The organism is Kordiimonas aestuarii (genome assembly GCF_025574465.1).
Taxonomy (GTDB): domain Bacteria; phylum Pseudomonadota; class Alphaproteobacteria; order Sphingomonadales; family Kordiimonadaceae; genus Kordiimonas; species Kordiimonas aestuarii.
In genome coordinates, this window is the sequence record NZ_JAOBPP010000008.1 from 1 (window position 1) to 57,047 (window position 57,047).

A 57,047-nucleotide genomic window follows, 5' to 3' on the forward strand; every position below is an offset into this window, starting at 1 on the left:
AAACTCATAAAAGGGATTCCCAAACAGGCGAAGATATGATTCAACGCTTCTCAAATCATTGAGGAGGTTTTGATGCGCCGCCGCCGGTATGAACTGACAGATTATGAATGGTCGATCATAGAGCCTTTGCTGCCGAACAAGCCGCGCGGGGTGCCTAGGGTGGATGACCGCCGGGTGATCAACGGCATCTTGTGGCGCTTTCGGGCGGGAACGCCGTGGGCAGACATTCCCGAAAGATATGGTCCCTACACCACCTGCTACAACCGGTTTGTCCGCTGGCGCAAGGCCGGGGTGTGGGACCGACTGTTCGAGGCGGTGAGCAAAGCCCATGACGGTGACATCATTATGATCGACAGCAGCTGTGTCCGTGTGCATCAACAAGGGGCCACGGCAAAAAGGGGGATCAGGACGATGGCTGCATGGGCCGTTCCCGGGGTGGACTGACCACCAAAATCCACGCCCTCGTCGATGCGGATGGTCTGCCGATCAGGCTTTCGCTGACTGCTGGACAGACCCACGACAGCAAACCGGCCCTTGATCTGATTGAGGACATCAAGGAGGAAGCGATCTTGCTCGCTGACAAAGCCTATGATACCGACGCGCTTCGTGCCTTCACCACAGCGCGCAGAGCTTGGGCCAATATTCCGCCAAAAGCCAACCGCAAGCAGTCCTTTACCTTCAGTAAATGGCTGTACCGACACCGTAATCTCGTCGAGCGTTTCTTCAATAAGCTCAAGCACTATCGGGGCATTGCAACGCGCTATGACAAAAACCCGGAGAATTTCCTCGCCGCTGTAAAACTGGCTTCAGTCTGTATCTGGTTGAAAAATTATGAGTCTACGACCTAGTTTAAGGTCTGTCGTTGTTCACCGCTCAGGCTATCCAGACCTACCGAAGGCACCCCCATCAAACCGGGAACGCCCCCTTTTCGGTCAATTTCCAGCAGTCTATGCACATCAAGCGCCTTGATACGGATAGATAGCAAGTCCAGGGCCGCTTGAACGCGAGACGATAACTGCCCCGGCCCCATGACACGCGGCGAGGGTACGACCAGTATTTCGGACAGCTCCTGCCGAAAACCGCCCCAGCGGTCGACAAACCCCATATTCTCAGAGTCAAACGGGCGAACAACACCCACAAGCACAATGCCCCCCATGGCGCGCGCCTCAACAAACGGCAAGGCCAGCACTTCCATCTCGAAGCGCTCATCATCCCTGAACGACAGAGCCCCGGTACGCAACAAACCGCACGACTGTACCAGCGCGACAGCATATAGCTCTTCCATTATAGCTGCCTGCTCATGGTCCGAGAATATTTCGCTATAGGTCTTGCCTGCCATACCGCAGCCTGCCGCCGATTCAAGGGAGGACCCGGCGAGACGGTACCGAAGGCTTCCGTCGCCCCCCATCTCGAGGATAAACATCCATTGCAGAATGCTCGAGAGTTGCCTCAGGTCAAGCGCGGAACGTTCCGGAATGGTCTGACCACCACCGAGCGATACCCAATAACCCAGTAATCGGCATACTTCAGCGCTAAGCAACAACAGTCCCCCCGCAAATTTGCTGCGGGACGTTACCATCTTGCGCCGAAATCATCAATACTTAGGCGAGCAACAAAAAAAGAGAGAGCCTCAACGATTTTCGCAAGCTGGCGATGAACTTAGAAAGTAATGGAGTCTAAATCGCCACCGCCAATAATTGCAACGCTCGTTGAATTTGATGAAACTATTTTAGAGGCAATTTGTGCAACGTCCGCTTTTGCAACCGCTTCAACATTTTCGATCATTTCCTCCACTGGCAGAATGCGGTCGAATACCAGTATTTGCCGTCCCAATTGTTCCATGCGCGATGTAGTGGCTTCCAGCGCCATCATCAGCCCGGACTTGAGCTGCGCGCGCGCTATGGTGAATTCCTCCTCCGTTGGGCCGTTTGCAACAGCTTCCATCTCACCCTTGATGACCGGCATCATGTCTTTTGCCATGTCCGGACCTGTGCCCGCGTATAAGCCAAAAATACCGGTATCCTTATGGCTGCTGGTGAAGCTGTAGACGGAATACGCCAATCCTCGTTCCTCGCGCACTTCCTGAAACAACCGCGAGGACATGCCACCACCAAGAATGGTGGAATAAACCTGCAGGGCATAGTAGTCCGGATGCGCGAAGGAGCAACCCGGCCAGGCAGCCGCAATGTGCACCTGCTCAAGATCACGTTTTTCTACAATACGCCCGCCGGTATAGACCGCCTGTTCTGCGGTCTTTGGGGTACCCGGCTCAAGTGCCGCAAACTTTTCTTCGACCATGCCTACAAGCTTGTCGTGATCGAGATTGCCCACAGCCGAGATAACGATGTTAGCCGCTGTATAATTAGCCTTGAGGTAGCTTTGCAGGTCGCCCCTTGTCAACGCACGTACGGTCTCGGGTTCACCAAGAATGGTGCGCCCAATCGGCTGGTCACGATATGCAGCCACCTGCAGGTGATCAAAAACAATATCGTCGGGCGTATCAACCGCTTGGCCGATTTCCTGCAGGATCACCTCTTTTTCTCGTTTCAGCTCTACATCTGCACAGGTGCTGTTGAGCACAATGTCAGACAGAAGATCAAGCGCGAGTGCCATGTCGTCTTTCATAACACGTGCATAATAGGTGGTGTTGTCACGCGAGGTATAGGCGTTCATATGACCGCCCACGGCCTCAATCTCGAACGCGATATCACGTGATGTACGTTTTTTGGTCCCCTTGAACAGCATATGTTCAAGGCAGTGTGTGATTCCGTTGAGTTGCTTAGGCTCATGCCGTGCGCCAATATCTACCCACACACCAACCGCTACGGTCTGGATCGATTTACGGCTCTCGCTGACAACGCGCAGACCGCTGGGCAGCCGGGTAATCTCCACGCTCAAGACCAGCCCCCTTCACGCACGCGCGCCTGAAGGGCATCAACATCATTTGCAAGGTCGATCATACGTTCTTCCCGGTCCATGAGGTCTGCCATATGGGCAGGCAACGTGGGATCAATACCCGTCGCTTCCTTCACCGCGTGGCCAAATTTGGCCGGATGCGCAGTAGACAGCGTTACCCGCGGTGCACCGTTATCCGGCAAACATACATTCGCCGCCTCAACGCCCACTGCGGTGTGCGGATCAGCAATATATCCTGCCGATGCAGACATTTCCTGCATGACAGACCTCGTTGTTTCATCATTAACACGCTCAGCTGCAAACAGGTCTCGCAGCGCAGCATAGTGGGCACTATCCAGTGTGAACCCACCCGTTGTCGTGAGATCGTTCATATACCGGGTAATCACTGCTGCATCACGCCCAGCGATATCAAACAGCATGCGCTCGAAATTCGACGAAATCTGGATGTCCATGCTGGGAGAGAGCGTAGAATACACCTCACCACGTTCGTATCGGCCCGTCTCAAGCGTGCGAGCGAGGATGTCATTCGAGTTGGTGGCGATTACCAGTTTTTCAATCGGCAGGCCCATTTTCTTGGCGACATAGCCGGCGAAAATATCACCAAAGTTTCCGGTGGGCACACTGTAGGACACAGCGCGGTCCGGTGCACCAAGGGCGACAGCCGAGGTAAAATAATAAACAATCTGCGCCATCACCCGCGCCCAGTTGATCGAGTTCACCGCAGTCAAGCCAACCTCGTCGCGGAAGGAGAGGTCATTGAAACATGCCTTCACCAGTGCCTGACAGTCATCGAAGTTACCGTCAATGGCTATATTCACGACATTGGATTCGATCACACTCGTCATCTGCCGGCGCTGAACATCAGACACCCGGCCTTTGGGATGTAACATGAAGATCGAGACATTGTCCCGTCCGCGGCAGCCCTCTATCGCAGCGGACCCCGTGTCGCCTGATGTTGCGCCAAGGATGGTCAGTTTCTCACCACGCTTCGCGGTGAAATGATCGAAGAAACGACCAAGAAGTTGAAGCGCAAAGTCCTTGAAGGCCAAGGTAGGCCCATGGAACAATTCAAGCAGCCAGTCATTATTGCCCGTCTGCACAAGCGGCGCCACTGCGGGATGGCGAAATTGGCCGCCATAATTTTCGTCATATGTGGCGTCAAGCATGCGCTTGAGCTCGCCTTCGGTCAGACAATCCCCCACAAACGGGCTGATCACCTCAAAGGCAACCTCCGCGTAGGTCTTGCCCCGCATGGCGCGGATTTCATCCGCAGTAAAGGACGGGATTTCCTCCGGCACATAGAGGCCGCCGTCGCGCGCCAGACCAGTGAGGGTTACACCTTCAAAATCAAGGCTTTCCGCTTTCCCACGTGTAGATATATATTTCACGGTTGTCTTACTCAACTTTACGAAAATTGCGAGCGCATAGTCTTATGCGGAGAATGTTTTAGATGCAAGGCTAAGCGCTATTTGGCGAATTACCTTCCGCACCCCGCTTAAACCCGAAAACCAGATATACACCGACGAGTGCCAGTGCGATACCAAACCACGTCATTGCGTACTGGAAATGGTTGTTAGGGATATCAACGCGCACCTGCCCCCCTTTAGGCAAACTGGTAGCGAGCACATCAGCGTCCGCAAACACCCGGAAATGGTAAAATTCCTTGGTGCGCAGACCAAAGGCCTCAGCCATTGCAAAAACGTCCGCCGTGTACCAGTCACCCGCCTGCGGATCATTCGCTGGCGTCATGTCACCCGGTACAGCCGTTGTGCGAAGCACACCGGTCACCTCCAGTGTTGCGCCAACAGGTAGTCCGGGATTTTCCTGCATCTGCACTGGTATCCAGCCAAAATTCACCAACACTGCCATCCCGTGCTGTTTCTTAACCGGCATATAGAGGTGATAACCTGCTTTACCGTCAAGGGACGTTGCAAACACACGGATCGGTTCCGCATCCATCAATTGCCCCCTGAATGTGACGCGGTGGTAATCCAATACGCTTGGGTCATCCAGATGCACAGGCAACGGCATGGCCTCACCCGTCATCCCGGCCTCAATCTTCGCCAGCAGGGCTGTTTTCGGGCCCACCTTACGCGCCTGCCATGTGCCAAGACCAAGCAAGATTGCAAGCCCGATGAATACGGCAATGGTCAACCCAGGGCCGGGCTTAAAAGGTTTACTCATCGCGGTTTCCCTCCCCAGGTGTGCCCTGGCGCGCATCGTGGTGAAACTGAAGGGCGATCAGCAGAGCCTTGAATACCCTGAGCATCCAAATACTACCCAGCATAATGAAGGTAAAAAGCGTGACGGCCACTGCCCAAAGCGGCCACCTGAGCGCGCCCATAACAATGAAGCCGAGAAGCGCCGACAGGGCGCCCATAATCAGGATGACAAAAACCTGCGCGCCGTCTCCGGGATCAGCGCTTGAAAGATCGAACCCGCAAACATCACAAGCATCCCTGACCGCAAGGCCATTGACGAAGAGAGGGCCCTCGCCGCAGTTCGGACAGCGCGCATGCAACCCGGCCTTATAAGGCGAAACCGACCGGGAGTGTTGCTCCCGGTCGGTTTCTGAATTGTTGTTATGTGCCGTTCCGGCCATCGCTTATGCGCCGCCCCAGACATAGACGCAGAAGAAAAGGAAGATCCACACCACGTCGACAAAGTGCCAATACCAAGCTGCCGCTTCGAAACCAAAATGGTGGTCAGGTGTGAAGTGGCCTTTATAAGAGCGCCCCAAACACACGGCGAGGAAAATGGTACCCACAAGCACGTGGAAACCGTGGAAGCCTGTCGCCATGAAGAAAGTGGCCCCGTAGATATTGCCGGAGAATTCAAACGCTGCATGGCCGTACTCGTAAGCCTGCACACAGGAAAACAATGCCCCAAGGATAACCGTGATCCACAGGCCTTTCTTAAGGCCATCCCGGTCACCGTGCTGGATGGCGTGGTGGGCCCAGGTAACGGTGGTACCGGAAAGCAGCAGGATCAGCGTGTTCATCAGTGGCAGGTGCCAAGGGTCAAACGTCTCAATGCCTTCTGGCGGCCAAGGTGCTTCGTTACCAATCACGGACCAGAAATCGCCGAAATTGGCGATTGGCATGTGAGGATACAGCGAAGCGTTGAAAAATGCCCAGAACCACGCCACGAAGAACATAACTTCAGACGCGATAAAGAGGATCATGCCATAGCGCAGACCAATCCGAACCACAGGCGTATGGTCGCCCTGATTCGCTTCTTTAACCACATCTTTCCACCATGCAAACATCGTGTAGACAAGGCCAAGGAAGCCCAGCACAAAGAAGTACTTACCGAAACCTGTCATGCCGAACAGTTCGGCATCCGGTTTCATGGTGAACACTGCACCAACCGTGAGCAGCAGAACCGCTACAGACGCGACCGCTGGCCATGGGCTCGGGTTTACCAGGTGGTAATCGTGTTTCACGTCGCCCGCCATAAATTCTCTCCTAACAAGTGCCGGACATGGTGCCGGCGCCCTTTCCTACCCTAGCTTTAGCGCCCCACCGAACTTTCCACTTTTTCGTCTTCAACTTCCTTGACGAAAAAGGTGTAGGAAAGAGTGACTTCGCTAACTTCATCCAAGTTCGGATCCTCATCAATGAGAGGATCGATAAAATAGACAACCGGCATATCAATCCGTTCGCCTGGCTTGAGTTCCTGCTCTGTAAAGCAGAAACACTCAATTTTTGCAAAATATTCGCCAGCTTTATGCGGCGTCACATTATAGGTTGCTGTACCTACAATGGTCTTATTCGTCGGGTTATACGCCTCAAAATGCGCGAGCTTCTGCTCCCCGACATGCATTTTCTGGCTGATCTGTACCGGCTTGAAATCCCATGGCATATCGCGGTGAACGGATGCGTTGAAGCGCACCTTCATCTCTCGCTTGAGCACAATATCGCTGCCGACATCAACCTGCTGTGTGGTCCCACCGTAGCCAGTGACCTTGCAAAACAGGTTATAGAGCGGCACCGCTGCATAGGCCATGCCCACCATTCCAAAGGCAACCCCCGCAAAAACCAATGCCATGCGGCTATTTTTTTTACTTGTGTCACTCATGGTGCCAATGCCTTGATCTTGAAGAAGCTGATCACAGCAATTAGGATGACAAAAGCCGCGAGCGAAAGGCCCAGCACACGATTGCGTTTTTTCATGCGGACATGCATTTCGGATTCGTCATTCATGCAACCACTCCCGCTATAAGGCGCTCTGCCGCCAGCGTGGCGAATAGCGCAAAGAGATAAAGGATCGAAAAAGCAAAAAGCTTCCGATCCGCCTTCTCGGTACCGCGCCACACCATGAAAGCCAGCATCAGGAACCAGGCGCCCAAAAGGCTTGAGACGATACCATATACCGGCCCCGCAAAACCCATGAAATAGGGCGCGATGCCGCATGGTACGACAAGAAGGCTGTACAGAAGAATCTGGCGGCGCGTTTCCTGCACACCGGCGACAACAGGCAGCATGGGAACGCCAACTTTTTCATAGTCCTTGGAAATGAAAAGCGACAGCGCCCAGAAATGTGGTGGTGTCCAGAGGAAGATGATGCCAAACAGCACCATACTCTCAATCGTGACACTATCGGTTACCGCCGCCCAGCCGATCATGGGAGGGAAAGCCCCCGCAGCACCACCAATAACAATATTCTGTGGCGTGCGGCGTTTCAGCCACATGGAATAAATCACCACATAAAAGAAAATCGTCAGCGCCAGCAGAGCGGCTGAGGTAACGTTTACGATCAACCCCAGCAGTATAACCGAAGCGACAGAAAGCGTCGCACCAAACCCCAGCGCGTCACCCGGCGTTACCTTGCCTGCGGGGATAGGCCGCGACGCCGTACGTTTCATGACGGCATCAATGTCCGCGTCATACCACATGTTCAGTGCGCCACTGGCGCCAGCCCCCACCGCGATCAGGACGACAGCGGCAAACGCGAGAACCGGGTTCATTTCGCCCGGCGCGGCCACAAGGCCAACAAAGGCCGTAAAAATAACAAGCGACATCACTCGCGGCTTGAGAAGCGCGAAGAAGTCACGCGCCTCAGCCTCCCGCGTTGCGGAAGGCTGAGAGCTGTCGTTATAGGATGTCAGGCTGTCTGCCAAAACATTGTTCCTTTATGAACTCGCGGGCTTACTTGATGCGCGGCAGTTCGTTGAACTGGTGGAACGGTGGTGGTGATGACAACGTCCACTCAAGCGTAGTCGCGCCTTCACCCCACTGGTTATCCGGGCAATCTTTCTTCTTCTTGAAAAGGGTCATCGCCATCACAAGAATGAAGAGAACCACACCCGTCAGTGTCACAAGGTAGCCGTAGCTTGAGATCTTGTTGAAGTAGGCAAACGCGTCAGGATAATCCACATAACGGCGCGGCATACCCTGCAGTCCAAGGAAGTGCTGCGGGAAGAAGATCATGTTTACGCCGATAAAGGTTACCCAGAACTGAATCTTCGCCAGGAAGTCCGGATACTGCTTGCCCGACATCTTGCCGACCCAGTAGTAGAGTCCGGCAAAGATACCGAACACCGCACCAAGCGACAATACATAGTGAAAGTGAGCCACCACATAGTATGTGTCGTGAAGCGGTACGTCCGCACCTGCGTTTGAAAGAACCACACCAGTCACACCGCCCATCGTAAAGAGCAGAATGAAGGCAATAGCGTAGAGCATCGGCACATCATAGCGGATGGAGCCGCCCCACATTGTTGCAATCCAGGAGAAGATCTTCACACCGGTCGGTACCGCGATCACCATGGTTGCTGCAACGAAATAGGCTTTCGTATCAACATCCAGGCCAACGGTATACATGTGGTGAGCCCACACTACAAAGCCGATGAAACCAATCGCTGCCATTGCATAGGCCATGCCCAGGTAACCAAAGACCGGCTTCTTCGAGAAGGTCGATACAATGTGGCTGACGATGCCGAAGGCCGGCAGGATCATGATGTATACTTCAGGGTGACCAAAGAACCAGAACAGGTGCTGGTAGAGGATCGGGTCCCCACCGCCTGCCGGGTCAAAGAACGTCGTGCCAAAGTTGCGGTCCGTTAACAGCATGGTAATAGCACCAGCGAGAACCGGCAACGACAACACAAGAAGGAACGCCGTGATCAGGATAGACCAGGCGAAAAGCGGCATCTTGTGGATTGTCATGCCCGGGGCACGCATGTTGAAGATGGTGGTGATGTAGTTGATTGCCCCCATGATCGACGAGGCACCAGCCACGTGCAACGACAGGATCGCAAGATCCATTGACGGGCCTGTGTGCCCATATGTCGACAACGGTGCGTACGCCGTCCAGCCACCGCCAAAGCCGGCCATACCACTCGTCCCTTCCACAAAGGTGGACAAGAGAAGCAGCGTGAATGCCGGAGGCATAAGCCAGAAGGAGATATTGTTCATACGCGGGAACGCCATATCAGGCGCGCCAATCATAAGCGGCACAAAATAGTTACCAAAACCACCAATCAGCGCGGGCATAACCATGAAGAAGACCATGATAAGACCGTGACCGGTGGTGAGCACGTTGAACATGTGACGGGACTGGTCTTCTGTCATACCAAAAAGGTCTGGCAGGAAGTTAACGCCCGGTTCCATCAGTTCCATGCGCATAAGACCGGACATCGTGAAGCCGATCATGCCCGCAATGAATGCGAACCAGAGATACATAACGCCGATATCTTTATGATTGGTCGAATAGACCCAGCGTTTCCAACCAGTCGGGTTTTCGTGAGCCATTGCTCTTCCTTTCCCTACGCTACTAGCGGCCAAAAGCTGTAGTGCCCGCGTCAGCATATTCTGCTTTCGCGTACTCCAGCCACTTGGCGAATTCTTCTTTGGATACCACCTCAACCGCGATCGGCATAAAGGCATGGTCTTTACCGCACAGCTCCGAACACTGGCCGTAGTAGGTGCCAATCTGGTTCGCTTCAAACCATGTTTCGTTCAGGCGGCCCGGTACAGCATCAAGTTTTACGCCGAGGGATGGCACGGTCCAGGAGTGGATCACGTCAGAAGCGGTAACCTGTACCTTCACCCGTGTATCAACAGGCACCACAAGGCGAACATCAGTGTCAAGAAGACGCGCGTTCAGCTTTGCCGGATGGCCGAGGAAAGTGGAAAGCGCCTGTTCAGCCTCGGAGCGTTCTTGAGAGCCCGCAATGTGAGCAGTATCTGGCAGCACAGATGCTGTGAACTCAATGCCCTCATGGTCAGGGTACGCATAGGTCCAGTTCCACTGGTTCCCGGTCACGTTGATCGCGAACTCTGTCTCTGGCACGACATCTTGATAATAAAGGAGCGGGATCGAAACAAAGCCAATGACAACCAGAATGGCGATTGGCACTACCGTCCAGATGAATTCGATCAGCGTATTGTGGCTGGTCTTGGATGGTTCCGGGTTTGCTTTCTCACGGTATCGCCACATCACGTAAAACATGAGGATGAAAACGAAGGCTGTGATGACAAGAATGACCCACAGAAGTAGCTCGTTAAAATCGGCAATCTTGGCTGCCTGTTCAGAGGCGGCTTCCTGAAGCCACAAACCCTTATCCTTGGGCGCCCCTACACGGTCCTGAGCCAACGCGCCAACCGTAGAACCGAAAAATGCCACAAGTGCGGCCATAACTCCGGCGGTAAGCCTTTTGACGTTCATAGTTCTGCTTTCCTTTTGTTCCTACCCTATCCGGGCAACCGGCTGGTTACGCCTATAACCAAACGGTGGTTCGACAGCGCTTTGACCCTCCTGAGCATCAAAGCAGTCGACTTGAATGCGGGCACGTTATACCAGACGTTTTCTCAGGCTCAAGCCCGAGAGATGCCTAACAGCCATTTTTCTGCCGCAAATCGTTAAATTTTCACCCCGCCAGCTTGCGTTTTACGCGAGAGGATATCATGTTAAACGGGATCTTAGGGCAGAAAATGCGGCAATTCGACGCAATTTTCCGCCAAAAACCCAAGTGAGGAGTGCCTCCATGTCCGATGCTGCCGCGTCGCTAAATTTCTTTTTCAAAGAGTCCGATCTGGACGAAACAAAGACAGAAGCCCTTGTGGGCGAAACCCTGACGGGCATGGAAGATGGCGAACTTTACCTTGAGGCAACGCAGTCCGAGTCTTTCTCTTTTGATGACGGACGGCTGAAATCCGCCAGTTTTGATACGAGCCAGGGTTTTGGCCTTCGGGCGGTGCTGGGCGAATCAACCGGTTATGCCCATTCAAACGAATTGTCGGAGGCTGCCATCCGCCGCGCAGGTGAAACTGTACGTGCGATCAAGACAGGCAACGGCGGCAGTATGAACCTTGCCCCTGCCCGTACCAACAAACAGCTTTACACCGACAACAACCCACTTGGCGGGATTGAGTTTGGCCGCAAGGTAAAACTGTTGGAGGAAATAGACGCTTATACCCGCGCTCAGGACGAACGCATTCGGCAGGTCAGCGCAAGCTTGCTGGGCAGTTGGCAGGCGGTTGAAATTATCCGTGCCGACGGCCACCGTGTGCGCGATATCCGTCCCCTCGTCAGGCTGAATGTATCCGTGGTCATGGGCGATGGCGACCGTCAGGAAATGGGCTATGAGGGCATGGGTGGCCGTCAAGCTTATGACTTTCTGTTTGATGAAGCACATTGGCAGTCACAAGTTCAGGAAGCTATTCGCCAAGCCAGAGTGAATCTTGAAAGCGTCGATGCACCTGCTGGCGAAATGACAGTTGTACTGGGGCCGGGCTGGCCAGGTGTACTGCTGCATGAAGCCATCGGCCACGGCCTTGAAGGTGACTTCAATCGCAAGAAAACCTCGGCCTTTGCCGGCCTGATGGGTGAACAGGTCGCCGCCAAAGGCATCACCGTTGTGGATGATGGTACACTTGAAGACAAGCGCGGCAGCCTGACGGTAGATGATGAAGGCACCCCAACAGAACGCACGGTGTTGATCGAAGACGGTATACTCAAGGGCTATATGCAAGACCGCCTGAACGCGCGCTTGATGGGCATGACACCCACCGGCAACGGTCGTCGGCAGAGTTTTGCCCACCAGCCCATGCCGCGCATGACCAACACCTTCATGCTTGCGGGAGACAAGGACCCGGCCGAAATCCTGGCCAGTGTCGATGACGGACTCTATGCCGTCAACTTCGGCGGCGGCCAAGTGGACATCACGTCTGGCAAGTTCGTCTTCTCTTGCACCGAAGCCTATCGCGTGCGCGACGGCAAGGTGATGGAGCCTGTGAAAGGTGCTACGCTCATTGGTAATGGGCCGGACGTGCTCAAGCGTGTCTCCATGATCGGAAACGACCTGAAGCTCGACCGAGGGGTGGGTACATGTGGCAAGGGTGGCCAGAGCGTGCCTGCAGGTGTTGGTCAACCTACCCTGCGTGTCGACGGTCTCACAGTCGGCGGGACGGCGACCTAGGCTTCCAGACGTCTGTCCGGCACTCCCGCGCCGATATCAATGTAACGAAACTGGTCTGAAAACTCGACGTGTTTCTGATTTCGGCGCTGCCGTTCCGCTGCAATGTGGTGATACTCGCGTATTGGCACCAACACTTGCATGATCTTGCGCACCGTGTCCGGTGCGTCTGGAAACAGTGGCACACTTACACCAATAAAGTCCGTCCCGAGAACCGACGGTGTCGTCCACACGGCAACCACAGGCTGAGCGACAACTGACCACAACCGTCTGGAGCGAAGTTCGCGAACCTTGGCCTCGGTAATGTCCAGATAGTTCAGCCCGGTAAAGTCATAGCCATAAATATCCTGATACAAGCTACCGACATAACGAAACATCACGTGATCGGCATCACGAACGTCCATCAACATCATGCCGCGCATCAGGTTTTGCATGTCCTGCAATCTGACTTCGCTGCGTTTGGGTGCCAGCGCCCCGGCACGCCATCGGTTCCATGCGCCAAGAAAATCAAACAAAGCCCCATGATCGGCAAATCCCGGCAGTGCTGGTATAAAGTTTTTTTCGGGCATGCTCATAAGATGTTAACCGGTATTGCCCTATGACTATAGTTGCGTGGCCAGTTAACAATGGTGTAATGGGACCCCTCTCGCAAGGCTTTTGAATTGACGCTTGAACATACGGACAAAATCGTCAAGTGTATGGCCTACTTATCCGTGTGGGGCGGTTGGAAAGACTAGATGAAGTCGTCAGTACTGTTTTTTGGGATGCTTCTGCTGATGAGCGTATCGGGTTTCGCCGATGATCGCCCGGCACTGGCTGTTACCTATTATAACTACCCCCCTCACCTAAGAGTCATTGATGGTAAACCCACCGGGCTGTACGCCGAACATATCGAAAATATCGCTGACCACGCTGGTTTTAGCGTAGCTTGGCAGCCTTCCAGTATCGACGAGGAAGCCCGCATGCTGGACGATGGCAGACGCCTGATCTGCACAACGGGGCGCCTGCGCACACCGGACCGGGCAGCTGTGTGGAGCTTCCTGCCATATATTTTTGATGTCGTGCCTGGCGATGTCGTAATAGCAGCCCCGGATAAGGCAGAGAAGGTTCGCCACCATGGTGATCTCGTCAAACTGGTGCGCGACGACACATTAATCGGCGCGCTTTTGGAAAGTGGCATATACGGCGAGGCCGTTGACGCCGCACTGGCAAACGAGACACCGCGCTGGATTTTACGTACCGGCAAAACCGACCTTCAACTCCTGACCATGGTCCTTGCCGGACGCGCCCACTACGCGATCGTGCCTGAAGACCAATGGCATTTTGCAACAGACGAGAACCCTGAGTTAGCCACTCTGGTGCCGATAAAAAATATCGGCACCATACCGGCCCTACCCATATATATTGCCTGTAGCCGAGGGTTTTCAAAAAGCACATTGCATGCGCTTGGCGATGCGATGGCAGACCTGGGCTTTACCTACCGTCCTCTTGAAAAAGACAAAAACACCGGACACTGACAACATCTGGATGCCCCTCAGGCTTCCCTCACATACCCGTCAATATCGCGTTCCGCTGCCGTTAATGAGACTGCAAGCCGATCACCGCCATATTCATCATATTCCGCCGCCGCACTCCATACATCTGTCAGACCAATGTAAGCGAAGGCCGTTTTTACTTGCGGCTCTACATGGTTGCTGTGTTCAAGCGGTCCACCCTTGTCGTATCCAACATCGCCTCGCGACGACAGCAAGACCAGCCTTTTCCCCTCAGGCAACATTGGCCAATATGACACGTTGTCACCACGCCGTTCGAAGCCAAAAGTACGGCCCACACGAACAACATTATCGATATAGGCCTTGAACGGCGCAGGCACGCCAAAATTATACATGGGCACGCCTGCAACAATCGTGTCGGCGGCGAACAATTCACCCACGAGTGTATCGCTTTCAGCCAATACACCGTGCATCCACGGCACCCTATCCTCAGGTTTGGTGAAAGCGGCATGTACCCAATCCCCCGTCACCACCGCCGGTGGCTGCGCACCAACATCCCGGTAGACAACCTTGTCTTCAGGAAACCGCTCCCGCCAACGACGGATAAAATAGGAACTGAGCCGGCGGGTATGGGAGCCATGTGGGTCTGTACCCGATTGTCCCGGCCGTGCGCTTGCATCAATATGCAATATGGTAGTCATTGATCTCTCCTGGCCATGAATACATCAAATGCATCCATGGCAGTTTTAGGTTTCTCCAAGACTTCCTATATCTTGACCATTGCGCAGCTATTCAAATTCCAATTCCTCAAGCAATAGATGAGTAAAACTCAGTTATGAAAACGCTACCTGCTCTAACAACCATCCGCGCGTTCGAAGCCGCAGCCCGGCACCTCAGCTTCAAGGCGGCCGCCGAAGAAATTGGCGTGACCCCGACGGCCATTAGTCATCAGATACGGCTGTTGGAAGACACGCTGAAGTTAAAGCTTTTTGTCCGGCACCCCCGGCAGGTAAGCCTGAGCATCGCAGGCCAGGGCTTGTTTCAGAAGGCGCAGGAAGCGCTGAGCCTGATCGCCGAAGGCATTGAAGACATCACCGCAAACCGTGCCATCAGGCCGCTCACACTAACCACAACGAGCGCGTTCATGACACTGTGGGTTCTACCGCGGCTTACAGAATTTCAGGCAACAGAAACAGCTGTTCCGCTCAGCCTGCATGCGTCCGAGGACGTGGTGCCGCTTAAAGCTGGTATTGCTGATATGGCAGTCCGTTATGGAAACGGGCATTATGGCGAGCTTGAAGCGAGCCTTCTGTTTAAGGACAGCTTCGCACCGCTATGCAGCCCGCGTCTTGAAATCCGAAGCGTGGCGGATCTAAAAGCCACGATGCTTCTGCGCAGTCGCTGGCGAAATCCTGACAACAAAACTCCCACGTGGGAGGCATGGTTTCAAAAAGCTGATTTGTCTGAAAAGCACTCGCCCCATGAGATGAGCTTCGGTGACGATCTTCATGCTGCACAAGCGGCGATTGCTGGACAAGGCATCGCTATATTAAGCGTGAAGATGATGGCCCGGGAGATTAAAAGCGGTCTTCTTGTGCAGCCATTCACCAAAGTGCTGGACGGTCACGAACACTGTTTCGTGTATGACAAGAACCACCCGGACAGAAAGAGAATAGAACAGGTGCGGTCATGGCTTCTTGCCGCAACCGCACCGCTAAGAAACTGAGGCCTATTCGACGATTGCAGCTTCCGTCGATGCTTTCACATCCTCGAGGCTGACCCCATCTGCGAGTTCGGCAACCTTCAGGCCGCCTTCGGCCACGTCAAACACACCGAGGTTTGTAATGATGCGGTCCACCACCTGGGTGCCGGTAAGCGGCAGTGAGCATTCCTTGAGAAGCTTCGGCGCGCCCGCCTTGTTGGTGTGATCCATGATCACCACCACACGCTTGACGCCTGCGACCAAATCCATTGCACCGCCCATGCCCTTGACCATCTTGCCAGGGATCATCCAGTTCGCCAGATCACCATTTCCCGCCACTTCCATAGCGCCCAGGATCGACAGGTCGATATGGCCACCACGGATCATGCCGAAGCTGTCTGCACTTGAGAAATAACTTGAAGTCGGCAGTTCGGTGATCGTCTGCTTGCCAGCGTTGATCAGGTCTGCGTCAACCTCGTCCTCATAGGGGAATGGGCCCATGCCCAGCATGCCATTTTCACTTTGCAGCGTTACTTCCATACCATCCGGGATATAGTTCGCCACCAGTGTCGGGATGCCGATGCCAAGGTTCACATAAAAGCCATCCTCAAGCTCGCGCGCGGCCCGGGCAGCCATCTGGTTGCGATTCCAACCTTTGATTACGTCAGTCATTATGCGTCTCCCCGGCTACGTACGGTGCGCTGCTCTATGCGTTTCTCGAAGCTGCCTTTGATGATGCGTTGCACGAAGATGCCCGGTGTGTGGATATGATCAGGGTCCAGTGTCCCCGGCTCTACCAGTTCTTCGACCTCAACCACCGTTACCTTGCCAGCTGTCGCCATCATTGGGTTGAAGTTGCGCGCGGTTTTACGGAAGACAAGGTTGCCTTCGGTATCGGCTTTCCAAGCCTTCACAAGGGAAACATCCGCCACCAGCCCGGTTTCCATGATGTAGGTTTCACCGCCAAAATCCTTGTGTTCCTTACCTTCTGCGATCAGGGTGCCCACGCCGGTTTTGGTATAAAAGCCGGGGATGCCCGCGCCACCCGCACGGATGCGCTCGGCCAATGTGCCTTGCGGGTTGAACTCAAGTTCAAGTTCGCCATCAAGATACTGGCGCTCGAACTCCTTGTTCTCACCAACATAGGAAGAAACCATCTTCTTGATCTGTTTGGCGTCCAGCAAAATACCTAAGCCAAAGCCGTCAACACCACAGTTGTTGGAGATCACCGTCAGGTCTTTCGCGCCGGCCTTATGGACAGCCGCGATCAGATTCTCTGGAATGCCGCAAAGGCCAAAGCCTCCCGCCATCATCGTCATGCCGTCAAAAAGCAGGCCATCAAGGGCCGCGTCGGCATTCTTAAAAACTTTTTTCATGCACACCTCCCGAACAGGAAATTGGGGATCAGACAGCTGACTTCAAGTTGAAAAGCCAGTAAAACCGCGAAAAATGTCACCGGCATGTCCTTGGCTAAATCACATAGCGCCAATTAGTTTCATTTGCAACAATATGGATATTGGGTGTTATCTTTCTGGTTCATCTTGATGCTGTTGTTAAGCCACATTATGTGTATGTAATAAATAGACAAGCGCTATAGCGCCTTTGACAGCGAACGGAGACAAAGCATGATACGCATTCTATGCCGCCTGATCGGCAGTGCTTTCTGCTTTATCGGCATAATTGGCATGTTAACGCCAATCCCCTTTGGATTGATCTTTTTCGTGATCGGGCTTTTGTTCCTGATCCCGACCACGCCATCAGTTACCCGCGCTGTGCGGGGCGCCCGTGCACGCAGTAACATGTTTGACCGTGCCATGCATGCTGCCACGCGTGCCGCCCCCGCACCTTATCGCCGCGTGCTGCGCCGCACCGAAATAGGCGGCTTCGACTGGTAAGCCCTGAACAAAGAAAGAGGATAAAGCCCACCGTTTGGTGGGTTTTTTTTATGTCTCTAAAGCATACTGACATTTTTTGTCAGCATAGAGACGCTACAGTCTTGTCATCAAGCCCAGTCACGACAATGAGGAGCAAGACAATGACAAAAACACTGAAACTATATGCCTTTCCAACCGGTGAAGGCATGTTCAACATGAGTCCCTTCTGTTGCAAAGCAGACATCCTCTTCAAAATTGCTGACCTCGAGTATGAGCACGTCATTCCTGAGGACTTCAGGGTTTTTCCAAAAGCCAAGTTGCCTGTCCTTGATGATAATGGTGTGCTTGTTGAAGACAGCGAAATCATTCGTCAGCACCTTGAGCACAAACATGGTGCCAACTTTAATGGCCATCTGAGCGCGAAACAGGAGGCCTTTGGCCACGCACTATGTCGCATGGCCGAAGAACGCACCCGATACGCCCTGCTGTATTTCCGTTGGCATGACGATGCTGGCTGGGCGCAGACAAAAGGTATTTTCTTTGCCGACGCTCCGGACGAGGTTGCTGATATGGTCCGCGACCAAGTTCGGGAAACGCTGCACCTTGATGGTTTCGGCCGTCACAGCGAGGCCGAGATCAAGGCTTTCCTGCATTCCGACCTTGACGCTCTTTCCACGGTTCTTAACGAGGATAACTGGTTTTTCGGTGACATACCCACCTATATAGATGCCTGTATTTTCGGTCTGCTTGCCAATTTCCATGCCTCCCCAATCAGAACATGGACCCATGACCTTGTAGCCGAGTTTCCTAACCTTGAGGCATATGTAAAACGCGGCCTCGAACGCTGGTACCCTGGTTCGCTGCAATTGCTTCGGGCTGCTTAATATATCCTCGAAGGCGGTGCCCTGTTGGGCACCGCTGCTTTTTCACCTTGCACATATTCAACCCTCATCTTATATCAAACTGATATAAATATAAAACCGCGCGGCCTACACGGCGCGGAACCGAGGCGAGGACATGAGCAGATCACTCAAGGACGGACGGAGACCTTCTCCCGGCCTTTTTCGAACCATTGTCATCATTTGCGCAGGTGTCGTATCAAACGTCGCAGCGGCAGCATCCCTCCCCGAAGATATGAGCACGATGCTGGAGCAGGAAGGCCTCGCAGGTGCCGTATGGGCGACAGTGGATCACGGCCAAATTACAACGGATGCCGCTGGCTACGCCAACATGGCAGACCGCACACCCATGGAATCGGGTGCGCGCGTTCATGTTGGTTCCGTCGCAAAAAGCCTGATTGCTACGGGTATTCTGCACTTGGCGAGCAAAGGACGTATTGACCTGGATGCCCCCATCGCAGGCTATATGCCAGGCCTGCCGATCCACAACCCTTGGGCGTCTCAATCGCGCGTTACGGTTCGCCACCTTCTTGACCATACCTCAGGTTTTGATGACGCCCGGCTTTGGCAGATGTTCAGCACGGACATCTCGCCTGATACGCCGTTGCTGCAGGCCTTCAAGCGCAGTCCACAGGTTTTGACAGCCCGCGTGCGGCCTGGCACACGTTTTTCATATTCCAATAGCGGTTATGCCCTGCTCGGGCTGCTTATCGAGACGATAACCGGCGACCGGTATGAAAACTATCTGGATACGCACCTGCTCCGGCCACTTGGCATGACATCAAGTACCTTTCATTTTACCACGCAACTCGGCGCAACTGCCGACATGGCATTGGCATGGGGACATGTTGACGGCGGAAAACCTGTCGCAGCCCAACCCGTAATGCTGCGCCCTGCAGGCCAATTCACGACGACCGCGGCAGATATGGCCCGCTATGCCACGTTCCTGATATCGGATGGTACTGGCCTGATGTCGGAGGGTACTGGCGGTGGCGAGATGATTATTGCGCCGGGGCTCATGGCCGCACGTGGCGTTCCGCACACAACGGAAGCCCGCTGGAACGGGCTTATGGCCGGCTATGGCCTCGGCATGAGCACCTATGACCGTTTTGGTGCTGTGGGCAAATGCCATTCCGGCAACATCCTCGGCTTCGCCAGCATGCTGTGTGTTTACCCGGCAGAACAAAAGGCCTTTTTTGTCAGCCTCAACACCGACAGCGAAACAGCTGACTATTCACGACTCTATGCTCGCGTCGCTGCAGCCCTTGACCTCATGGCCCCCGCCATCCCCGACAGCGATCTTCCCATTGCCAGCGCCAAAAACTGGGAGGGCTATCACATACTGGCGCCCAGCCGCTTCGATAGCTTCCGCTTGCTGGATGTGATGTTCAATTATCAACGTCTTAACTGGAACTCAGGCAAGCTGGTCATGACCCCCGCCAATGGTAAGCCGCGCAGCCTGCGCCCGATTGGCGAAAGGCTGCTTTCTGCTGACGATCGCAATCTTGCTTCTCATGTCCTGATGCTGAGCGAGGACGACAAACCGCTGATCAGCGACGGCTTCCGGACCTATGAGAAAGTCAACCCCGCGCTCATTTTCGGGCTCTGGGCCAGTGCGATGCTGTGTGCCGGCGGAATGGCGTGGCTACTGGCATGCGGCTCCGTCGCCTTTATGAAGCATGGCGCGAATGCAATCAGGCGCACCGAAGGAATGGCCTTCATCGGCATCGCAAGCCTGCTGGTCCCCACCCCTCTATTTCTGGCTCAACCACTTATGGCGCTTGGCGACATGACAGTCGCCAGCATGACTTTGGCGGCGGCCAGTGTTCTGCTGCCTGTTTCCATGCTGGCGGCCCATACCAAGGTGATCCAGACCAAAAACCGGAGCCGCATGGAAACATTCCATGGTCTTGCAACCATTGCTGTTTTCCAGTTCTGTCTTATTCTCTGGTACTGGGACCTGATGCCGCTCACGTTGTGGCGCTAACAGGACGGCTTACCGGTTGAGGATTGCATTCTTCAGTTCAAGGACAGCGCTCATGATGTCATTAACCAGCGGGCGAGCCACGTCAAGCTCCACGAGCGAGCTTTCAAGGTGCGCACTCACAGCGTCAAAGTGCGCTTCCCCCAGGCCATGCTTGCGCACAAGGTCTCGGTGGCTCATCCGCATATAACTATCTGCACCCACACTTTCGCCTTTCAAAAGCGTGATCAGGAACCAGCGCTGTTTACGGTTGAAATCATCTTCGGAAATATTGTCGAAAAAGGGCGACAACAGAGGGTCCGCAAATATCTTCGCGTGAAAAAGTGTAACCGCCTCGTTCACCGCTGGCTCACCACCGATTTTTTCAAAAATGCTCATTACCAAACACCAACTATGAATTTCTGCCTTCGGCGCGGCAACCTACCGTGAGAATATTAATATTTTCTAGCCGCCAGGCTGCTATTTGTCTGCCAGGGTCGCATATTCCCACGTCCACGGTAAACCTGTGTTCCCCAGGACGGCTTCAAAAATCTGCGGGAAAATCAAGTCGCCTTTTGCTGTGTTCGACATCAGGAGCACACAGCGCTTCTTGCCCGGCAGACAGACAAGCAGATTGTCCGTTTTCTCGTTATGCCCCCCTTTGACGAAGCCTCGTCCCTGCGGGCCGTCCCAGTTGACGGTACCCACCCCCGCCGCAAGATTGATGACGCGGTTGGCTGCATAAGGAACGGGGTCCAATGTTGGAAACTGATGGCGGGATTCAATGGGAAATCCTGCCCCAACCAGTTCATTGAATTCATCTTCACCGAGAAGTTTGCCGCTCATAAGGGCCGCCACCCAGCGCGACAGGTCATGCAAAGTTGTATCCATCGAGCCGGCCGCTCGCACATTTGACTGCATGTTGTGGCGCAGATTCTCACCCTGCGCATTATAACCATGGGCAAAATTGGGCTGAAAATCATCCCGCCACACAAGGCTTGTGCGGCTCATGCCAAGTGGGTCAAAAAACCGCGTCTGAAGCGCTGCGCCGGTCTTCAGGCCTGTTGCCTCTTCGACAACCAGTTGGGCGATATAATAACCCTCGCCCGAGTAGCCGTAGCGTTCGTTTGGGTCAAAGAAGAACTTCAGCTTTGCGTCACGCTTGAAGACGCCCTCTGGCGTAAAAAACCTGTAGTTTGGTAACCCCGTGGTGTGCGACAGCAACATGCGAAGTGTCAGCTTTTGCCAGCGCGGGTCACCCTCCAGATCGGAATAGTCTTCAAGGATCGACTCCCCGGCGTATGCCGGTAGCGGCTTCCTCAGATACTGCCCGATCGGCCGGTCAAGGTCCAGCTTCCCCTCACCCACTAACTGCAACACGTAAACAGAGAAGATAAGCTTGGTGAGGGACGCAGCATACATAACCGTATCTTCATTGAGACGCTGACCTTCTTCCACTTTTGCGTAGCCATAGGTCTTGCTTTGCCGCACTTCCCCATTCTCGATGAGCACAAAGGCAAGACCGGGCACCTCGTGCTCTTTCATCAGGCTATTGATAAGGGTATCGGTTTCCTGCGGCACCGGCTCCGCACAAGCCATCGTCGAGAAGCCCATCAATGTGGCGCCGGCAATCAGTGTTTTTATCGTTTTCATAATATCCTCCTGTCGTTTGGCACCCAAAGTCTTGGGAAGTCATGTCAGGCATACAAGGTGAATAATGAAGAATATGGATCGGATAACAAAAAACCCGGCCATCTCGGCCGGGTTTCTCAAACACTGACAGCAACAGAAAACGTTACGCGTTTTTTTCCGCCTCAATACCTTTGGAGATCAGATCGGCAGCCACTTCGGGGCCTTCCCAACCTTTAATCTTCACCCACTTGCCACTTTCGAGGTCTTTATAGTGCTCGAAGAAGTGGGAAATCTGCTTGAGAAAAATCTCAGGCAATTCTTCATAGCTGTTCACGTCCTTGTAAAAAGGGTGCAGTTTGTCGACGGGAACCATGAGAAGTTTTTCATCCATGCCTGCCTCGTCTTCCATGATCAGAACACCAAGCGGACGGCAACGCACAACAGCGCCAGGCATGATTGGTGTACGGTTGGCAAGCAGCACGTCTACCGGATCGCCGTCATCCGCCAATGTGTGCGGAATGAAGCCGTAGTTGCATGGGTACCGCATGCTGGTGTGCATGATACGGTCGACAAACAGTGCGCCCGATTCTTTATCCAGCTCATACTTCACCGGTTCAGTACCGGCAGGTACTTCGATGATGACATTCACGTCCCAAGGGGCGTTTTCGCCAACTGAGATTTTCTTGATATCCATGGATGTTGGTCCTTGGCCTAATGGTTGGGGAGATGCCCTCGCATCATATCCGCCGGGTCAGGCTGTGAGCTGCCCAAGAATGAGCGCCACAAAGACGATCCAGCCGAATGCGATGTTCGAGCGGAAAACTTTCAAACAGAGGCCAGCATCATCAATATTGACCCGAACCACCTGTGCACCGAGGTGAACACCCGCGAGCGCGATGCCGATGTAATAGATAAATCCAAGATTGGCAAGGCTTCCCGCGACAATCAGGCCAATTATAAAAAGACTGTAAAATACCAGAAGCGCCGGCTTGGTTTTTTGCCCCAGTGTAAGGGCGGTTGATTTCACGCCAATCAGCGCGTCGTCTTCCTTGTCCTGATGCGCATAAATGGTGTCATAACCAAGCGTCCAGAACAGCGCGCTGAAGTATAGCACCAGCGGCGCTGCGGACAATTCGCCCCGGATCGTAGCCCAGCCCATCAGCGCGCCCCAGTTGAAGGTCAGGCCAAGCCATGCCTGCGGCCAGCCGGTGATGCGTTTCATAAACGGATAGGCCGCCACCATCACCAGCGAACCGAGCCCCACCATGATCGCAAATGGCCCAAGTTGCAAGAGAACCGCAAGCCCGATCAGGCACTGTAATACAAGAAAAGCCCACGCACCCTTGAGGCTTACTTCACCGGCTGGGATTGGGCGGGTGCGGGTGCGGGCCACCGCTGCATCGAAGTCGCGGTCAACGATATCGTTATATGTACAGCCAGCCCCGCGCATGGCTAACGCGCCAATACCAAAAATCGGCAGCAGATAAAGGTGGTAAAATGTGAAGCCTGCATCGGCCGCCAGCGCCAGTGACCACCAGCACGGCCACAGCAAAAGCCAGGCGCCCACCGGGCGGTCCATACGCGCCAGCTTCAGGTATGGACGCCACGCCGCAGGCGCATGCCGGTACACCCAGCTGCCTTCAACGGCATCCGCGGTGACAACAACATCTTTCCGGGCTTTTTCAGACATGCCAATGGCGTTACGGCGTCCCGCACGGAGTGTCAAGAAAACTAGCACCCTATATCTTGCCTCTGCGGGCAAATCGTGGCTTTAGTGACAGCAAGAACAACCGAGGAGATCATCGTGTTATTCGAACTATGGCTGTCATTTGCTGTCACCAGCGCCGTCCTTGTCGCCATGCCCGGACCGACGGTGATGATGGTGGTCAGCTTTGCCCTGACAAAAGGCAAACGAGCGATTCCGGCGTCTGTCTTGGGTGTGTCGGCAGGTGATTTCACTGCTATGACGGTGTCCCTCATGGGCGCGGGCGCCCTGCTTGCAGCGAGCGCACTTTTATTCTCCGTCGTCAAATATATTGGTGCTGCCTATCTCATTTATCTTGGCGTCAAGATGTGGCGTAGCGCGAGCAAACCAGCGGCGCTTGAATTCGCTGCTGAAGAAATCGGGCAGGACCAGCATGTCTTCTGGCGCTGTTTTATCGTGACTGCGCTCAACCCCAAGGGCATCGTATTTTTCACCGCATTCCTGCCGCAGTTCATCAACCAGCACGAAACCTTGCTGCCGCAGTTCCTGATCCTGGAAGCCACATTTATCACCCTTGCCGGGCTGAACACCGTTATGTGGGCGCTTGCAGCGGGCAGCCTGCGCAGTCGGTTTGCGCGCCCCGCTTTCCGCAAAACTGTGGAGCGCGCGAGCGGCGGTTTCCTCATCAGCGCAGGCTTATTGACGGCGATAAGTCGCCGCGCTGCGAGCTGACGGAGCAAGCCATGCATCAGGACGCCATGCTGATAGAAATCCTTGCCCTTATGGCCGTTGCGGTTATTTCCGCCACGGTCTTCGGTCGACTTGGTTTTGGTGCGATCCTTGGCTACCTGGTGGGCGGTATGTTGATAGGCCCGTGGGGGCTTGGCCTGATCGACAACCCCACACAAATCGCCCATCTCGGCGAATTCGGTGTAGTGTTCCTGCTGTTTCTCATCGGCATTGAGCTGAAACCCGCGCGTCTGTGGGTCATGCGGCGGCAGGTGTTTGGCCTAGGGTCTCTACAGCTTCTCGTCACGGGGGCTGTGCTCTCGTTTCTCGCCTATTATGCGCTACCGCTCGCGCCGGGCGCCGCCGCGCTTGTTGGCCTTGGACTCGCGCTTTCCAGCACGGCCTTTGGCATCCAGTTGCTGGCCGCTAAAAACCAGCTTTCCAGCCAATGGGGCCGTGCGGGCTTTTCAATCCTGTTACTGCAGGATTTGGCGGTCGTACCCCTTCTCGCACTTGTACCGCTGCTCGCCAGGGGCGAAGCCACCGTGGGGGCAAGCTTTGGCCTTGCGATCCTTGAAACCCTTGCAATCCTCGCCAGCGTGATCATCGCTGGCCGCATTGCCATCAACCCGCTGTTTCGCCTTGTCGCAGCCAATAAAACGCCTGAGGTCTTCACGGGCTTTGCCCTGTTGCTGGTCCTTGGCTTCGGCTGGTTCATGGACAGCATCGGGCTTTCCATGGCAATGGGCGCCTTCATCGCTGGCCTGTTGATGGCCGAAAGTGAGTTCCGCCATCAGGTTGAGGTGGATGTCATGCCGTTCCGGGGCTTGCTTCTTGGCCTCTTTTTCATGGCCGTTGGCATGGGCATCAACTTTGGCACGCTTGCAACCCAGACATGGCTCATCCTTGGCATGCTGGCGACCCTGCTTATATTAAAAGCGCTCATCATCACCCTGCTGGTGCGACTGATGGGCTATACGGTGCCCGAGGGCATCAAAGTTGGTGCACTGTTGGCGCAGGCCGGTGAATTTGGCTTTGTTCTATTCACCTACGCCAAACTTGAAGGCGTATTGACCGGGGAACTGGTGGAAACGCTGTCGGCTGTCATCGCGCTTTCGATGGCGGCGACGCCACTTCTGTTTGCTGGTGGCTTAAGGCTTTCACGCCGCCTGACGCACGATATCGCTGCGGCGGCACCAACACCGGAGGGGGCGGAGGGGAGCCGCAGGCAGGTCATCATCGCGGGTTTTGGCCGCGTGGGAGAGACCATCGCACGCATCCTGGCGGACCTTGATATCCCCTTCACTGCTGTAGACCTTGACCCGGTACATGTAAAAAAAGCGCGGGAAGCAGGCTTTAACGCCATTTATGGCGACGCCGCCCGGCCGGAGATCTTACGCGCCGTGGGGGCGAACGAGGCAGCGCTGCTTGTTATCACGCTTGATGACCCGAAGGCGGCAGAACGCATGATTCTGAGCGCCCGGCGCGAATGCTCCACCCTGCCCACATATGTGCGCACCCACAACGCCTCTGCCGCCAAAGCTCTGCGCGCGCTTGGCGCCACTCATACCGTGCCGGAAACGCTGGAGGCCAGCCTCAGCCTGGGCGCCGAGGTCGCCCGCGCCCTCAAGGCGGACGACGATGATATCCGCACCGTTATTAAGGTGCTGCGCTCCGACGACTACCGTGCACTTGTGCCTGGCGTGCCAGAGCAATAGCGCTGGAAATCTTTCGTATGTGCCCTAGTTCACAAGACGTATAAATCCATCCGGGGGACAACATGACCACAGCCTTTGAAACCCATCAGGTGTTCAACCAACCACCCGCCTATGACGGGGTGGACCTTTACCGGAGCGATCTGCCGCTTGTGGCGGCGCTTCTGGGTGAGGGGGCAGACTGGGCAACGTCAGAGCTGTCAGCATTCGGAACAACCTTGGGGACCGAGTATCAATTCCATCAGGGGCATTTGGCGAACAAGTTCCTGCCGGAGCTGAACACATTCGACCAACAGGGTTTCCGCGCTGACCGAGTGGATTTTCACCCCGCGTATCACCATTTTATGGTGCTTTCGAAAGAAGCTGGCATCCACTGCGGCGCGTTTGATCGCCTCGCCACTGATGACCGCCGCAAGCATCACGGTGTTGGCCCGGTGCGCGCGGCCAAACACTATATGATGAGCCAGGTGGAAGCCGGCCACATCTGCCCCATCACCATGACCCACGCCGCCATCCCCGCGCTGATGAACCAGCCCGACCTGTTTGAAAGTCTCAAGGACAAATTGCTGTCGCGCTCCTACGACCGGCGCTTTATTCCCATCGCTGAGAAAACCGGTATCACGGTCGGCATGGGCATGACGGAAAAACAAGGCGGCACCGACGTGCGCGCCAATACCACAACAGCCAAGCCGCTAAAGAGGGGCGGCGCGGGCAAGCGCTACCTGATCACCGGGCACAAATGGTTCATGTCAGCCCCCATGTGTGACGCCTTCCTTGTGCTCGCGCAAACCGATGAACGCCTGTCAGTGTTTTATGTACCACGCTTCCGTGAAGACGGCAGTGTCAACGGGCTGAAATTCCAGCGCCTCAAAAACAAACTTGGCAATAAGTCGAACGCATCCTCCGAGGTGGAATTCCATGAGGCCGAGGGCGTCATGATCGGAGATGAAGGCCGAGGCATCGCGAATATCATGACCATGGCCAACTATACGCGGCTTGACTGCGCGCTAGGCAGCGCCGGGCTCATGCGGCAAGCCCTGAGCCGAGCAGTACACCATGCCCGCCACCGTACCGTGTTCCAGCGTAAGCTGATCGACCAGCCGATGATGACGGCATTGCTGGCCGACATGAGCCTAGAGGTGACAGCCGCCACGCACCTGTCGCTGCGCCTTGCGGGCTCCTACGAGCGTGCAGCCGAGAATGATGAGGACAGCGCCTATGCACGCCTCATGACACCCGTGACCAAATACTGGGTGACAAAACGTGGGCCAACACTTGCCTATGAGGCAATGGAGATCCACGGCGGCAACGGCTATGTGGAAGACGGCGTTCTGGCGCGCATTTACCGCGAACTACCTGTAAACAGCATCTGGGAAGGTTCCGGCAGCGTTATGTGCCTCGACCTGATGCGGGTTGCCGCGCGGGAGCGCGACGCGTTTGAGGCTGGCATCCGCTGGCTTGGCGGTGGCATGGGCCACGCCCCGACGTTCGATAGCGCCTACAAGGAACTCGCAACGCTGCTATCCCGTGGCAGCTTCCCTGAAAGCCAAGGCCGCTGGCTGACCGAACGCATCGCCACTCTTGCTGCCGCCCGTCTGTTGATGGAACGTGCACCGGACCATGTTGCACACGCCTATATCGCCACCCGGCTGGATGGCAATGGACGCCACGGTGCCTATGGCAGCCTGCCCGACTTTGTTGACAGCCGCTTGATTATTGAGGAAACCGTTAGCCTTGATCACTCATAAGGCAAAGGCGGCACATGACAGTATCCATCGAGCAAATGACGGACATTGACCTGCCCGGCATTCTTGCGCTCAATAACCTGCACCAGAAGGAAACATCTTTCCTTGAGCCAGAGGACCTTAACTGGTTGGTGGCTAATGCCTATTATGCGCGCGGGGTGGCACCAGCAAAAGCTTTTCTGATCGGCTTTGACCAGGACGGCGCCTATAAAAGCCCCAACTTTGTGTGGTTCAAAGAGCGGTATGAGCGTTTCGCCTATATCGACCGCATTATCACTGCCGCAGAGGCACGCGGCCAGGGCCTCGCCCGCGCCCTGTACGAAGACCTGTTCGCCACCGCCAAGGCGAACGGCTACAACGTGGTGGGGTGCGAAGTAAACCAGAATCCGCCCAACCCGGGATCTGACGCCTTCCACGCCAAGCTAGGGTTTGAAACTGTAGGCACCGCTACGCTTGCGAACGGCAAGACCGTGCGGTACCTGACAAAGACCCTGTAGTTTTACTGAAGGACCCGGTCATGGCCAAAAAGATCCAGCACCGCCTGTTCATTGAAAATAGCCTGCCCGGCAGTGGCATTATCGCGCTGGGGCAAGAGCAAAGCCACTATCTTGCCAACGTGATGCGCGCGAATGTGGGCACCGCTGTCGCGCTTTTTAACGGTAAGGACGGTGAATGGGCGGCAGAGATCATCGACGTCAAAAAACGGGAAGTCACCCTGAAGGTGAATGACAAGGCCCGTGAGCAAACCGCCGAACCTGACCTGTGGCTGGCCTTCGCCCCCATCAAGAAGGCCCGGCTGGACTTCATGGCCCAGAAGGCAACCGAACTGGGCGTCAGCCACCTGATCCCGGTTTATACCCGCCGCACCATTGTCGACCGGGTAAAAACCGACCGCCTGCGCGCCAATGCCGCTGAAGCCGCCGAGCAGTGCGAGCGCCTGAACGTACCCACATCAGATGAACCTATCAAACTGGAAAAGCTGCTGGCCAACTGGCCGGAAGACCGCATGATCATGTTCTGCGACGAAGACCTGTCAGGGGGCAGTGCCCACACAGCGCTTGCACAGACCGACAGCAAGGAAAACCCCAAGCCATGGGCCATCCTCATCGGCCCCGAAGGTGGTTTTGACGACGACGAACGCCGCATGATCCGCGCACACCAAAACACCGTTGTCGTCTCGCTGGGGCCTCGTGTGTTACGCGCTGACACCGCTGCCATGGCCGCTATCAGCTTGTGGCAATCCGCACTCGGCGACTGGTGATCCACGTTTCCAACAAACAGTAACAACTCAAACAAATTAATTCGCAATAAAATTTCAAAGTAGATTAATATGCTTTTTATAGCGATTATATTAGTTTTGTAATCCTAAAAAACGAACCTGAAAACGCAACTTCGCAAACAATTATCAGCCATATATTGGTATAGTGTTCCTCAATTAAGATCAAACCTGGCACAGAGGAACTGCATCGATGGCAATGGATGGAACAGCTCTCTTTCACGGACCACAAAGCCTGTCGCGCCTGATTAGCGAGACGGACGTGATGACCCGTACCGTGGGCTCAAGCCTTTGCCTGTCAGCGACCGAAAGCCTCATGCGCCTTGCACTGCCCTACATTGACGTTGAAAAGCTGGTTGACGTGGATGCCAATGAGCGCGGTTATGCGCGCAAGCTTCTGTACACACACCCACAAGGGCTTTTCAGCGTGCTGGCGCTGCGCTGGATGCCAGGCGCCTGCACACCTGTGCATGGACACAATGCCTGGGGCTGTGTTGGGGTGGTTGATGGTGAGATCGGCTGCGAAACATATAAGACAGATTGCAACTGTGAAGCGGTTGAAAGCACGGGTGTCATTCGCGCTGGCAAAGGCGCCGTGGCGTCCGTGGACCCCAACCCTTGCGGTATCCATAGATTATTTAACCCGACCGATAGAATTTCTCACACACTGCATATTTACGGCATGGACCTGTCTGAAAACCCTTGCGCCATCAACGTTCCGTACCAGCATTAACCGTCGGCAAGCCACCTTGATGCGCCTCACCATCGCGTGAAGGTGCTTTACATATCTTGATTGCCCCTTATGTACGCCTTACTTGTTGATCATAAGGTTAAGGTTCAGGGACCCATCATTTATGTCCAGCCCCAGCGCAGTATCGGACGTGCGGCTTGTTGAAAACAAAGCACAGCTTGTCGAACATCTGGAAACAGGCAACAAGCCGGATCGCACCACATGGCGCATCGGCTCGGAGCACGAAAAATTCATCTTCCACCGAGAAGGCTATGGGCCGCTGTCGTATGAAGGCGACGCGGAGAAACCCGGTATTCGCGATGTGTTGCAAGCCTTCGTCGATATCGGCTGGAACCCGGTGGAAGAAGGCGGCAACCTGATTGCTGCTACGCGCAACAATGCCTCCATCACCCTGGAACCGGGCGGACAGTTCGAGCTCTCGGGCGCCATGCTGGAAAATATCCACCAGACATGTGACGAGACATCCACCCACCTCAGGGAAGCGCGTGAGATTGGCGAGAAGCTGGACATCGGCTTCCTTGGCCTTGGCTTCCACCCGACGCTCAAACGCGAAGACGTGCCGGTGATGCCCAAGGCGCGCTATGACATCATGCGGTCCTATATGCCAAAGCGTGGCAGCATGGGCCTTGATATGATGCTGCGCACCTGTACCGTACAGGTGAACCTCGACTTCGCCAGCGAAGCCGACATGATCGAGAAATTCCGTATCGCACTGGCGCTGCAACCTTTGGCCACTGCGCTGTTCGCCAACTCGCCCCTGCGGGAAGGTCGTCCGAACGGCTTCAAAAGCCTGCGCAGCCATGTCTGGACAGATACGGACCCTGACCGCTGCGGCACGCTGCCTTTTGTCTTTGACAGCAGCATGGGTTTTGAACGCTGGGTAGACCATGTGCTTGACGTGCCGATGTATTTTGTGCGCCGCGACGGGCGTTATATCGATGCATCGGGGCAAAGCTTCCGTGACTTCATGAATGGCCGCCTGCCTGCCCTGCCGGGCGAGGTGCCAACGCTTGAGGACTGGAAAGATCATATGACCACCCTATTCCCGGAAGTGCGGCTCAAAACATTTCTGGAGATGCGCGGCGCGGACGGCGGACCATGGTCACGGCTTTGTGCCCTGCCCGCCCTTTGGGTCGGCCTCCTTTATGATACGGAGGCGCAGGACGCTGCCCGCCAGCTGACCAAAAGCTGGTCAGCGGATGACGTGGCACAGATGCGCGACGACGTTCCAAAGATGGGCTTGATGACCGAAATTCACGGTCGCGACTTCGCCGCCCTTGCCAAAGAGGTACTGACGATCGCTGACAAAGGCCTCAGGAACCGGGCGCGCCTGTCTTCAAGCGGGGAAACCGAACAGGGCTTCCTCAACTCACTTTGGGAAAGCGCGGAAAGCGGCATGACCCCTGCGGATCAGATTTTGCACAAGCTGAATGGTGTGTGGGGCGGCGACGCAACGCGCGTGTTCGACGCCCTAAGCTATTGATCTAAAAAATGCGGTGAGCTGACATCCCGTTGCGGCAGAACGTCGCGACAAATGTTACATTATCACCTACAATCCCCGCTTATATGCAGTGAACCTTATAGGCGGGGAGGAACCTGTGGCATCCATTTCATTTACCATTAACGGCCAAGCACAACAGTTTGACGGCGATGAGGATATGCCGCTTCTGTGGCACCTGCGCGAGGAAGTGGGCCTCAAGGGCACCAAATTCGGCTGCGGCATCGGCCAGTGCGGCGCCTGTACGGTGCATGTAGACGGCGAGGCCATGCGCAGTTGCTCGCTGCCGATGGCAGCACTTGACGGCGCATCTGTTACCACCATTGAGGGCTTGTCCGGCGGCGACAAACTACACCCTGTGCAGGAAGCATGGCTTGAGGAAGATGTACCGCAATGCGGTTATTGCCAGGCCGGGCAAATCATGGCCACTGCCGCACTTCTGAAAACAAACCCGAATCCGAGTGATGATGACATCAATGACGGCGTAACCAACATATGCCGTTGCGGCACCTATTTCCGCATCCGCAAGGCGATCAAACGCGCCGCCGCCAAAATGCAAGAAGCCTGAGGAGAGAGGCGATGAATACGCATATATCCCGTCGGCGCTTTCTGCAGGCGGCTATGGGTGCCAGCGCTTTTGCGCTGACAGTTTCCCAAACTCCCCACCTGCTTGCCTCGGACACGACAATGACCACGGGCATGCCACCAATTTTACGCTTCACCGCGGATGGCCGCGCGGTGCTGTGTGTGCCGGTCCCTGACATGGGCCAGGGCATGGCCACGACGGCCGCGCAGATAATTGCGGACGAGCTTGATATGGCGCTTGAACATGTCACGGTCGAGTTGATGCCTTTCAGGGGCGTTATTGATGACAACGGCAAGGCAGACTGGGGGCACCTGCCTCAAGGCGCGGGGGGTAGCCAGTCAACCATGACGGCGTGGCTGCCGCTCAGGCAAACTGCCGCTTATGCCCGCTCCCTGCTGATTGACGCGGCCGTGCGTGAGATGAGTGCACCAAAGGTTGACCTGACCACAAGGGGTGCCCGCGTCATCAACAAGAAAACCGGCACACAAATCACCTACGCCAAGCTTGCCAGCAAGGTCCGCGCTGACGCTGATCCAAATTATGCCGGTATGCCCCTGAAGGCGAAGGCCGAGCACACAACCGTCGGGACGGACCAGCGCAATGTCGCAGGACCAGACATCGTTACCGGCAAACCCATCTATGGTATTGACCAGGAAGTGTCGGGCATGGTGCATGCCGCAATCCGTCGCTGCCCGCACCTGCGTGGCGGACTTGTCAGCCACAACGGTGCGCAAGTTGCCGCAATGCCGGGGGTGCTGGATATTGTTGAAATGCCACGCCTGCCTGCTGACCCGGACGAGCGCCGCCTGGCCGCCGCTGGTGTTGCCGTTATCGCAAAAAGTTATTGGACTGCCCGTAAGGCCGCTGATGCGCTGGAGATCGAATGGGATGGTACCTACGGCCAGATGACCGATAGCACCCATTTTAGGACAATCGGCATGGAAGCGCTGGATAGCGCTGAAATGGACGAGACTGTGCGGGAAGGTGACGTGGCCGCAGCCCTCAGAGACGCCGCCCACACCCTTGAGGCAACCTACAGCCACCCGAACTGGGCACACACCTGCATGGAGCCACACAACTGCATCGCTGACGTAAAGGCTGACGGCGTGGAAATTTGGGTTGGCCACCAGTTCATGGATGTCGCGATCAACGCTGCGGCAGAGGCGACCGGTCTGCCCGCGGACAAAGTCAAAGGCCACTTCTACCGCATGGGCACAGCCTTTGGCCGTAAGTATGAGAAGGATTTTGTGCAGGAAGCCTGCTACCTGTCGCAGAAACTGAAAAAGCCGGTCAAGGTAACCTGGTCCCGCGAAGACGAGATAGAGCAGGACTACTACAACCACATGGCTTTCTACCGCGTGCGTGGTGGTGTTAACCCAGATGGCAAACTGGACGCCATGCATGTGCGGGCCGCCGCCGATGGCCGGTTTTCGAGCGCCACGCAGGAGATTCCCTGCGGACTTGTTGAAAATTACCTCGGCGAGTGGACATTGTTGCCGTCCGCCATCTCAACCGGCGCATGGCGCGGCCCCGGCAGCAACGTGCGGGCATGGGTCACCCTCAGCTTTCTTGATGAAATGGCACGCGTCGCGGGGCGAGATCCGCTTGATTTCATGCTCGACCTATTCCGGTCAAAAGCATCGGTTGAGATGAAAAACTGGCCTAATCTGACGCTTGACCTTTCGCGCCATGTGGCGGCGCTTGAAAAAGTGGCAGAAGCATCGGGCTATCGAATGCCGACGCCAGCAGGCCATGGCCGCGGCGTGGCTGTCTTCCAGACCCATCACAGCCTTTGTGCTCATGTGGTTGAGGTTGCTATGACGGGCGAAAAGGACTTCCGTGTTGTAAAAGTCACCAGTGCCATTGACTGCGGCCTGCCGGTTAACCCGCTTGGTATCCGTGCGCAGGTGGAAAGCGGTATTATTGACGGCCTATGCGCCGCCAAATACGGCAATGTGGTTTTTGAAAAGGGTGTGCCTGCCACAAACAATTTTGATACCTACCGCAAGCTGCGCATGGCGGAAGCGCCCTTGGATATCGATGTGCATATCCTTGATTTTGGGGATGACACGCCGCGCGGTACGGGGGAGACCTCCCTGCCACCCTTCATCCCGGCGCTGACGAACGCGCTCTATGTTGCCAGTGGTAAACGTGTGCGGCGGCTGCCGATCAGCGAGGCCCTATGACCACTGTAGCCAGTTGATGACCCAGATAATGAGAAGGGTGATCAGCGCCAGGGTGCCGCCCCACATCACCGCGATCGTCAAGCTGCTGAAGCGCGGCCGCTTTTCGGTATAGTAGCTGCCACATTCAAGGCAGTGATAAAAGGCATCTTTCTGGCTCACTGTCTGGCGCAAAAATGGCACAGAGGACGGTAAGCGACCGACGAACGGGTGCACACGTGACGAGCCACAGCGATGACAGGCGAGTTCTTCCCCGTCAGGGTCCTGCCGAACAGGGAACGCGGACGCAGGCAAAGCCCTGACATTCGAGAGGATATGCTCCGCTTCCTCGCGGTTACCCGCGCGTACCATCAGGTTTGCGAACATGCCCTCGTTCATACCCGCGACATTCTCGCCGCTCAGGAAGGCGTGAATACCGCGTGCATCCAGTAGCGAGCGCATCAAACGTCCGTCCGGCGCATTCAGGTGACTCCGGATAACAACAAGCCTGTTTTCGTCCTCTAGAACTTGTGTCATGACGCGCACTTAATCCATCAGTCCGGCATCGAAGCCATCAATGGATTTGACGTTGTTTTTCTGCTGGTAGGTGTCGATACCATCATCGCCCTTGCCTTCCGCCCATTTCTTGAGGGTCTGCCGCTCGGCCTTCATCTCCATCTCCGGCACACCGTAGCCACAGCTTGTCTGCACACTTTCCACATCGACAAGGATGATCTGGCGCGCACCGGGCAGGGTCGGAAACTCTGGCGCCAGCGCCTTGAATTCAGCGTGGTGAGGGCGCACGACACGCCCCCTGCCATATAGCCGCAGAATCAGCGCATTGCGCGTAAAGCTGTTGAACATGATGGTGATACGGCCATCATTTTTGATATGGGCCGATGTCTCGTTGCCGCTTCCCGTCACATCAAGATAACCGCACAGGTTTGGCCCCAGTACACGGAAACTGTCCATGCCCTTGGGACTCAGGTTTATGCGCCCTTCAGCGCAGGCGGTTGCGATGAAGTACATGGGCTGATCCTTGATGAACGCCGCATGTTTTTCCGTGATATGATCAGTAAAGTCAGCCATCAACCCATCCAAAATCGCATTACAAGCAACAAGAGCATGACAATCACCACAATCACCCCAAGCAGGAAAACGAGAAAGCGGTGCATGACATTGTTATATGTGCAGTGAATGAAGCTGTGCACAACCCGTGTGGCGACAAAAATCCAGGCAAGGGTCACCATCATGGTACCACCGAGCCCGGTGATCAGCGCACAGAAGCTCAACACAAAAAACAGCACCGGCACCTCAAACAGGTTCTTGAGATTTTCCGACGGATATTTGCAGCCCGCCGGCAGTTCATCAAATGTCTTACGGTCCTGCAATTGGGCCGGTGTTGCCCGCATGGCCGAAAGCGCCGGCAACCGGCGGGACGCCATATAAAGAAGCACGATCAAAGTCAGCGCCACCTGAGCCAAAATCGGCCCCATCATTGTCATGTTCACGTTCATTTTTCCCTCCCCAGAATACAAAATCTGTGTGAATTTAGGCACAGCTCGCATCAAAATGCCACCTTAAAGCCCAGCTTCACAAATTTGTGGCATTATACCGGTATTGGCAAAGCCAAAGCCTAATGTATGCGAGTTTGATATGAACAAAAAGCGGTTGAAATTTTTACTGCGCTGGATCGCCCTGCCCCTGAGCATCTTCTTTCTTGTTCTCGGTGCCATCACACTGCCGCTGCCACTGCCAACCGGTGCCCTGCTGATAGGCCTTGGCCTTGCTGTCGCTGCTTTCAACCCGCTGATGCTGCGCTTCATCAAACGAACGCGAAGCCGATACCCCCGTGCCAATGCGCGCATCAGGGCGATCACGCCGCGCCTGCCACTATTCCTGCGCCGCATTCTAACGCGCACGGACAACCATCGCGACAAAAGGGTGCTCTAGCGCCAACCGGCTTGCCCGGGCCTGCAGACGATGGCATCGTTTCCGCTAGCAACGCTTGCGAGAGACCAGCCATGTTTGAAATTCGAGATTACAGACAACCGGACTGGCCCGTGGTGGAAGCCATCTACCGGGAGGGCATCCGCACGGGCAATGCCACATTTGAAACAAAACCCAAATCCGAAGACAAATGGACAGGTGGCAGCATTCCCGAGAGCCAACTCGTCGCAGTTTCAAGGGACGGCACCGTATTGGGCTGGGCCGTTCTTTGGCCGGTATCAGACCGCTGCGTCTATGGCGGTGTCACGGAGGTCAGCATTTATGTTGCGGCCACGGCCCGCGGCAAAGGGATTGGCAAGGGCTTGCTCAACGCCTTGGTCAAGCGCGCTGAAACGCTGGGTATCTGGACCATGCAGGCAGGCATATTTGAAGAGAATATTGCCTCCATACGGTTACACGAAAAATGCGGGTTTCGTATCGTGGGTGTGCGGGAACGGCTGGGTGCCCTCCGCGGTGCATGGAAGAATGTCGTGTTGATGGAAAAACGCAGCGCAGTCTGCGGAATTTAAACCACAAGATGCATCTATGTTGAATAAAGGTATTGCAACCCCGTTTCGTTCCTCATATGTTCCTATACGACACATCAGGGAGGGGAGGCATATGAAGATCATTCTCAGAGCCGTAATCGCAGTAATTTTCATCTGCTTTAGTGCAGAAAGTTATGCCAGTCAGGAGAAGGCTTTTTCAGCCATGACTCTAACCGAGCTGGAGCATGTCAATACGGACGTGCTCAGCAAAGCTGATAAAAAGCTCTACAAAAAAGCGATAAAAGCCGCCAAGAGAGCGGAAAAGCGACGCCTGAAAGCTGAGGAAAAAAGGCTGAAAGCCGAACGTAAGGCACGGGAGAAGGCACGTAAAGCGATGGCCAAACGTGTGGATTTTATCCGCACCATCAGAGACAACACCCGAATTATTCAGGATGATTTTGAAGCCTATACCCTTGTTCGTGGCGGGGGTGGCATCATTCACAATATGGACACCATTTATATGCTGGGTAATGGCGGGGAAATCGTTTATCGCCTGCGCACGCGCTTTTTTCCAGAGACTGGCAACATGGAGATGTATGCCTATCTCGTTTTTGAAAATCGGCAGATAGTTGACCAGGAAACCATGGCCGCGAAGCGGCTGACACCTGTTGAATATGGCCGACGCTACGGCATGTACCCCGGCTACAGTACCGCAAAAATGCACGGCGGTGCGGAGCGGGAAGTGACACGCTACAAGCCGACAGGTGAGGTCAGCTTCGGCATCGGTACCTTCTGGCAAGACTTCAAAGTGCACCTCACACCGGAAGATGTGCTCGGCGGCATTGATACAGGGATCGAGTTCAAGCTTGCTGGTGGCAATATGAATAGTTTCGTCATCCGAATTCCAGCTGATTATCTGATGGGCTATTTCCTTAAATTTTCCGAACTAGGGCCAGAGTTCGCCACTTACATGGAAAAATTGAACGAAAAATTCGCAGCGCTTGAAGCTGCGGCTGGGGAATAAAAACAATTATCAGACGCTGCCGCGTTTCTCGACCACCAGCACCCGCGCCGCGCCTTGCGGATGGGCGACATGAGCATCACCTGCGCCTGCATGGTATATGTCGCCCGGCGCCATCGTCTGCACCTGCTTTCGCCCGTCCGCGTCGCGGTAATGCATGTCCACAACACCGGTCAACACCACAAAAACTTCGTCACCATCGTTGACATGCCACTTGTAGGGCGTATCTGTCCAGTGCAGTCGTACACTCGCCCCTTCTATCTCGGCGATATCAAGTGCATCCCAGGCACGGTCAGCGGTGAAACTGTGTGGTGTAATGAACTGCATAACGGTACTCCTGTTGTGCTGCGCGGGCTTTTAGCACAGGGCTGGCGGCATGCCCTGCCAAAGAATTTGCCATGCCTGCCAATCAGGCGATCAGGCAAGCAGCCCCAACTCGCGCTGCATCTTTTTTGTCAGCTTGGCGCCGATGATGGCATGCGCGTCCGACAGGTAGCTTTTTAGGTCATCCTCCGAAAGCGCACCGTCATAGACCAGCACCCATTTGGCGCGGGCGAGGTAAGGCGCGGGAATCACCCCCTCCAGCTCACACAGGACCTGGTAACTCAGGTCCGAACACTTGAAGGATATGCCTGCCGGTGCCGAAACATCGTCGGTTTCCTTCTCGTCCGCCCCCCAGTTGGAACAGATGGCAAATATCTTGCAGCCCACTTTCCACACACTCGCCCCGCCCCACTGCACAACATGGGTTGTGGCATGCAAGTGGCCGCAGTAGGCATCAAATTCATCGCGGGTCATGGCGCTACCTCAATACATCTTCTTGTGGGATTTGGCTTTTTTCGTGCGCGTGCCGGGGCGGCCGCCAGTGGCGCGGCCTTTGGGCTTGAGGCGCTTGTCATCAATGCCTAGTTCACCCGCTTCCAGTTTGCGAATTTCATCGCGCACGCGTGCGGCTTCCTCAAACTCGAGGTTCTCAGCTGCCTCGCGCATTTTACCCTGCAATACCTCAAGGTGTTTCTTGAGGTTGGAGCCGACGAGATGGTCGGCATCCGCACCGATATCGACAGTAACATAATCGCCCGCCGCCACATGAGCCATGAGGTCGCCCACGTTTTTCTTCACTGTTGTTGGGGTGATGCCGTGCGCCTCATTGTAGGCGACTTGCTTGGCGCGGCGGCGGTTGGTCTCGTCAATGGCTTTTTCCATCGACCCTGTGATCCTGTCGGCATAAAGGATGACACGGCCTTCCGAGTTCCGCGCCGCGCGACCAATGGTCTGGATCAGCGAGCGTTCGGAGCGCAGGAAACCCTCCTTGTCAGCATCAAGAATGGCCACCAGCCCACACTCGGGGATATCAAGGCCCTCACGCAAGAGGTTGATGCCCACAAGCACGTCAAAAGCGCCAAGGCGCAGGTCACGGATGATCTCGATACGCTCAAGCGTGTCGATGTCCGAGTGCATATAACGCACCTTCACACCGTTTTCGTGCAGATATTCCGTCAGGTCCTCAGCCATGCGTTTGGTGAGGGTGGTCACCAGCACGCGCATGCCGCGCTCGGCCATCTTGCGCGCCTCGTGCATCAGGTCATCCACCTGTGTATCCACAGGGCGGATGTCGATCTCGGGGTCAATAAGGCCGGTGGGGCGGATAACCTGTTCGGTGAACACACCGCCGGTTCGCTCCATCTCCCAGTCCCCGGGCGTGGCAGACACATACGTGGTCTGCGGACGCATGGCGTCCCATTCCTCGAACTTGAGCGGACGGTTGTCCTTGCATGACGGCAGCCGGAAGCCATAATCCGCCAGCACGGATTTGCGCTTGGCGTCCCCCCGGCTCATGCCGCCAATCTGGCTCACGCTCACATGGCTTTCGTCCACAAACAGCAGGGCATTTTCAGGGATATATTCAAAAAGCGTCGGGGGCGGGTCGCCTGGGTTGCGGCCGGTCAGATAGCGGCTATAGTTCTCAATACCCGCGCAGGAGCCCGTGGCTTCCATCATCTCGAGGTCAAAGCGCGTGCGCTGCTCAAGTCGCTGGCTTTCGAGAATACGCCCACGTTCCTCATACCATTTCAGCCGGTCTGTCAGTTCCTTCTTGATCGACTTGATGGCCTGATCCAGCGTCGGGCGTGGCGTGACATAGTGACTGTTGGCGTAAATCTTCACCTGCTCAAGTGTGCGGGATTTTTCGCCGGTCAGCGGGTCAAACTCCACGATCTCTTCAATTTCGTCACCAAACATCATCAGGCGCCATGCGCGGTCTTCATAGTGGCTGGGGAAAATGTCAATCACGTCCCCACGCACCCGGAAGGTGCCGCGCTGGAAGGCCGCATCGTTCCTTGTGTATTGCATGGCGACAAGGCGGCGCAGCAGCTCGCGCTGGTCCACCTCCATGCCCTGTTGCAGCATGAAGGTCATCGCCGTATAGGTTTCCACGCTGCCGATACCATAGATGCAGGACACAGACGCCACGATGATCACATCGTCGCGCTCCAGCACCGCACGGGTCGCGGAGTGACGCATACGGTCGATCTGCTCGTTGATCGTGGCTTCCTTCTCCACGAACGTATCCGTGCGCGGCACGTAAGCCTCAGGCTGGTAATAGTCATAATAGGAGACAAAATATTCGACCGAGTTATTGGGGAAGAAGCTTTTAAACTCCCCATACAGCTGGGCGGCGAGTGTCTTGTTGGGTGCCAGGATAAGCGCCGGGCGCTGCGTCGCTTCAATGACCTTCGCCATGGTGTATGTCTTGCCCGAGCCAGTAACCCCCAGAAGCACCTGGTCCTGCTCGTGCGCTTTCACACCTTCGACAAGTTCCTTGATCGCGGTCGGCTGGTCCCCGGACGGCGTGAATTCAGACACGAGTTCAAACGCGATACCGCCTTCCGACTTTTCCGGCCGCGCGGGCCGGTGCGGCACAAAAGGGACATTGGCGTCATCGGGTATCATTGGTAAAGCTCCTCAGCTGTATTTCCGGCCTGCTTTTATATCGCGGCCCGTATAATGGGGAACTTGCCTCGTTCACGGTTTGTTTTCAAGTCTTGATTGATATCTGCACAAAAATTGTGCGCCTATAATTTAATCGCTGTTTATTTTTTAAACACTCGCGCCTACGCCAGATTCGATGAATATTTTTATTATTTATTTAAATCAATACCTTAACTTAATTTCTGAATCTGGCACACAGCTTGCTGATAAGGGGTCAACAACACAAAAATAATCACTTATCTGGAGGAAGACCCATGCCCACTATTCTGTTCTCTAGTTCCAAGTTCAAGTCCGCCTGCACCGCGTCCGCTTTGACAATTGGCCTTGTTGCGCCAGCCATGGCCACCGGCGCTTCGGCGCAGGAAAGCACGAGTCGGTTCACACTATCCGCGAACGCGGCGATCGTGAGCGAATACCGCTTCCGCGGCCTTTCGCTCTCCGATCATGATCCTGCAATCCAGGGCGGCTTCGACGTGAGCCATGAGAGCGGCTTTTATGTCGGCACATGGGGCTCCTCTATCGAGAGTTACGCAGGCTCGGAATTCGAGCTTGATATCTATGGCGGCTACGCGACCGAGATCGGAGGCCTTGCCTTCGATGTCGGCCTCCTAGCCTACACCTACCCCGGCTCGAGCGATACCTACTATCTGGAACTATACAGCTCGATCGGTGGAACTGCAGGGATCGTCGACTGGACCCTGGGCGCGGCCTATGTCTGGGACCAGGATAATGTTGGCGGCACCGACAATATCTACATCTATGCCGACGCAAGCGTCCCGCTGGGAGACACCCCTTTCTCCCTCGCCGGTCACTTGGCTTATGAGGACGGCGCGTTCGGTGATGGTAAATGGGATTGGAACGCAGGAGTTGCCTATGCCTTTGAACAATTCTCTCTCTCAGTAAGCTATGTGGATACCAATGTTTCCGGGATCGGCAAGGGGGCGGTCGTCGGCATGATCTCCGCTAGCTTCTAACGAGAGGGAATCGCGGCTCGCCTGACAGGATACCTTCCCATCCTAAAGGCATCATGAGCCGCCCTTCCCGAACATAAGCAAATGCTGACCTTCATTTGCTTATGTAACGCCCGCCATACTCGCGGGCAAAGGGGTAGCAAGCAACCTTCCCTGCTTCCTATCCCGATGAGATGACACAGGCCTGATGCTGACCTTCATCACCCTGTGTCAGCCATGAAAGTGGCATTTGAGCGCGTATAAGCTACCTTCCCAGCTTGGCGCTCATCCCTCCCCTGGCATACCGGCCAGGCTATTGACGCAAGCCTGGCCGGTATGCCACTTCCCCTTCCCTTCATCTGGTGAGATTTTCTTGCGTCAAGGCACGCAAAAACTTGCATTTGGGACGCAACAAAGCGTTGAAGCTGTGTACGCCAGTGTTATTCTGCCGCCAATTCGCCCTCTTACCCGCTCAGGACAATTCGATGTCATTTCTCTCCAGTGCGCTTGACCGCATCAAACCATCACCGACCATTGCCGTTTCCACCAAAGCCCAAGAACTGAAGGCCGCCGGTAAGGATGTCATTGGTCTTGGCGCCGGTGAGCCTGACTTTGATACACCCGACCATATCAAGGAAGCCGCGATCAAGGCGATCTGGGATGGGCAGACCAAATACACTGCCGTGGACGGCACGCCTGCGTGCAAGGCCGCGATTGTCGAGAAATTCAAACGCGAAAACGGCCTGTCGTTTGAGGCCAGCCAGATCACGGTCAATTCGGGCGGCAAGCACACCATCTATAACGCCATGGTGGCGACCCTGAACCCGGGCGACGAAGTCGTAATCCCGACACCTTACTGGGTCAGCTACCCGGACATCACCCTGCTTGCGGGCGGCGTGCCGGTTTTTGTACCAACCTCGATTGATACGGGCTTCAAGATGACACCCGAAGCGCTCGATGCGGCGATCACGCCAAAAACCAAATGGCTGATCTTCAACTCGCCCTCCAACCCATCCGGCGCGGCTTATAGCGCGGCGGAGATCAAAGCACTGGGCGAAGTGCTTAAGCGTCATGAGCACGTCTGGGTCTTCGCGGACGACATATACGAACATATCACTTATGAAGGTTTCTCTTTCAAGACCATTGCACAGGTTGTGCCCGAGATTGCACACCGCACACTGACCATGAACGGCGTTGCAAAAGCTTATGCCATGACCGGCTGGCGCATCGGATATGCAGGCGGCGACGCCAAGCTCATCAAGGCCATGGCCAAGGTACAAAGCCAGAGTACATCCAACCCTTGTTCCATAAGTCAGGCCGCTACCGTGGCCGCACTTCAAGGCCCGCAAGGCTTTCTGAAAGACCGCACCACGGTATTCCAGACCCGGCGTGACCTTGTGGTAGGTATGCTCAACGAGACTGAAGGCATCACCTGCCCCGTGCCAGAAGGGGCGTTTTATGTTTACCCCTCCATCACTGGTTGCGTGGGCAAGAAGACCCCCGGCGGCAAGGTCATCAACACGGATGAGGACTTTGTAACCTATATTCTGGAGGATTATGGCATCGCCGCAGTCCACGGGGAGGCATTTGGCCTGAGCCCGCATTTCCGCGTATCCTACGCCACGTCAACCGAGGCATTGACCACCGCCTGCACCCGCATTCAGGATGCCTGCGCCAAATTGAAATAAGCACATAAACAGAAAGGTGGCGACGCGTGATGGACCCAAACACCCTTGCCACCTTGCTGATTTTGACCTCTGCCGCGCTGCATGCCAGTTGGAATGCGGTTGTCAAGCGCCAGCCCAACAAGCTGTCGATCATGGTGTTCATATCGGTCTACGGCGGCCTGCTATATATTCCCTTTGCTCCCTTCTTCCCCCTACCCGAACCATGGATGTGGGGATATATCGCGGCCTCTGTCGCCGTGCACTTGTGTTACCAGCTCGCCCTTACCCACGCACTTGAAGTCGGTGAACTGACATTTGTTTACCCCATCGCCCGCGGCCTCGGGCCTCTGCTGGTTGCCCTGTTCAGCCTGCTCTTTCTTGAAGGTTCGCTGGCCCCACTCGAATTCGCTGGGGTACTCATTCTCGTTTGCGGCATCTTCCTGACCGTTAGCGGCCGCATGGATAGCCGTAAGGGCCTGAGCGCCGCACTTATCACCGGCTGCATGATCGCAACCTACACCCTGATCGACGGCTTTGCTGTCAAAAGGGTTGAAAACCCGGTCACTTTCATCATCTGGGGCGCCCTTAGTTTTGCCCCTGTCTTCGCCACCTATATCGGTATCGTGCAAGGCCCCGCTTTCCTCATCAACAGCCTCCGTGTCTGGAAACAGGGCCTGCCGGCAGCCGTCGCAGCGCAAGGCGGATACGCCATCGCACTGACAGCACTTAGCCTTGGCAGCATCGGCGAAGTCGCGGCACTTCGCGAAACCAGCATTATCTTCGCCACCCTGATTGGCGCGCTCTGGCTGAAGGAAAAAGTACACCACCGCCAGATCGTTGCCGTCCTTCTCATTGCCCTTGGCGCGGTTTCCCTCAAACTTACCTGAACTACCCCTTGACAGAATGTCCGGCTATCATTATTTTGGTATTTAGCGAAATAACAAAAAAAGGATCAGACATGGCTGATGTGTTTCACGCTTTGTCGTCGCCTGTGCGGCGGCAGATCCTAAAAATGCTCAAGGCCCGAGATATGACAGCGGGTGAAATTGCTGACCGGCTTTCGGTCACCAAATCAACGCTTTCAGGGCATTTCAATGTCCTGAAAGCCGCCGACCTTGTCGTCACGTCGCGTGACGGCACCACCATTACCTACAGCCTGAACACAAGCGTAGTTGAGGATGTATTGACGCTGATGGTTGGCCTTCTGGGCAACAGCGACGAGAAGGATATGCCCGATGCAGATAAAATTTAAGAGTGCCTGGGTTATCACTGCAATAACGTTTGCGGTTTGCCTGGCGGGGTACCTGCACATTGATGCCAGCACGCAAATCCCGGTGCATTGGAACATCGACGGCGAAGTAGACCGGACAGCCTCCCCTCTTGCCGCACTGTTGCCCGTCCCGCTGATACAGGTGGCGGTGCTTATCACCTTCACCCTGCTGAAATATTTTGAACCCCGCAAAGAGAACCTCAAAAAGTCAGCCAAGGCGATCGGCGCCACCGCCACGGTCACTGTCGTGTTCCTTGCGCTTATTGAGCTGGGCATCCTTCTTGAAGCGCTTGGCTACCGGGTTATTGAAGGCAATTACATTATGGTTGGCGTTGGCCTGCTGCTGGCGGTGCTAGGAAATTATATGTCAAAGATCCGGTCCGGTTTTTTCATTGGAATCCGCACACCGTGGACACTGTCCAACGACAAGGTGTGGCACAAGACTCACCGGGTGGGCAGCCGACTTTTTGTCGCCGCCGGCATTCTGATCACCCTGTGCTCGCTTTTCCTGCCGAATGTTTTAGCACTGCAAGTGACCGTAACCGCTGTCTTTGTCTCAACCCTTGTTCCCGTAGTTTATTCATGGTGGGCGTGGAGGATCGAGAAAACGTCGAACGAAGGTTAAATTAATCGATTTTATCGATTGTAACGGAAGATTTAATCCATTGGCGTAATGAGAATGGCTGCATTAGATTGTTTTCAACACGCCAAAGGAGGACAACATTATGGCTACTGATTTTAATACCGATGCCAAAAGCAAGATCGCTGAAGCACTCAAGCCCGTGCTGGCCGAAAGCGTCCAGCTTTATGTTCTCACGCAGAATGTGCACTGGAACGTTACCGGCCCTATGTTTCAGGCTGTGCATTCCCTGACCGAGGAACAATATCTTGAGCTCGCGCCCGCGATTGATGAAATTGCCGAGCGTATCCGCACTCTGGGTGTCAAGGCACCAGCAAGTCTTGGTGCCTTTGCAAAACTTGGCAGCATCAAGGACGGTGACGAAAACGCATCAACCGATGACATGGTGAGATCACTTGTGGAAGCCCACTCGCAGATCGCAAGTCGCATCCGCCCGATTATCGGTACCGCAGGCGACGCGGGTGACGAGGTAACGGCAGGCCTGTTGACCGACCGCCTGACCGTGCATGAGAAAGCACAATGGATGCTGCGTGCCATGCTTGGCTGATAGCTCCCCGCCTACAGGCGGTCCTTGAGCCAGTAGTAGACAATCGCGCTTGAGACCACCTGCCGGCCCAGACACCGCCCAATTGGCAAGCGCCATTTGGGCACCCCGGCAAAAAGTTCAAACCGGCTCATGTGGCCGCTGATCGCTTCGCCCAATATTGCCCCCATCAGGTTGCCCATGTTCACACCGTGCCCTGTGTAGCCAAAACTGTACCAGACATTCTCACCCACACGCCCAACAAGCGGCACTTCACCCAGCGCAACACCAAGCTTGCCACCCCACTCATGTGTCACCTTCACGCCTTCCAACTCCGGCCAGATACGCAGCAACCGCGGCATCAACTTGTCTCTGATGGATTTGGGCCTGTGGCCAGAAAAGTTCACCCGCCCGCCAAACAGCACCCTGCCATCTCCAGACATACGGAAATAGTCACAGACCTTTTTCGTATCGCAAATCGCATAGCGATGTGGATTCAGGCGGTCCAGCGCGTCTTTTTCCAGCGGCTCGGTGGCGATCAGGTAACTACCGGCGGGGAACGCAAGCCCGCCGAGTTTCATAGGGTATAATTTATGGTGGGCATTGGCCGCCAACACCACATGTTTCGCCCGCACTCTGCCATCGCCTGTGTGCACCGTAACGGTTTCACCCTCCTCAATCCTGATGACCGGACTGTGCTCATGAAACTGCACCCCCAACTTTTTACAAGCTACATACAGCCCAAGGCATAATTTCAGCGGGTGCAGATGCCCGTCAGACATGCTCAGGAGCCCGCCCTGATACGCATCACTGCCCATGGTGTCCGCCAGTTCCCGAGCGCCAACCATATGCCAGCCTCGGTCAGGGTACGCGGTCTCCATTTCGTTATAGCTATGATAAAGCATTGCGAGCTGGCGGGGGGTCGGCGCGACCTCAAGCCAGCCCGGCGTCAACTCGCAGTCGATACTGTAATCGTCCATGCGGCGGCGGATCAGGTCATGTCCGGCCCATGTCAGGGCCTTTACATCTTTCGCCCGCGCGCCCCCCCAGTGTTTGGCCAAACGTTCCTGCCCGACAAACCCCCGGATCAATTGCCCGCCGTTTCGTCCCGAGGCGCCCCAGCCGACCCTCGCGGCCTCCAACACGGTTACAGTTCGTCCTGCCTCCGCCAAAGTGAGGGCGGCAGACAGCCCTGTGAAACCCGCACCTATCACACAGACATCCGTGTCCGCATCACCTGTGAGCGACGGTTCATCGTCACGCACGGGGACGGATGCCGCATACCAACTGTCGGGATAGCGTTTGTGCATAAAATTCCCTTTCACCGGCTCACTGTAGCGTGATCACCGAGCGGCTGGAAGTCATTCCTTCGCGCTTGCCCGCCCCTGCCTTCCATGCTATTACCCGAGCAAGATTGAGAAGCATTCTCAAGTAAAACACGTCGAGTGACCGCGTAAAAACAGGCGAGCCAACCATGAACCACCCTACCCCCATTGAGGACGCCGTCCTTGAAAGCTTAGGCACGATGCGCCCAGGCGCACGCGGCCGTATCGCGCATTTCGAGGTATCGGTGGACGAGGGGCAGGATGAAAGCCTCACAGACCGCCTGCGCGAAGTTGGTTTTGCTGAAAACCTTGAGGTCGAGGTGCTGCATCAGAGCCCGTTCGGTCGTGATCCTATTGCCGTGCGGGTTGGCAAGATGACCATCGCGCTGCGTCGCAAGGAAGCCAACATTGTCAAGGTTCATCTGGTATGAGTGCGTCAACACTGGTCGCTGTCGTCGGCAACCCAAACTGCGGTAAGTCGGCGCTTTTTAATGCGCTGACAGGTCTCAGGCAAAAGGTCGCAAACTATCCCGGGGCGACGGTTGAACGGCGCGCGGGTCCGCTACTTGGCAATGACAAGCTTGAACTGATCGACCTGCCCGGCACCTACAGCCTGACCCCTCGCAGCCCGGATGAAGCCGTCACCCGCGATGTGATCCTTGGCCAATATGAAGCCGAGGACAGGCCCAAAGCCCTTCTGTGCGTGGTGGATGCCACCAACCTTGAACAACACCTGCGCTTTATTATAGAGCTGCGCGGTACCGGTGTGCCGATGGTGCTGGCGTTGAACATGACCGACCTTGCCGCGCGCGAGGAAATCCGCATTGATGCGGACGCTCTTTCTAAACGGCTGGGCGTACCGGTAGTTGAAACCGTAGCCGTGCGCCGCAAAGGCCTGGAGGCGCTGCAGAAGACGCTTGACGGTGTACTGGCTGGTGCCAGGCAATCGGTTGTGGATTTTGGTATCAGCGTCAAGGACCACCAGCGCGCCGCGCGCAAGATTGCCGCCGATGTAACCTTAAGCGAGGGCATTGGCCACAAGACGACACGCATGCTGGACAGCGTGTTGCTGCACAGTGTCATTGGCCCCATTATCCTTTTCAGCATTCTCTTCTTCATGTTTCAGGCGGTTTTCGCGTGGGCCGAAGCGCCCATGGGCTGGATCGAAGACGGCATTGCCCTGTTGCAGGGGGCCTTTGAGGGTATCTTGTCGGACGGTTTGATACTCAGCTTCCTCAACGACGGCATATTGGCCGGCGTCGGGGCGGTTGTCGTTTTCCTGCCGCAGATTCTGATCCTGTTTGCCTTCATTCTTATCCTTGAAAGCTCAGGCTATATGGCGCGTGCTGCCTTCCTGATGGACCGCCTTATGGCCTCAGTTGGCTTGAACGGCCGTGCCTTCATTCCGTTGCTGTCGTCCTTTGCCTGCGCAATTCCCGGCATTATGGCCGCGCGCACCATCTCCGACCCCAAGGACCGCCTGACGACCATCCTGATCGCACCGCTGATGACCTGCTCGGCCCGCCTGCCGGTGTATGCTGTTATCATCGCAGCCTTCATCCCCAACACACCGGTATGGGGTGCCATTGGCCTGCAGGGCCTTGTGATGTTCATCCTCTATCTCGCTGGTATTGTGTTTGCGCTGATCGTGGCTGCCGTGATGAAGCGCACGATCACCAAGGGCGAGGTCCAGACCTTCATGCTGGAGCTGCCAAAGTATCAGCCACCACACTGGCGCTATGTGCTGGTGGGCCTTTACGAACGGGCTCGCATCTTCATGCGCCGGGCAGGCACCATGATCCTGTCTGCCACCATTATCCTGTGGGTATTGTCCTCTTACCCGAACCCGCCTGCGGGCGCGACGGAACCTGCCATCACCTATAGCTTTGTCGGCATCATTGGTGGCTGGCTTGAGGTTATCTTTTCGCCGATCGGTTTCAACTGGGAAATCTCGGCAGCACTTGTGCCGGGCATGGCAGCACGTGAGGTTGCTGTTGCCGCACTTGGCACCGTCTATTCGCTTTCGGGCAATGAAGACATGATCGCCGAAGGTCTCGTCGCAACCCTCAATAACGCGTGGAGCCTGCCGACCGCACTTTCCTTCCTTGCGTGGTTTGTGTTTGCACCCCAGTGCCTGTCCACAATCGCAGTAGCCAAACGTGAGACAGGCGGCTGGAAATGGGCCATATTCATGGTGGGCTATCTGTTTGTGCTGGCCTATCTCGCGTCCTTCGTCACTTACCGGGTTTCGCTCGCACTTCTCGGTTAGGCCGGGGCAGACTGTCTCGGCCCTTGCCGTTCCCGCAAAATTGGGTTAGCCAAAAAGACCATAAAAACTGAATGGCGACATTCAGCATAATGTCACACCCAGGGAGCTAAACCGTGAAAGCCTTATTTGCAGCCGTATCGTTGCTAGCCATCGCCGCCTGTTCGAGCGAGGAAGCAAACGACAGGGCCGGTGACGCGAAACGCATCGCCAGCGAGACTATTATCATCGACACCCACATTGACGTGCCTTACCGCCTTGACCACGAGTGGGAGGATGTTTCAGGCCCGACCGCCAAAGGCGATTTTGACTACCCCCGTGCGGTAGAAGGCGGTCTGAACGCACCGTTCATGTCGGTCTATACACCGGCGCAGTATGACGGCACGCCAAAAGCCAAAAGCCACGCAGAAGAAATGATTGCCATCGTCGAGAAGATGGTGAGCAGTGCACCGGACAAATTCCGTATCGCGACATCGGTTGCGGATGTTGAGAAAGCGTTCCAAGACGGCGTAATCGCGCTGCCCATGGGTATGGAAAACGGTTCGCCTATATCAAGCGACCTTGCCAATCTCGACTATTTCTACGAACGCGGTATCCGCTACATTACACTGGCGCACTCCAAATCCAACAGTATTTCAGATTCGTCATATGACGTAACGCGCCAATGGAACGGTTTGTCGGACTTCGGGCATGAAGTTGTCAAACGCATGAACGAACTGGGCATCCTGGTCGATATCAGCCACGTCTCGGACGATGCCTTTTGGCAGGTGATGGAGATCGCAGCGGTGCCGCCGGTTGCCTCACACTCGTCCGCACGTCATTTCACACCCGGTTTTGAACGCAACATGTCGGATGAAATGATCAAAGCGCTCGCCAACAAAGGCGGGGTGATCATGATCAATTATGGCTCAAGCTTCCTGACCGAAGAAGCCAATAAATATGGCCCAACCCGGGACGAGGCTTACCTCAAGTATGTCGCTGACAATGGGCTGACAGATTCCACCGACCTCAAGGAACAGTTTGAGAAGGGTTACCTTGAAGAGCACCCATTCCCATACGCCACCCTTGATGATGTGCTCGACCACATTGACCATGTCGTGAAACTGACCGGCATCGACTATGTGGGCATCGGTTCGGATTATGATGGCGTTGGCGACAGCCTGCCAATGGGGTTGAAAGACGTGTCCTCTTACCCGGCCTTGATCGCAGGCCTGATGAAACGCGGTTATTCGGAAGAGGATATCAAGAAAATCCTTTCCGGCAACTTCCTGCGGGTATGGCGCACTGCTGAAGCTTACGCAGCATCGCACTAAACAAAAAACCATAAAGGCCGCGTCATTGGACGCGGCCTTTATCTTTCCGGTCTGACCGCTTGGGACTGGACGCCCTTATAAAAATTGCTAAAGTTCACGTCTTAATCAATGAGGGGGAACTCATGAAAAAAACAGTAACGACAGCGATTGTCGTTGGCCTTCTGGCTGGCGTTAGCACATCGGTTTTTGCCGAGGCCAACAGTGAGTGGTTTGGGGAAGCCGCCATTTCACCGGACGCAAAAAGCATTCTGTTCACCTATAAGGGCGACATCTACAAGGTTTCCGCACAGGGCGGCGCGGCCGTTCCGCTCACGGTGAATGCCGCGTGGGAGGGCCACCCGGTCTGGTCGCATGACGGTAAACATATCGCCTTTGCCAGCGACAGGAATGGCAACTTCGATGTTTATGTGATGTCCGTCTCCGGCGGTGAAGCAAAACGCCTGACGTACAGCAGCGCCTATGATGTCCCAACTGACTTCACAGCCGACGACAAAGCAGTAAGCTTTACATCAACCCGGACAGACAGCGCAAAGAGCAGCCTGTTTCCGCGTAGTGCCCTACCTGAATTTTATAACGTCCGTGTGACCGGCGGCACGCCGGAGATGGTGCTTACAACACCGGCCATGCAGGCGCGCTGGAACGACAAGGGCGACAAGCTTGTGTACCGCGAGGAAAAGGCGCTTGAGAGTGACCTCCGGAAACATGACACCTCGGCCTTCGCGCACGACATCTGGCTTTATGACGCGAAAAGCGGCAGACACACCCAGTTGACAGACTATGCGGGCGGCGACCAGAACCCGGTCTGGGGTCGTGAAGATACGGTTTTCTATCTGTCAGACAAAGGCGATAATACCTTCAATGTCTGGCAGCTTGACCCAAAAAACGGTCGCAGCGAGCAACTGACCGACTTTAAAAAACACCCGGTGCGTAGCCTGAGCCGGTCTGAAAACGGTACACTGGCCTTTGTACACCATGGCTCGGTCTATACCGCCAAAGGCAAGAACCGTGTCAAAAAGATTGATATCGACATTGCAACAGACGGCCACGGCCGCAATGGTGAAACCATCAATGTCAGTGGAGATGTCAGTGAGTTTGCTGTCTCGCCAAGCGGCAAGGAAATCGCCTTTGTCGCGCGTGGGGAGGTTTTTGTCACCTCAACCGAGTTCAACACAACCAAGCGCGTCACCAGCACACCAGCCCAGGAGCGCAGCGTAGATTTTGCACCGGACGGCAAGAAGCTTGTATTTGCGGCGGAGCGCAATGGTAAATGGCGCCTTGTAGAAGCCAGCATCAATAGCGAGGACGAAAAATACTTCTTCGCCAGTACGCTGATTGACGAGAAGGTCATCTTTGAAGGCGACCGTGAGGCTTTCCAGCCCAAATATTCTCCAGACGGCAAAAAGGTCGCTTTCCTTTCAAACCGCGATGCCCTCAAGGTCCTGGCCCTTGAGACCGGCGACGTGGTTGAAGTGCTTGGTGATGCGTACAACTATTCTTACGCCGATGGGGACATTCATTTTGACTGGTCACCTGACAGTTCATGGCTGACGGTCGACTTCATCGCCCGTAAGCGCATCTTTATCACCAACATCGCTGTGGTCCCTGCCGATGGTTCCGCACCGCCCCGCGATATCAGCCTGTCCGGCTACCAGGATGGTCTGCCAAAGTGGCATTCAAATGGTGCGGTTATCTGGGCCAGCTCGCGCTTTGGCATGCGCGACCACGGTAGCTGGGGCACCCAGTTCGACGTTATGGCGGCGTTCCTGAACCAGGACGCCTTTGACCGTTTCTCCATGTCCAAGGAAGAATACGAGCTGATGAAGGAGCTCGAAGAAGACAAGAAAAAGGCGGAAGAAAAAGCCAAGAAGGACGACGACCAAAAAGAGGATGAAGGCAAAAAAGGCGACGAGAAGAAGGACTCGAAAGACGAGGTTGCCCCTGTCAAGATTGACTGGGGCGGCATGCAGGATCGCACCGTGCGCCTGACTGCACACTCAAGCGACATTGCCGACATGGTCCTGACCAAAGAAGCAGACAAGCTTTATTATCTGTCCCGTTTTGAAGGGGGTTATGACCTCTGGATGCAGGACCTGCGTGAAGGCAATACCAAGCTTCTTCTCAAGATGGATGCCCGCAATGCGTCAATCGACCTGTCCGAAGACGAAAAGACCGCCTTTGTCCTTGCGGACGGCCACATCTCAAAACTGTCCCTGAATGGCGACAGTGCCAGCAAAAAACCGGTAAGCCTCAACGCCTCAATGGTGTTGGACGGTGACGCCGAGCGCGCGTATTTCTTCGAGCATATCTGGCGCCAGGTTAAGGAGAAATTCTATAACCCGACCATGCACGGCGCGGACTGGGACGACTTGAAGGCCGAATATGCCGTGAAGCTGGCAAGCATCGGCAACAACCGGGACTTCGCCCGCATGATGGAAGAGATGCTGGGTGAACTGAATGCATCACACACGGGCGCTTACTATCGCTTCCGCATGGATGGCGCTGACGACACCGCCGCGCTTGGCGTTATCTTTGACTTGCACGACACCTCAGGCCCGCTGGCCATCAGTGACGTGCTGGACCGCAGTCCGCTTGCGAAGGCGGACAGCGAGATCAAGGCTGGCATGAAACTGGTCGCGGTTGACGGCATCACGCTTGGCAAGGATGTCAACCTTGCGGGCCTTCTCAATCACAAAGCGGGACAACGTGTTCGCCTGACAGTGGCACGCGAGGACGGGAGCATGTTTGAGGAGGTGACAAAACCCATCAGCCGCAGCGCGCAAAATGAACTTCTGTATGATCGTTGGGTCAAGTCCCGCCGCGCCTATGTCGAAGAAGTCTCTGACGGCAAGGTTGGTTATGTACACGTTCGCGGCATGAACGACGCCAGCTACCGCGACGTATACTCAGACCTTCTGGGCCGCAACTTCGACAAGGAAGCCGTGGTGGTGGATACCCGCTGGAACGGTGGTGGCTGGCTGCACAACGACCTTGCCAAGCTGCTATCGGGCAAGCAGTACCTGCATATGAAGGTGCGCGGCGACCGAGTGTACGCTGGCGACCCGCTTGACCAATGGACCAAGCCGTCAGTGGTTGTAATGGGCGAAGGCAATTATTCCGATGCACACGCTTTCCCATACACCTATAAAACCCTGGGCATTGGTGAACTGGTCGGCATGCCGGTACCGGGCACCATGACCGCCGTGTGGTGGGAAACCCTGCATTCAGGCGACATCACCTTCGGCATCCCGCAGGTTGGACAGATTGATGCGGATGGCAACTATCTGGAAAACCAACAGCTTGAGCCTGACTACAAGGTGAAAAACCTGCCGGAAGACAGTGCCGAAGGCCGCGACCCGCAGCTTGAAAAAGCTGTGGAGGTAATGCTGAAAGCTGCTGAAACTGAATGATATTACGGTAACAACCACCAGATTAAGGGCGCCCGCGTAAGCAGGCGCCCTTTTTATTTATCCCGTGCTGCTTGCCGCTACGGACATATGCCCTAAGCTCATATGGGCGCGCGAGGGGAAGCGCGACGCCACATAAGATGGGGAGGGGCGCGTGCCAGAACACCGCCCCCCATAAGGGGAGACAAATGAAAGACACATCCGGGGTACCGCTCGTCAGTGAACTTACACAGAAAACCAAGCTCTATACCCTCCTGGTCCTTACGATCGTCTATGCCTTCAATTTCATCGATAGGCAGATACTGGTAATCCTGCAGCCTCTGCTGAAGGCTGACCTGGGGCTTAGCGACACGCAGCTCGGGCTATTGTCCGGCTTTTCCTTTGCAATATTTTACACCACGCTTGGCCTTCCTATCGCACGACTGGCCGATAAATATAACCGCCGCAACATCATTGCTATTGCCCTGACGGTCTGGAGCGGCATGACAGCCCTCTCGGGGATGGCACAGAATTTCCTGCAGCTACTTGCCGCGCGTATGGGCGTGGGCGTGGGTGAGGCAGGCGGTAGCCCACCAGCGCATTCCATGATCTCAGACATGTTTCAAGCCAAACGTCGGTCAACGGCCCTCGCGGTCTATTCCGCGGGCCTCTATCTTGGCATTCTCATTGGCTATACGTCGGGTGGGTATGTTGGCAATCTCTATGGCTGGCGCACAACTTTCCTCATTGTCGGTATACCCGGCGTGCTGCTTGCGCTGTTACTTCGCTTCACGGTCAAGGAGCCACCGCGCGGTTTGCATGACACAGGGCCGGATGTCGCAGCACCCGCCATCATGGAAACGCTCAAATTTGTCTGGCGGCTGAAATCCTTCCCCTATATCGCCTTCGGTTGTGCCATGTCGGCGTTCGTCAGCTACGGCACCAGCAACTTCATGCCCAGTTTTATGGTGCGCTATCATCAGATTCCACTTGGTGAAATTGGCCTGATCCTTGGCCTTGTCACCGGCGGCGGCGGCATAATCGGCACCTTTCTTGGTGGCGCCCTCACCGACAAGTTTGGTGCTAAAGACCCGCGCTGGTACCTGTGGCTGCCCGGCCTCTCTGCTGTATGTGCCATTCCATTGGCTGTGCTCGCCTACCATACCGACAGCAGGAATGTGATGCTTGGCACCTATTTCATCGTGGTTGTGATGTCCACATTGTATCTGGCACCCGCCATCGCGGTGACGCACCGGCTTGTATCCCCTCGCATGCGTGCCATGTCGTCGGCGATCCTCTTCTTTGTCCTCAACCTTATCGGCATGGGCCTGGGCCCTGTACTAGTGGGTGCGATCAGCGACTTTGAGCTGGCCCGCACAGGTGCGGACGGTCTTCGCACAGCCCTTACAATCGGCACAAGCCTTGCTATCCTCAAAGGATATCTCTTCTGGATGGGCGGGCGGAAGCTGCCGCAAGACATTCAAGCGCAAAAACAGGTATAGCCACTGGCAAATTGGCACAAAACCTGCCAGCATAAGGCCATGATTTAAAAGGCCTTATGCTGCATGAAAGACCTCAAGGTTAGACAGAGCCGGTTTGAGATCGGCATCACACTGCTTCTTTTGGTACTGGCGTTATCCCCAGCGCTGTTCTCAGGTAGCGGTAGCATATTCGCCTTTGGCCACCTCTTTTTCCTTGGCACACTTGCCGCACTATTGCTCGAGGCTTGTCGCCGCCTCCATCGGCTTGCCGGGACATTATTGTTTGCCGTCTTCACCGCCCTTCTTGGCACGGAGGTGGTGACCTACCGGTTGACTGGCCTGCACCTGAACGGTTTCACCTTCGGCCTGTTGTTTGAAGAGGATGCCCTGAACAATATTGGGGTGACTGTCCTGTTGCCACTGGTGCTGGCGGGCGTGATCGTTGTCAGTTTTCTGCTTGCCTTTGGCAGACCGAACCCGGCGCAACGGTTCCGTCTGCGCTGGCTGACACTATTGTGCGCGGCCTTTCTCGCCTTTACGCAGCTTGCATATGCGGTGCTCTACTACCAAGCCGTCCCCGGCGCACTGGAAACCCGGCGTAAACTCCCCTTCTTTTCCGCGCCCCACCGCTATTATATTGTGCGTGCCCTTGACCCCATTCTCGGCCCAAGGTCGAGCAATCCGTTTGCGAACCCGGTCCCGTCGCCAACGGCAGGCACGAGCACACCACCTGCGCTTGAAATACCAGAGAAGCGTAACGTGCTTCTGGTCGTCATGGACAGCGTGCGCGCCAAGGACATGGTGGCTGACCCTGGCCTTGCACCAAACCTCGCGTCCCTTGCCGAAAAAGGGCGTTTAACCCTCAAACATTATGCTGCATCCAACTGCACACATTTCAGCATGTTCAGCATGTTCACCGGCAAGCTGCCATCCGGTTTTGGTGCCGCCCGACAGCGCGGTGAGTCCATTGGCTTTGTACGAACCTTGCAGGCCAACGGATATGAAACCACCAGTGCCGAGGCCCTTTCGCTAGACTGGTATAACCTGTCAAACATGCTTTTCTCAGGGGTCACACGATATGTTGCCGAAGCTAAAAGCTTTGTGGAAAAGGATCGTTTCGTAACCGATACGACTATTCGCCTTTTGAATGCGTCGCATGACCAACCCTATTTCCACCTTGCTTATTATAATGGTGCACATTTTCCCTACGGGAACCTTGATCCAGTGCTCGGTATCGTTGGCGGTACTGTTGAAAGTTATCGAGGCGCCATCAAAGCCATGGATGACGAGATCGGTCGCCTGCTTAAAGCCGTTGGCCCCAAAGCCGCGCACGGCGAACTGGTCATCATGATCACCGCAGACCACGGGGAAAGCGTTTTTGAAGACGGTGTCATCGGGCATTCAAGTGCCCTGACGGATGAGCAATTGATTGTTCCTTTCGCCAGCATGGGAGCCAATGACCTCCCTCCTCCCACAAGCCAGCTTGAGGTAGCAGATTACCTGTTTTCCCAACTGGGGCTCAGCCGCACGGTGGAAACTTCCCCGGTTATCCTTAGCAACTGCAGTGTGGAGGTTCCAACAGGCTTCGCGGTCATCGATGAAGGCACGAGGGCTGATTTTCTATATGAGGACGGTATCTTGAGCCCCGTCGCGCCGCCGGATAAAATTATGCC

General features: G+C 55.4%; 57 protein-coding genes (1 of these 57 running past the window's edge). 31 read left to right on the plus strand and 26 right to left on the minus strand.

The genetic code is table 11. The features are described from left to right. The first annotated feature begins 72 nt into the window (after positions 1 to 72). Positions 73 to 848, plus strand: a protein-coding gene (locus OEU85_RS00790; protein WP_262689381.1) for an IS5 family transposase whose coding sequence is annotated in 2 segments (ribosomal slippage) — positions 73 to 388 and positions 388 to 848 — 777 coding nt in all. Because the reading frame shifts where the segments join, the coding sequence is not laid out codon by codon here. Here OEU85_RS00790 and OEU85_RS00795 read toward each other — a convergent pair. The 11 genes from OEU85_RS00795 to coxB all read right to left on the minus strand — a co-directional run bounded on the left by OEU85_RS00795 (position 845) and on the right by coxB (position 10,587). Next, positions 845 to 1,540: a PAS domain-containing protein gene (locus tag OEU85_RS00795; protein ID WP_262689526.1), complete on the minus strand. Its 696-nt coding sequence runs from the start codon at positions 1,538 to 1,540 to the stop codon at positions 845 to 847. The two genes, OEU85_RS00790 and OEU85_RS00795, sit on opposite strands and share 4 nt — an antisense overlap. A gap of 119 nt (positions 1,541 to 1,659) precedes the next feature. Continuing rightward, on the minus strand, positions 1,660 to 2,892 hold the full coding sequence (locus tag OEU85_RS00800) for a M16 family metallopeptidase (RefSeq protein WP_262689593.1): 1,233 nt from the start codon (positions 2,890 to 2,892) through the stop codon (positions 1,660 to 1,662). A gap of 2 nt (positions 2,893 to 2,894) precedes the next feature. Beyond that, a complete protein-coding gene (gene thrC, locus OEU85_RS00805) occupies positions 2,895 to 4,304 on the minus strand; it encodes a threonine synthase (protein WP_262689527.1) in 1,410 nt (469 codons plus the stop codon). 70 nt (positions 4,305 to 4,374) lie between these two features. Beyond that, entirely contained in the window at positions 4,375 to 5,100 is a 726-nt protein-coding gene (locus tag OEU85_RS00810) for an SURF1 family protein (protein WP_262689528.1), read from the minus strand. Then, positions 5,093 to 5,518, minus strand: coding sequence for a DUF983 domain-containing protein (locus tag OEU85_RS00815; protein ID WP_262689529.1), 426 nt, complete (start codon positions 5,516 to 5,518; stop codon positions 5,093 to 5,095). Before OEU85_RS00815 ends, OEU85_RS00810 begins: the two co-directional genes overlap by 8 nt. Positions 5,519 to 5,521: 3 nt before the next feature. After that, positions 5,522 to 6,373, minus strand: coding sequence for a cytochrome c oxidase subunit 3 (locus OEU85_RS00820; RefSeq protein WP_262689530.1), 852 nt, complete (start codon positions 6,371 to 6,373; stop codon positions 5,522 to 5,524). Positions 6,374 to 6,429: 56 nt separating this feature from the next. Beyond that, complete coding sequence (locus tag OEU85_RS00825; RefSeq protein WP_262689531.1) at positions 6,430 to 6,996, minus strand: cytochrome c oxidase assembly protein; 567 nt, start codon at positions 6,994 to 6,996, stop codon at positions 6,430 to 6,432. Next, a complete protein-coding gene (locus tag OEU85_RS00830; protein ID WP_262689532.1) occupies positions 6,993 to 7,121 on the minus strand; it encodes a hypothetical protein in 129 nt (42 codons plus the stop codon). Before OEU85_RS00830 ends, OEU85_RS00825 begins: the two co-directional genes overlap by 4 nt. Continuing rightward, the gene (locus OEU85_RS00835; protein ID WP_262689533.1) at positions 7,118 to 8,038 is read right to left on the minus strand and encodes a heme o synthase; all 921 of its coding nucleotides are present in this window, start codon (positions 8,036 to 8,038) and stop codon (positions 7,118 to 7,120) included. The genes OEU85_RS00830 and OEU85_RS00835 overlap by 4 nt, the downstream gene beginning before the upstream one ends. A 28-nt stretch (positions 8,039 to 8,066) precedes the next feature. Next, a complete protein-coding gene (ctaD, locus tag OEU85_RS00840) occupies positions 8,067 to 9,671 on the minus strand; it encodes a cytochrome c oxidase subunit I (RefSeq protein WP_262689534.1) in 1,605 nt (534 codons plus the stop codon). 22 nt (positions 9,672 to 9,693) lie between these two features. Continuing rightward, a complete protein-coding gene (coxB, locus tag OEU85_RS00845) occupies positions 9,694 to 10,587 on the minus strand; it encodes a cytochrome c oxidase subunit II (RefSeq protein WP_262689535.1) in 894 nt (297 codons plus the stop codon). Between the two features lie 319 nt (positions 10,588 to 10,906). On the opposite strand from coxB, the gene tldD reads away from it, so the two are divergent. After that, on the plus strand, positions 10,907 to 12,340 hold the full coding sequence (gene tldD, locus OEU85_RS00850) for a metalloprotease TldD (RefSeq protein ID WP_262689536.1): 1,434 nt from the start codon (positions 10,907 to 10,909) through the stop codon (positions 12,338 to 12,340). On the opposite strand, the gene OEU85_RS00855 is transcribed toward tldD, so the two are convergent. Continuing rightward, a complete protein-coding gene (locus OEU85_RS00855; protein WP_262689537.1) occupies positions 12,337 to 12,912 on the minus strand; it encodes a PAS domain-containing protein in 576 nt (191 codons plus the stop codon). The genes tldD and OEU85_RS00855 overlap by 4 nt on opposite strands. Positions 12,913 to 13,074: 162 nt before the next feature. On the opposite strand from OEU85_RS00855, the gene OEU85_RS00860 reads away from it, so the two are divergent. Then, the gene (locus OEU85_RS00860; RefSeq protein WP_262689538.1) at positions 13,075 to 13,854 is read left to right on the plus strand and encodes a type 2 periplasmic-binding domain-containing protein; all 780 of its coding nucleotides are present in this window, start codon (positions 13,075 to 13,077) and stop codon (positions 13,852 to 13,854) included. 17 nt (positions 13,855 to 13,871) lie between these two features. Here the strand turns inward: OEU85_RS00860 and OEU85_RS00865 are convergent, their stop codons facing one another. Beyond that, complete coding sequence (locus tag OEU85_RS00865; protein ID WP_262689539.1) at positions 13,872 to 14,531, minus strand: FMN-dependent NADH-azoreductase; 660 nt, start codon at positions 14,529 to 14,531, stop codon at positions 13,872 to 13,874. A gap of 134 nt (positions 14,532 to 14,665) precedes the next feature. On the opposite strand from OEU85_RS00865, the gene OEU85_RS00870 reads away from it, so the two are divergent. Then, the gene (locus OEU85_RS00870) at positions 14,666 to 15,556 is read left to right on the plus strand and encodes a LysR substrate-binding domain-containing protein (RefSeq protein WP_262689540.1); all 891 of its coding nucleotides are present in this window, start codon (positions 14,666 to 14,668) and stop codon (positions 15,554 to 15,556) included. A gap of 3 nt (positions 15,557 to 15,559) precedes the next feature. On the opposite strand, the gene OEU85_RS00875 is transcribed toward OEU85_RS00870, so the two are convergent. Continuing rightward, on the minus strand, positions 15,560 to 16,204 hold the full coding sequence (locus OEU85_RS00875; RefSeq protein ID WP_262689541.1) for a CoA transferase subunit B: 645 nt from the start codon (positions 16,202 to 16,204) through the stop codon (positions 15,560 to 15,562). Next, entirely contained in the window at positions 16,204 to 16,908 is a 705-nt protein-coding gene (locus OEU85_RS00880) for a CoA transferase subunit A (protein WP_262689542.1), read from the minus strand. The genes OEU85_RS00875 and OEU85_RS00880 overlap by 1 nt, the downstream gene beginning before the upstream one ends. Before the next feature lie 249 nt (positions 16,909 to 17,157). On the opposite strand from OEU85_RS00880, the gene OEU85_RS00885 reads away from it, so the two are divergent. The 3 genes from OEU85_RS00885 (at position 17,158) to OEU85_RS00895 (ending at position 20,292) form a co-directional block, all read left to right on the plus strand. Further along, positions 17,158 to 17,427 (plus strand): hypothetical protein, encoded by a 270-nt coding sequence (locus OEU85_RS00885; RefSeq protein WP_262689543.1) that lies wholly within the window; start codon positions 17,158 to 17,160, stop codon positions 17,425 to 17,427. A 140-nt stretch (positions 17,428 to 17,567) separates the two neighbouring features. Next, positions 17,568 to 18,290: a glutathione S-transferase family protein gene (locus tag OEU85_RS00890; RefSeq protein WP_262689544.1), complete on the plus strand. Its 723-nt coding sequence runs from the start codon at positions 17,568 to 17,570 to the stop codon at positions 18,288 to 18,290. A gap of 133 nt (positions 18,291 to 18,423) precedes the next feature. After that, the gene (locus tag OEU85_RS00895; protein WP_262689545.1) at positions 18,424 to 20,292 is read left to right on the plus strand and encodes a serine hydrolase domain-containing protein; all 1,869 of its coding nucleotides are present in this window, start codon (positions 18,424 to 18,426) and stop codon (positions 20,290 to 20,292) included. Between the two features lie 9 nt (positions 20,293 to 20,301). Here the strand turns inward: OEU85_RS00895 and OEU85_RS00900 are convergent, their stop codons facing one another. From OEU85_RS00900 to ubiA, 4 genes are all read right to left on the minus strand, one after another. Then, the gene (locus tag OEU85_RS00900; protein ID WP_262689546.1) at positions 20,302 to 20,667 is read right to left on the minus strand and encodes a group I truncated hemoglobin; all 366 of its coding nucleotides are present in this window, start codon (positions 20,665 to 20,667) and stop codon (positions 20,302 to 20,304) included. An 81-nt stretch (positions 20,668 to 20,748) separates the two neighbouring features. Then, the gene (locus tag OEU85_RS00905) at positions 20,749 to 21,921 is read right to left on the minus strand and encodes a serine hydrolase domain-containing protein (protein ID WP_262689547.1); all 1,173 of its coding nucleotides are present in this window, start codon (positions 21,919 to 21,921) and stop codon (positions 20,749 to 20,751) included. Positions 21,922 to 22,063: 142 nt separating this feature from the next. Next, positions 22,064 to 22,594, minus strand: coding sequence for an inorganic diphosphatase (ppa, locus tag OEU85_RS00910; RefSeq protein ID WP_262689548.1), 531 nt, complete (start codon positions 22,592 to 22,594; stop codon positions 22,064 to 22,066). 57 nt (positions 22,595 to 22,651) lie between these two features. Further along, positions 22,652 to 23,590, minus strand: coding sequence for a 4-hydroxybenzoate octaprenyltransferase (ubiA, locus tag OEU85_RS00915; protein ID WP_394805371.1), 939 nt, complete (start codon positions 23,588 to 23,590; stop codon positions 22,652 to 22,654). 114 nt (positions 23,591 to 23,704) lie between these two features. Here ubiA and OEU85_RS00920 point away from each other — a divergent pair, with 114 nt between their 5' ends. The 9 genes from OEU85_RS00920 (at position 23,705) to OEU85_RS00960 (ending at position 34,091) form a co-directional block, all read left to right on the plus strand. Continuing rightward, complete coding sequence (locus tag OEU85_RS00920) at positions 23,705 to 24,337, plus strand: LysE family translocator (RefSeq protein ID WP_262689550.1); 633 nt, start codon at positions 23,705 to 23,707, stop codon at positions 24,335 to 24,337. Positions 24,338 to 24,348: 11 nt separating this feature from the next. Continuing rightward, a complete protein-coding gene (locus tag OEU85_RS00925; RefSeq protein WP_262689551.1) occupies positions 24,349 to 26,052 on the plus strand; it encodes a monovalent cation:proton antiporter-2 (CPA2) family protein in 1,704 nt (567 codons plus the stop codon). A 62-nt stretch (positions 26,053 to 26,114) separates the two neighbouring features. Further along, positions 26,115 to 27,797 (plus strand): acyl-CoA dehydrogenase family protein, encoded by a 1,683-nt coding sequence (locus tag OEU85_RS00930; RefSeq protein WP_262689552.1) that lies wholly within the window; start codon positions 26,115 to 26,117, stop codon positions 27,795 to 27,797. A 14-nt stretch (positions 27,798 to 27,811) separates the two neighbouring features. After that, complete coding sequence (locus OEU85_RS00935) at positions 27,812 to 28,291, plus strand: GNAT family N-acetyltransferase (RefSeq protein WP_262689553.1); 480 nt, start codon at positions 27,812 to 27,814, stop codon at positions 28,289 to 28,291. A 20-nt stretch (positions 28,292 to 28,311) separates the two neighbouring features. Continuing rightward, positions 28,312 to 29,055 carry a 16S rRNA (uracil(1498)-N(3))-methyltransferase gene (locus tag OEU85_RS00940; protein ID WP_262689554.1) on the plus strand — a complete coding sequence of 248 codons (744 nt, stop codon included), beginning with the start codon at positions 28,312 to 28,314 and terminating at the stop codon, positions 29,053 to 29,055. Positions 29,056 to 29,263: 208 nt separating this feature from the next. Beyond that, complete coding sequence (locus tag OEU85_RS00945) at positions 29,264 to 29,803, plus strand: cysteine dioxygenase (protein WP_262689555.1); 540 nt, start codon at positions 29,264 to 29,266, stop codon at positions 29,801 to 29,803. Between the two features lie 121 nt (positions 29,804 to 29,924). Beyond that, positions 29,925 to 31,304: a glutamate--cysteine ligase gene (locus OEU85_RS00950; RefSeq protein WP_262689556.1), complete on the plus strand. Its 1,380-nt coding sequence runs from the start codon at positions 29,925 to 29,927 to the stop codon at positions 31,302 to 31,304. A 115-nt stretch (positions 31,305 to 31,419) separates the two neighbouring features. Continuing rightward, entirely contained in the window at positions 31,420 to 31,887 is a 468-nt protein-coding gene (locus tag OEU85_RS00955; RefSeq protein WP_262689557.1) for a (2Fe-2S)-binding protein, read from the plus strand. 11 nt (positions 31,888 to 31,898) lie between these two features. Next, positions 31,899 to 34,091, plus strand: coding sequence for a xanthine dehydrogenase family protein molybdopterin-binding subunit (locus tag OEU85_RS00960; protein ID WP_262689559.1), 2,193 nt, complete (start codon positions 31,899 to 31,901; stop codon positions 34,089 to 34,091). On the opposite strand, the gene OEU85_RS00965 is transcribed toward OEU85_RS00960, so the two are convergent. Genes OEU85_RS00965 through OEU85_RS00975 form a run of 3 tightly spaced genes read right to left on the minus strand, consistent with a single transcriptional unit; the run spans position 34,086 to position 35,584 of the window. Then, positions 34,086 to 34,604 carry a hypothetical protein gene (locus OEU85_RS00965; protein ID WP_262689560.1) on the minus strand — a complete coding sequence of 173 codons (519 nt, stop codon included), beginning with the start codon at positions 34,602 to 34,604 and terminating at the stop codon, positions 34,086 to 34,088. The genes OEU85_RS00960 and OEU85_RS00965 overlap by 6 nt on opposite strands. Positions 34,605 to 34,613: 9 nt before the next feature. Further along, positions 34,614 to 35,156, minus strand: coding sequence for a pyridoxamine 5'-phosphate oxidase family protein (locus OEU85_RS00970; protein ID WP_262689561.1), 543 nt, complete (start codon positions 35,154 to 35,156; stop codon positions 34,614 to 34,616). Next, entirely contained in the window at positions 35,156 to 35,584 is a 429-nt protein-coding gene (locus OEU85_RS00975; protein ID WP_262689562.1) for an MAPEG family protein, read from the minus strand. Before OEU85_RS00975 ends, OEU85_RS00970 begins: the two co-directional genes overlap by 1 nt. A 139-nt stretch (positions 35,585 to 35,723) precedes the next feature. On the opposite strand from OEU85_RS00975, the gene OEU85_RS00980 reads away from it, so the two are divergent. From OEU85_RS00980 to OEU85_RS00990, 3 genes are all read left to right on the plus strand, one after another. Then, entirely contained in the window at positions 35,724 to 36,020 is a 297-nt protein-coding gene (locus OEU85_RS00980) for a hypothetical protein (RefSeq protein WP_262689563.1), read from the plus strand. 71 nt (positions 36,021 to 36,091) lie between these two features. Then, a complete protein-coding gene (locus OEU85_RS00985) occupies positions 36,092 to 36,586 on the plus strand; it encodes a GNAT family N-acetyltransferase (protein WP_262689564.1) in 495 nt (164 codons plus the stop codon). Positions 36,587 to 36,677: 91 nt separating this feature from the next. Beyond that, positions 36,678 to 37,568 (plus strand): hypothetical protein, encoded by an 891-nt coding sequence (locus OEU85_RS00990; protein ID WP_262689565.1) that lies wholly within the window; start codon positions 36,678 to 36,680, stop codon positions 37,566 to 37,568. A 9-nt stretch (positions 37,569 to 37,577) separates the two neighbouring features. Here OEU85_RS00990 and OEU85_RS00995 read toward each other — a convergent pair whose 3' ends face one another. The 3 genes from OEU85_RS00995 to uvrB form a co-directional block, all read right to left on the minus strand. Next, on the minus strand, positions 37,578 to 37,892 hold the full coding sequence (locus OEU85_RS00995) for a cupin domain-containing protein (RefSeq protein WP_262689566.1): 315 nt from the start codon (positions 37,890 to 37,892) through the stop codon (positions 37,578 to 37,580). A 90-nt stretch (positions 37,893 to 37,982) separates the two neighbouring features. Then, entirely contained in the window at positions 37,983 to 38,363 is a 381-nt protein-coding gene (locus tag OEU85_RS01000; protein ID WP_262689567.1) for an MmcQ/YjbR family DNA-binding protein, read from the minus strand. Positions 38,364 to 38,372: 9 nt separating this feature from the next. After that, positions 38,373 to 40,517, minus strand: coding sequence for an excinuclease ABC subunit UvrB (uvrB, locus tag OEU85_RS01005; protein WP_262689568.1), 2,145 nt, complete (start codon positions 40,515 to 40,517; stop codon positions 38,373 to 38,375). 293 nt (positions 40,518 to 40,810) lie between these two features. Between uvrB and OEU85_RS01010 the strand changes: the two genes are divergently transcribed. The 6 genes from OEU85_RS01010 (at position 40,811) to OEU85_RS01035 (ending at position 45,630) form a co-directional block, all read left to right on the plus strand. After that, positions 40,811 to 41,530 carry a TorF family putative porin gene (locus tag OEU85_RS01010; protein ID WP_262689569.1) on the plus strand — a complete coding sequence of 240 codons (720 nt, stop codon included), beginning with the start codon at positions 40,811 to 40,813 and terminating at the stop codon, positions 41,528 to 41,530. Positions 41,531 to 41,991: 461 nt separating this feature from the next. Further along, positions 41,992 to 43,194, plus strand: coding sequence for a pyridoxal phosphate-dependent aminotransferase (locus OEU85_RS01015; protein WP_262689570.1), 1,203 nt, complete (start codon positions 41,992 to 41,994; stop codon positions 43,192 to 43,194). A 29-nt stretch (positions 43,195 to 43,223) separates the two neighbouring features. Further along, complete coding sequence (locus OEU85_RS01020; RefSeq protein ID WP_262689594.1) at positions 43,224 to 44,060, plus strand: DMT family transporter; 837 nt, start codon at positions 43,224 to 43,226, stop codon at positions 44,058 to 44,060. A 71-nt stretch (positions 44,061 to 44,131) separates the two neighbouring features. After that, positions 44,132 to 44,425 (plus strand): autorepressor SdpR family transcription factor, encoded by a 294-nt coding sequence (locus OEU85_RS01025; RefSeq protein ID WP_262689571.1) that lies wholly within the window; start codon positions 44,132 to 44,134, stop codon positions 44,423 to 44,425. Continuing rightward, positions 44,409 to 45,068: an SdpI family protein gene (locus OEU85_RS01030; protein ID WP_262689572.1), complete on the plus strand. Its 660-nt coding sequence runs from the start codon at positions 44,409 to 44,411 to the stop codon at positions 45,066 to 45,068. The genes OEU85_RS01025 and OEU85_RS01030 overlap by 17 nt, the downstream gene beginning before the upstream one ends. Positions 45,069 to 45,168: 100 nt before the next feature. Then, positions 45,169 to 45,630 (plus strand): Dps family protein, encoded by a 462-nt coding sequence (locus OEU85_RS01035; protein ID WP_262689573.1) that lies wholly within the window; start codon positions 45,169 to 45,171, stop codon positions 45,628 to 45,630. An 11-nt stretch (positions 45,631 to 45,641) separates the two neighbouring features. Here OEU85_RS01035 and OEU85_RS01040 read toward each other — a convergent pair whose 3' ends face one another. After that, entirely contained in the window at positions 45,642 to 46,916 is a 1,275-nt protein-coding gene (locus tag OEU85_RS01040) for an NAD(P)/FAD-dependent oxidoreductase (protein ID WP_262689574.1), read from the minus strand. Between the two features lie 164 nt (positions 46,917 to 47,080). On the opposite strand from OEU85_RS01040, the gene OEU85_RS01045 reads away from it, so the two are divergent. The 6 genes from OEU85_RS01045 to OEU85_RS01070 form a co-directional block, all read left to right on the plus strand. Next, positions 47,081 to 47,362 (plus strand): FeoA family protein, encoded by a 282-nt coding sequence (locus OEU85_RS01045; protein WP_262689575.1) that lies wholly within the window; start codon positions 47,081 to 47,083, stop codon positions 47,360 to 47,362. Further along, positions 47,359 to 49,200 (plus strand): ferrous iron transporter B, encoded by a 1,842-nt coding sequence (feoB, locus tag OEU85_RS01050; protein WP_262689576.1) that lies wholly within the window; start codon positions 47,359 to 47,361, stop codon positions 49,198 to 49,200. The genes OEU85_RS01045 and feoB overlap by 4 nt, the downstream gene beginning before the upstream one ends. Positions 49,201 to 49,313: 113 nt before the next feature. Next, the gene (locus tag OEU85_RS01055; protein ID WP_262689577.1) at positions 49,314 to 50,510 is read left to right on the plus strand and encodes a dipeptidase; all 1,197 of its coding nucleotides are present in this window, start codon (positions 49,314 to 49,316) and stop codon (positions 50,508 to 50,510) included. 122 nt (positions 50,511 to 50,632) lie between these two features. After that, complete coding sequence (locus OEU85_RS01060; RefSeq protein WP_262689578.1) at positions 50,633 to 53,917, plus strand: S41 family peptidase; 3,285 nt, start codon at positions 50,633 to 50,635, stop codon at positions 53,915 to 53,917. A 185-nt stretch (positions 53,918 to 54,102) separates the two neighbouring features. After that, positions 54,103 to 55,395: a spinster family MFS transporter gene (locus OEU85_RS01065; RefSeq protein ID WP_262689579.1), complete on the plus strand. Its 1,293-nt coding sequence runs from the start codon at positions 54,103 to 54,105 to the stop codon at positions 55,393 to 55,395. A 63-nt stretch (positions 55,396 to 55,458) separates the two neighbouring features. Continuing rightward, positions 55,459 to 57,047 carry the 5' portion of a DUF3413 domain-containing protein gene (locus OEU85_RS01070; protein ID WP_262689580.1) on the plus strand. It continues 64 nt past the right edge of the window, so only the first 1,589 of its 1,653 coding nucleotides appear in the window; its start codon is at positions 55,459 to 55,461; the stop codon falls past the right edge of the window.

Bases quoted from the DNA above. Each gene is read 5' to 3' on its own strand.
- OEU85_RS00810 (WP_262689528.1), bottom strand. From the start codon at position 5,100: ATGAGTAAACCTTTTAAGCCCGGCCCTGGGTTGACCATTGCCGTATTC.
- OEU85_RS00815 (WP_262689529.1), bottom strand. From the start codon at position 5,518: ATGGCCGGAACGGCACATAACAACAATTCAGAAACCGACCGGGAGCAA.
- OEU85_RS00820 (WP_262689530.1), bottom strand. From the start codon at position 6,373: ATGGCGGGCGACGTGAAACACGATTACCACCTGGTAAACCCGAGCCCA.
- OEU85_RS00825 (WP_262689531.1), bottom strand. From the start codon at position 6,996: ATGAGTGACACAAGTAAAAAAAATAGCCGCATGGCATTGGTTTTTGCG.
- OEU85_RS00830 (WP_262689532.1), bottom strand. From the start codon at position 7,121: ATGAATGACGAATCCGAAATGCATGTCCGCATGAAAAAACGCAATCGT.
- ctaD (WP_262689534.1), bottom strand. From the start codon at position 9,671: ATGGCTCACGAAAACCCGACTGGTTGGAAACGCTGGGTCTATTCGACC.
- coxB (WP_262689535.1), bottom strand. From the start codon at position 10,587: ATGAACGTCAAAAGGCTTACCGCCGGAGTTATGGCCGCACTTGTGGCA.
- tldD (WP_262689536.1), top strand. From the start codon at position 10,907: ATGTCCGATGCTGCCGCGTCGCTAAATTTCTTTTTCAAAGAGTCCGAT.
- OEU85_RS00855 (WP_262689537.1), bottom strand. From the start codon at position 12,912: ATGAGCATGCCCGAAAAAAACTTTATACCAGCACTGCCGGGATTTGCC.
- OEU85_RS00860 (WP_262689538.1), top strand. From the start codon at position 13,075: ATGAAGTCGTCAGTACTGTTTTTTGGGATGCTTCTGCTGATGAGCGTA.
- OEU85_RS00865 (WP_262689539.1), bottom strand. From the start codon at position 14,531: ATGACTACCATATTGCATATTGATGCAAGCGCACGGCCGGGACAATCG.
- OEU85_RS00870 (WP_262689540.1), top strand. From the start codon at position 14,666: ATGAAAACGCTACCTGCTCTAACAACCATCCGCGCGTTCGAAGCCGCA.
- OEU85_RS00875 (WP_262689541.1), bottom strand. From the start codon at position 16,204: ATGACTGACGTAATCAAAGGTTGGAATCGCAACCAGATGGCTGCCCGG.
- OEU85_RS00880 (WP_262689542.1), bottom strand. From the start codon at position 16,908: ATGAAAAAAGTTTTTAAGAATGCCGACGCGGCCCTTGATGGCCTGCTT.
- OEU85_RS00885 (WP_262689543.1), top strand. From the start codon at position 17,158: ATGATACGCATTCTATGCCGCCTGATCGGCAGTGCTTTCTGCTTTATC.
- OEU85_RS00890 (WP_262689544.1), top strand. From the start codon at position 17,568: ATGACAAAAACACTGAAACTATATGCCTTTCCAACCGGTGAAGGCATG.
- OEU85_RS00895 (WP_262689545.1), top strand. From the start codon at position 18,424: ATGAGCAGATCACTCAAGGACGGACGGAGACCTTCTCCCGGCCTTTTT.
- OEU85_RS00900 (WP_262689546.1), bottom strand. From the start codon at position 20,667: ATGAGCATTTTTGAAAAAATCGGTGGTGAGCCAGCGGTGAACGAGGCG.
- OEU85_RS00905 (WP_262689547.1), bottom strand. From the start codon at position 21,921: ATGAAAACGATAAAAACACTGATTGCCGGCGCCACATTGATGGGCTTC.
- ppa (WP_262689548.1), bottom strand. From the start codon at position 22,594: ATGGATATCAAGAAAATCTCAGTTGGCGAAAACGCCCCTTGGGACGTG.
- ubiA (WP_394805371.1), bottom strand. From the start codon at position 23,590: ATGTCTGAAAAAGCCCGGAAAGATGTTGTTGTCACCGCGGATGCCGTT.
- OEU85_RS00925 (WP_262689551.1), top strand. From the start codon at position 24,349: ATGCATCAGGACGCCATGCTGATAGAAATCCTTGCCCTTATGGCCGTT.
- OEU85_RS00930 (WP_262689552.1), top strand. From the start codon at position 26,115: ATGACCACAGCCTTTGAAACCCATCAGGTGTTCAACCAACCACCCGCC.
- OEU85_RS00935 (WP_262689553.1), top strand. From the start codon at position 27,812: ATGACAGTATCCATCGAGCAAATGACGGACATTGACCTGCCCGGCATT.
- OEU85_RS00940 (WP_262689554.1), top strand. From the start codon at position 28,312: ATGGCCAAAAAGATCCAGCACCGCCTGTTCATTGAAAATAGCCTGCCC.
- OEU85_RS00945 (WP_262689555.1), top strand. From the start codon at position 29,264: ATGGCAATGGATGGAACAGCTCTCTTTCACGGACCACAAAGCCTGTCG.
- OEU85_RS00950 (WP_262689556.1), top strand. From the start codon at position 29,925: ATGTCCAGCCCCAGCGCAGTATCGGACGTGCGGCTTGTTGAAAACAAA.
- OEU85_RS00960 (WP_262689559.1), top strand. From the start codon at position 31,899: ATGAATACGCATATATCCCGTCGGCGCTTTCTGCAGGCGGCTATGGGT.
- OEU85_RS00965 (WP_262689560.1), bottom strand. From the start codon at position 34,604: ATGACACAAGTTCTAGAGGACGAAAACAGGCTTGTTGTTATCCGGAGT.
- OEU85_RS00970 (WP_262689561.1), bottom strand. From the start codon at position 35,156: ATGGCTGACTTTACTGATCATATCACGGAAAAACATGCGGCGTTCATC.
- OEU85_RS00975 (WP_262689562.1), bottom strand. From the start codon at position 35,584: ATGAACGTGAACATGACAATGATGGGGCCGATTTTGGCTCAGGTGGCG.
- OEU85_RS00980 (WP_262689563.1), top strand. From the start codon at position 35,724: ATGAACAAAAAGCGGTTGAAATTTTTACTGCGCTGGATCGCCCTGCCC.
- OEU85_RS00985 (WP_262689564.1), top strand. From the start codon at position 36,092: ATGTTTGAAATTCGAGATTACAGACAACCGGACTGGCCCGTGGTGGAA.
- OEU85_RS00990 (WP_262689565.1), top strand. From the start codon at position 36,678: ATGAAGATCATTCTCAGAGCCGTAATCGCAGTAATTTTCATCTGCTTT.
- OEU85_RS00995 (WP_262689566.1), bottom strand. From the start codon at position 37,892: ATGCAGTTCATTACACCACACAGTTTCACCGCTGACCGTGCCTGGGAT.
- OEU85_RS01000 (WP_262689567.1), bottom strand. From the start codon at position 38,363: ATGACCCGCGATGAATTTGATGCCTACTGCGGCCACTTGCATGCCACA.
- uvrB (WP_262689568.1), bottom strand. From the start codon at position 40,517: ATGATACCCGATGACGCCAATGTCCCTTTTGTGCCGCACCGGCCCGCG.
- OEU85_RS01010 (WP_262689569.1), top strand. From the start codon at position 40,811: ATGCCCACTATTCTGTTCTCTAGTTCCAAGTTCAAGTCCGCCTGCACC.
- OEU85_RS01015 (WP_262689570.1), top strand. From the start codon at position 41,992: ATGTCATTTCTCTCCAGTGCGCTTGACCGCATCAAACCATCACCGACC.
- OEU85_RS01020 (WP_262689594.1), top strand. From the start codon at position 43,224: ATGGACCCAAACACCCTTGCCACCTTGCTGATTTTGACCTCTGCCGCG.
- OEU85_RS01025 (WP_262689571.1), top strand. From the start codon at position 44,132: ATGGCTGATGTGTTTCACGCTTTGTCGTCGCCTGTGCGGCGGCAGATC.
- OEU85_RS01030 (WP_262689572.1), top strand. From the start codon at position 44,409: ATGCAGATAAAATTTAAGAGTGCCTGGGTTATCACTGCAATAACGTTT.
- OEU85_RS01035 (WP_262689573.1), top strand. From the start codon at position 45,169: ATGGCTACTGATTTTAATACCGATGCCAAAAGCAAGATCGCTGAAGCA.
- OEU85_RS01040 (WP_262689574.1), bottom strand. From the start codon at position 46,916: ATGCACAAACGCTATCCCGACAGTTGGTATGCGGCATCCGTCCCCGTG.
- OEU85_RS01045 (WP_262689575.1), top strand. From the start codon at position 47,081: ATGAACCACCCTACCCCCATTGAGGACGCCGTCCTTGAAAGCTTAGGC.
- feoB (WP_262689576.1), top strand. From the start codon at position 47,359: ATGAGTGCGTCAACACTGGTCGCTGTCGTCGGCAACCCAAACTGCGGT.
- OEU85_RS01060 (WP_262689578.1), top strand. From the start codon at position 50,633: ATGAAAAAAACAGTAACGACAGCGATTGTCGTTGGCCTTCTGGCTGGC.
- OEU85_RS01065 (WP_262689579.1), top strand. From the start codon at position 54,103: ATGAAAGACACATCCGGGGTACCGCTCGTCAGTGAACTTACACAGAAA.